53 protein-coding genes and 4 pseudogenes (2 of these 57 running past the window's edge) are annotated in these 55,359 nt (G+C 71.7%); 21 read left to right on the forward strand and 36 right to left on the reverse strand.

The features are described from left to right. Positions 1-417: the 5' portion of a DUF4232 domain-containing protein gene (locus ACIRC0_RS00240; protein WP_403612603.1), read on the reverse strand. It extends 312 nt beyond the left edge of the window; 417 of the gene's 729 nt are visible here — the first part of the coding sequence; the start codon lies at positions 415-417; its stop codon lies off the left edge, out of view. A gap of 367 nt (positions 418-784) precedes the next feature. On the opposite strand from ACIRC0_RS00240, the pseudogene ACIRC0_RS00245 reads away from it, so the two are divergent. Continuing rightward, a pseudogene (locus ACIRC0_RS00245) lies at positions 785-904 on the forward strand (sigma factor-like helix-turn-helix DNA-binding protein); the annotation flags it as partial. A gap of 62 nt (positions 905-966) precedes the next feature. On the opposite strand, the gene ACIRC0_RS00250 reads toward ACIRC0_RS00245, so the two are convergent. The 4 genes from ACIRC0_RS00250 to ACIRC0_RS00265 form a co-directional block, all read right to left on the reverse strand. Then, a complete protein-coding gene (locus tag ACIRC0_RS00250; RefSeq protein WP_403609216.1) occupies positions 967-1,935 on the reverse strand; it encodes an aldo/keto reductase in 969 nt (322 codons plus the stop codon). A gap of 155 nt (positions 1,936-2,090) precedes the next feature. Then, complete coding sequence (locus tag ACIRC0_RS00255; protein ID WP_403609219.1) at positions 2,091-3,005, reverse strand: SDR family oxidoreductase; 915 nt, start codon at positions 3,003-3,005, stop codon at positions 2,091-2,093. A gap of 105 nt (positions 3,006-3,110) precedes the next feature. Continuing rightward, the gene (locus tag ACIRC0_RS00260; RefSeq protein WP_403609222.1) at positions 3,111-3,740 is read right to left on the reverse strand and encodes an MBL fold metallo-hydrolase; all 630 of its coding nucleotides are present in this window, start codon (positions 3,738-3,740) and stop codon (positions 3,111-3,113) included. Beyond that, positions 3,740-4,828 carry an S-(hydroxymethyl)mycothiol dehydrogenase gene (locus tag ACIRC0_RS00265; protein ID WP_403609224.1) on the reverse strand — a complete coding sequence of 363 codons (1,089 nt, stop codon included), beginning with the start codon at positions 4,826-4,828 and terminating at the stop codon, positions 3,740-3,742. Before ACIRC0_RS00265 ends, ACIRC0_RS00260 begins: the two co-directional genes overlap by 1 nt. A 184-nt stretch (positions 4,829-5,012) precedes the next feature. On the opposite strand from ACIRC0_RS00265, the pseudogene ACIRC0_RS00270 reads away from it, so the two are divergent. After that, positions 5,013-5,448: pseudogene (locus tag ACIRC0_RS00270) on the forward strand (ATP-binding cassette domain-containing protein); the annotation flags it as partial. 9 nt (positions 5,449-5,457) lie between these two features. On the opposite strand, the gene ACIRC0_RS00275 reads toward ACIRC0_RS00270, so the two are convergent. The 5 genes and pseudogenes from ACIRC0_RS00275 to ACIRC0_RS00295 form a co-directional block, all read right to left on the reverse strand. Then, positions 5,458-5,985, reverse strand: a complete 528-nt coding sequence (locus ACIRC0_RS00275; RefSeq protein ID WP_403609226.1) for a MarR family winged helix-turn-helix transcriptional regulator — start codon at positions 5,983-5,985, stop codon at positions 5,458-5,460. A gap of 43 nt (positions 5,986-6,028) precedes the next feature. Next, positions 6,029-6,526 (reverse strand): annotated as a pseudogene (locus ACIRC0_RS00280) (TetR/AcrR family transcriptional regulator); the annotation flags it as partial. 61 nt (positions 6,527-6,587) lie between these two features. After that, positions 6,588-7,802 (reverse strand): cytochrome P450, encoded by a 1,215-nt coding sequence (locus ACIRC0_RS00285; protein WP_403609229.1) that lies wholly within the window; start codon positions 7,800-7,802, stop codon positions 6,588-6,590. 183 nt (positions 7,803-7,985) lie between these two features. Continuing rightward, a complete protein-coding gene (locus ACIRC0_RS00290; RefSeq protein WP_403609231.1) occupies positions 7,986-9,443 on the reverse strand; it encodes an aldehyde dehydrogenase family protein in 1,458 nt (485 codons plus the stop codon). Between the two features lie 122 nt (positions 9,444-9,565). Further along, positions 9,566-9,859 (reverse strand): hypothetical protein, encoded by a 294-nt coding sequence (locus ACIRC0_RS00295; RefSeq protein WP_403609233.1) that lies wholly within the window; start codon positions 9,857-9,859, stop codon positions 9,566-9,568. A 183-nt stretch (positions 9,860-10,042) separates the two neighbouring features. Between ACIRC0_RS00295 and ACIRC0_RS00300 the strand changes: the two genes are divergently transcribed. The 4 genes from ACIRC0_RS00300 to ACIRC0_RS00315 all read left to right on the forward strand — a co-directional run bounded on the left by ACIRC0_RS00300 (position 10,043) and on the right by ACIRC0_RS00315 (position 12,139). After that, on the forward strand, positions 10,043-10,408 hold the full coding sequence (locus ACIRC0_RS00300; protein WP_403609235.1) for a nuclear transport factor 2 family protein: 366 nt from the start codon (positions 10,043-10,045) through the stop codon (positions 10,406-10,408). 89 nt (positions 10,409-10,497) lie between these two features. Further along, positions 10,498-11,178 carry a nitrile hydratase subunit beta gene (gene nthB / locus ACIRC0_RS00305; RefSeq protein ID WP_403609238.1) on the forward strand — a complete coding sequence of 227 codons (681 nt, stop codon included), beginning with the start codon at positions 10,498-10,500 and terminating at the stop codon, positions 11,176-11,178. Next, positions 11,175-11,774, forward strand: a complete 600-nt coding sequence (gene nthA / locus ACIRC0_RS00310; protein WP_403609240.1) for a nitrile hydratase subunit alpha — start codon at positions 11,175-11,177, stop codon at positions 11,772-11,774. Before nthB ends, nthA begins: the two co-directional genes overlap by 4 nt. Then, a complete protein-coding gene (locus ACIRC0_RS00315) occupies positions 11,771-12,139 on the forward strand; it encodes a nitrile hydratase accessory protein (protein ID WP_403609243.1) in 369 nt (122 codons plus the stop codon). The genes nthA and ACIRC0_RS00315 overlap by 4 nt, the downstream gene beginning before the upstream one ends. A 303-nt stretch (positions 12,140-12,442) precedes the next feature. Here the strand turns inward: ACIRC0_RS00315 and ACIRC0_RS00320 are convergent, their stop codons facing one another. Further along, positions 12,443-13,102: a TetR/AcrR family transcriptional regulator gene (locus ACIRC0_RS00320; RefSeq protein WP_403609245.1), complete on the reverse strand. Its 660-nt coding sequence runs from the start codon at positions 13,100-13,102 to the stop codon at positions 12,443-12,445. 154 nt (positions 13,103-13,256) lie between these two features. On the opposite strand from ACIRC0_RS00320, the gene ACIRC0_RS00325 reads away from it, so the two are divergent. After that, positions 13,257-14,510, forward strand: coding sequence for a YncE family protein (locus ACIRC0_RS00325; RefSeq protein WP_403609248.1), 1,254 nt, complete (start codon positions 13,257-13,259; stop codon positions 14,508-14,510). Here ACIRC0_RS00325 and ACIRC0_RS00330 read toward each other — a convergent pair. The 6 genes from ACIRC0_RS00330 to ACIRC0_RS00355 all read right to left on the reverse strand — a co-directional run bounded on the left by ACIRC0_RS00330 (position 14,503) and on the right by ACIRC0_RS00355 (position 24,179). Further along, positions 14,503-16,371 (reverse strand): cellulase family glycosylhydrolase, encoded by a 1,869-nt coding sequence (locus ACIRC0_RS00330; RefSeq protein ID WP_403609251.1) that lies wholly within the window; start codon positions 16,369-16,371, stop codon positions 14,503-14,505. The genes ACIRC0_RS00325 and ACIRC0_RS00330 overlap by 8 nt on opposite strands. A 74-nt stretch (positions 16,372-16,445) precedes the next feature. Next, complete coding sequence (locus ACIRC0_RS00335) at positions 16,446-18,458, reverse strand: GTP-binding protein (protein WP_403609253.1); 2,013 nt, start codon at positions 18,456-18,458, stop codon at positions 16,446-16,448. 136 nt (positions 18,459-18,594) lie between these two features. Further along, positions 18,595-19,509, reverse strand: a complete 915-nt coding sequence (locus tag ACIRC0_RS00340; protein ID WP_403609255.1) for an aminoglycoside phosphotransferase family protein — start codon at positions 19,507-19,509, stop codon at positions 18,595-18,597. 25 nt (positions 19,510-19,534) lie between these two features. Next, on the reverse strand, positions 19,535-20,056 hold the full coding sequence (locus ACIRC0_RS00345; RefSeq protein WP_403609257.1) for a metallophosphoesterase family protein: 522 nt from the start codon (positions 20,054-20,056) through the stop codon (positions 19,535-19,537). A gap of 21 nt (positions 20,057-20,077) precedes the next feature. Next, a complete protein-coding gene (locus ACIRC0_RS00350; protein ID WP_403609259.1) occupies positions 20,078-22,531 on the reverse strand; it encodes a SpoIIE family protein phosphatase in 2,454 nt (817 codons plus the stop codon). 235 nt (positions 22,532-22,766) lie between these two features. Then, on the reverse strand, positions 22,767-24,179 hold the full coding sequence (locus tag ACIRC0_RS00355) for a S1 family peptidase (protein WP_403609261.1): 1,413 nt from the start codon (positions 24,177-24,179) through the stop codon (positions 22,767-22,769). 664 nt (positions 24,180-24,843) lie between these two features. On the opposite strand from ACIRC0_RS00355, the gene ACIRC0_RS00360 reads away from it, so the two are divergent. The 4 genes from ACIRC0_RS00360 to ACIRC0_RS00375 all read left to right on the forward strand — a co-directional run bounded on the left by ACIRC0_RS00360 (position 24,844) and on the right by ACIRC0_RS00375 (position 31,008). Beyond that, complete coding sequence (locus ACIRC0_RS00360) at positions 24,844-25,059, forward strand: type A2 lantipeptide (RefSeq protein WP_200419637.1); 216 nt, start codon at positions 24,844-24,846, stop codon at positions 25,057-25,059. A 92-nt stretch (positions 25,060-25,151) separates the two neighbouring features. After that, the gene (locus ACIRC0_RS00365) at positions 25,152-25,958 is read left to right on the forward strand and encodes an HlyD family efflux transporter periplasmic adaptor subunit (RefSeq protein ID WP_403609264.1); all 807 of its coding nucleotides are present in this window, start codon (positions 25,152-25,154) and stop codon (positions 25,956-25,958) included. Next, the gene (locus tag ACIRC0_RS00370; protein WP_403609267.1) at positions 25,955-28,189 is read left to right on the forward strand and encodes an NHLP family bacteriocin export ABC transporter peptidase/permease/ATPase subunit; all 2,235 of its coding nucleotides are present in this window, start codon (positions 25,955-25,957) and stop codon (positions 28,187-28,189) included. The genes ACIRC0_RS00365 and ACIRC0_RS00370 overlap by 4 nt, the downstream gene beginning before the upstream one ends. A 2-nt stretch (positions 28,190-28,191) precedes the next feature. Next, the gene (locus ACIRC0_RS00375) at positions 28,192-31,008 is read left to right on the forward strand and encodes an NHLP bacteriocin export ABC transporter permease/ATPase subunit (protein WP_403609269.1); all 2,817 of its coding nucleotides are present in this window, start codon (positions 28,192-28,194) and stop codon (positions 31,006-31,008) included. A gap of 4 nt (positions 31,009-31,012) precedes the next feature. Here ACIRC0_RS00375 and ACIRC0_RS00380 read toward each other — a convergent pair whose 3' ends face one another. Both ACIRC0_RS00380 and ACIRC0_RS00385 read right to left on the reverse strand, forming a co-directional pair. Next, the gene (locus ACIRC0_RS00380) at positions 31,013-31,543 is read right to left on the reverse strand and encodes an SRPBCC family protein (protein WP_403609271.1); all 531 of its coding nucleotides are present in this window, start codon (positions 31,541-31,543) and stop codon (positions 31,013-31,015) included. Positions 31,544-31,721: 178 nt separating this feature from the next. Beyond that, positions 31,722-32,204 carry a VOC family protein gene (locus ACIRC0_RS00385; protein ID WP_403609273.1) on the reverse strand — a complete coding sequence of 161 codons (483 nt, stop codon included), beginning with the start codon at positions 32,202-32,204 and terminating at the stop codon, positions 31,722-31,724. Positions 32,205-32,325: 121 nt separating this feature from the next. Here ACIRC0_RS00385 and ACIRC0_RS00390 point away from each other — a divergent pair, with 121 nt between their 5' ends. The 3 genes from ACIRC0_RS00390 to ACIRC0_RS00400 all read left to right on the forward strand — a co-directional run bounded on the left by ACIRC0_RS00390 (position 32,326) and on the right by ACIRC0_RS00400 (position 34,880). Beyond that, entirely contained in the window at positions 32,326-33,525 is a 1,200-nt protein-coding gene (locus tag ACIRC0_RS00390; RefSeq protein ID WP_403609275.1) for an epoxide hydrolase family protein, read from the forward strand. 112 nt (positions 33,526-33,637) lie between these two features. Beyond that, entirely contained in the window at positions 33,638-34,276 is a 639-nt protein-coding gene (locus ACIRC0_RS00395; RefSeq protein ID WP_403609278.1) for a ClpP family protease, read from the forward strand. 1 nt (position 34,277) lies between these two features. Next, complete coding sequence (locus ACIRC0_RS00400; RefSeq protein ID WP_388994868.1) at positions 34,278-34,880, forward strand: ClpP family protease; 603 nt, start codon at positions 34,278-34,280, stop codon at positions 34,878-34,880. A gap of 64 nt (positions 34,881-34,944) precedes the next feature. Here the strand turns inward: ACIRC0_RS00400 and ACIRC0_RS00405 are convergent, their stop codons facing one another. Further along, the gene (locus tag ACIRC0_RS00405; protein ID WP_403609281.1) at positions 34,945-35,376 is read right to left on the reverse strand and encodes a helix-turn-helix domain-containing protein; all 432 of its coding nucleotides are present in this window, start codon (positions 35,374-35,376) and stop codon (positions 34,945-34,947) included. Between the two features lie 222 nt (positions 35,377-35,598). Here ACIRC0_RS00405 and ACIRC0_RS00410 point away from each other — a divergent pair, with 222 nt between their 5' ends. After that, a complete protein-coding gene (locus ACIRC0_RS00410) occupies positions 35,599-36,885 on the forward strand; it encodes a streptophobe family protein (RefSeq protein WP_403609283.1) in 1,287 nt (428 codons plus the stop codon). A gap of 20 nt (positions 36,886-36,905) precedes the next feature. Here ACIRC0_RS00410 and ACIRC0_RS00415 read toward each other — a convergent pair whose 3' ends face one another. Continuing rightward, positions 36,906-37,316: a hypothetical protein gene (locus tag ACIRC0_RS00415; protein WP_403609286.1), complete on the reverse strand. Its 411-nt coding sequence runs from the start codon at positions 37,314-37,316 to the stop codon at positions 36,906-36,908. 369 nt (positions 37,317-37,685) lie between these two features. Between ACIRC0_RS00415 and ACIRC0_RS00420 the strand changes: the two genes are divergently transcribed. Beyond that, positions 37,686-38,075: a nuclear transport factor 2 family protein gene (locus ACIRC0_RS00420; RefSeq protein WP_403609288.1), complete on the forward strand. Its 390-nt coding sequence runs from the start codon at positions 37,686-37,688 to the stop codon at positions 38,073-38,075. A 42-nt stretch (positions 38,076-38,117) separates the two neighbouring features. On the opposite strand, the gene ACIRC0_RS00425 is transcribed toward ACIRC0_RS00420, so the two are convergent. Both ACIRC0_RS00425 and mgrA read right to left on the reverse strand, forming a co-directional pair. Beyond that, the gene (locus ACIRC0_RS00425) at positions 38,118-40,649 is read right to left on the reverse strand and encodes an ATP-dependent Clp protease ATP-binding subunit (RefSeq protein WP_403609291.1); all 2,532 of its coding nucleotides are present in this window, start codon (positions 40,647-40,649) and stop codon (positions 38,118-38,120) included. Positions 40,650-40,882: 233 nt separating this feature from the next. Further along, entirely contained in the window at positions 40,883-41,872 is a 990-nt protein-coding gene (gene mgrA, locus ACIRC0_RS00430; protein WP_403609293.1) for an L-glyceraldehyde 3-phosphate reductase, read from the reverse strand. Between the two features lie 126 nt (positions 41,873-41,998). Here mgrA and ACIRC0_RS00435 point away from each other — a divergent pair, with 126 nt between their 5' ends. Both ACIRC0_RS00435 and ACIRC0_RS00440 read left to right on the forward strand, forming a co-directional pair. Beyond that, on the forward strand, positions 41,999-42,898 hold the full coding sequence (locus ACIRC0_RS00435) for a LysR substrate-binding domain-containing protein (RefSeq protein WP_403609296.1): 900 nt from the start codon (positions 41,999-42,001) through the stop codon (positions 42,896-42,898). Positions 42,899-42,956: 58 nt separating this feature from the next. Further along, positions 42,957-43,472 (forward strand): DUF664 domain-containing protein, encoded by a 516-nt coding sequence (locus tag ACIRC0_RS00440; RefSeq protein WP_403609298.1) that lies wholly within the window; start codon positions 42,957-42,959, stop codon positions 43,470-43,472. Here the strand turns inward: ACIRC0_RS00440 and ACIRC0_RS00445 are convergent. From ACIRC0_RS00445 to ACIRC0_RS00460, 4 genes are all read right to left on the reverse strand, one after another. Continuing rightward, positions 43,454-44,524 (reverse strand): adenosine deaminase, encoded by a 1,071-nt coding sequence (locus ACIRC0_RS00445; RefSeq protein ID WP_403609301.1) that lies wholly within the window; start codon positions 44,522-44,524, stop codon positions 43,454-43,456. The two genes, ACIRC0_RS00440 and ACIRC0_RS00445, sit on opposite strands and share 19 nt — an antisense overlap. Positions 44,525-44,598: 74 nt before the next feature. Then, entirely contained in the window at positions 44,599-44,991 is a 393-nt protein-coding gene (locus tag ACIRC0_RS00450; RefSeq protein WP_403609304.1) for a VOC family protein, read from the reverse strand. A gap of 135 nt (positions 44,992-45,126) precedes the next feature. Further along, positions 45,127-46,056: a M48 family metalloprotease gene (locus ACIRC0_RS00455; protein ID WP_403609307.1), complete on the reverse strand. Its 930-nt coding sequence runs from the start codon at positions 46,054-46,056 to the stop codon at positions 45,127-45,129. Next, positions 46,053-46,424: a BlaI/MecI/CopY family transcriptional regulator gene (locus ACIRC0_RS00460; RefSeq protein ID WP_403609309.1), complete on the reverse strand. Its 372-nt coding sequence runs from the start codon at positions 46,422-46,424 to the stop codon at positions 46,053-46,055. Before ACIRC0_RS00460 ends, ACIRC0_RS00455 begins: the two co-directional genes overlap by 4 nt. 146 nt (positions 46,425-46,570) lie before the next feature. Between ACIRC0_RS00460 and ACIRC0_RS00465 the strand changes: the two genes are divergently transcribed. Then, complete coding sequence (locus ACIRC0_RS00465) at positions 46,571-47,281, forward strand: phosphatase PAP2 family protein (RefSeq protein ID WP_403609311.1); 711 nt, start codon at positions 46,571-46,573, stop codon at positions 47,279-47,281. 93 nt (positions 47,282-47,374) lie between these two features. Here ACIRC0_RS00465 and ACIRC0_RS00470 read toward each other — a convergent pair whose 3' ends face one another. From ACIRC0_RS00470 to ACIRC0_RS00480, 3 genes are all read right to left on the reverse strand, one after another. Beyond that, on the reverse strand, positions 47,375-47,551 hold the full coding sequence (locus tag ACIRC0_RS00470) for a hypothetical protein (RefSeq protein WP_403609313.1): 177 nt from the start codon (positions 47,549-47,551) through the stop codon (positions 47,375-47,377). Between the two features lie 87 nt (positions 47,552-47,638). Further along, positions 47,639-48,544 (reverse strand): oxidoreductase, encoded by a 906-nt coding sequence (locus tag ACIRC0_RS00475; protein ID WP_403609316.1) that lies wholly within the window; start codon positions 48,542-48,544, stop codon positions 47,639-47,641. Positions 48,545-48,586: 42 nt separating this feature from the next. Beyond that, positions 48,587-49,951, reverse strand: a complete 1,365-nt coding sequence (locus tag ACIRC0_RS00480; RefSeq protein WP_403609319.1) for an RICIN domain-containing protein — start codon at positions 49,949-49,951, stop codon at positions 48,587-48,589. Positions 49,952-50,128: 177 nt separating this feature from the next. Between ACIRC0_RS00480 and ACIRC0_RS00485 the strand changes: the two genes are divergently transcribed. Then, complete coding sequence (locus ACIRC0_RS00485) at positions 50,129-51,187, forward strand: acyl-CoA dehydrogenase family protein (protein WP_403609322.1); 1,059 nt, start codon at positions 50,129-50,131, stop codon at positions 51,185-51,187. On the opposite strand, the gene ACIRC0_RS00490 is transcribed toward ACIRC0_RS00485, so the two are convergent. The 6 genes and pseudogenes from ACIRC0_RS00490 to ACIRC0_RS00515 form a co-directional block, all read right to left on the reverse strand. Then, on the reverse strand, positions 51,164-52,306 hold the full coding sequence (locus ACIRC0_RS00490) for an LLM class flavin-dependent oxidoreductase (RefSeq protein WP_403609325.1): 1,143 nt from the start codon (positions 52,304-52,306) through the stop codon (positions 51,164-51,166). The two genes, ACIRC0_RS00485 and ACIRC0_RS00490, sit on opposite strands and share 24 nt — an antisense overlap. A gap of 113 nt (positions 52,307-52,419) precedes the next feature. Continuing rightward, the gene (locus ACIRC0_RS00495; protein WP_403609327.1) at positions 52,420-52,593 is read right to left on the reverse strand and encodes a hypothetical protein; all 174 of its coding nucleotides are present in this window, start codon (positions 52,591-52,593) and stop codon (positions 52,420-52,422) included. Continuing rightward, entirely contained in the window at positions 52,590-53,144 is a 555-nt protein-coding gene (gene ssuE, locus ACIRC0_RS00500) for an NADPH-dependent FMN reductase (RefSeq protein WP_403609329.1), read from the reverse strand. Before ssuE ends, ACIRC0_RS00495 begins: the two co-directional genes overlap by 4 nt. Positions 53,145-53,212: 68 nt before the next feature. Then, positions 53,213-53,380 (reverse strand): annotated as a pseudogene (locus tag ACIRC0_RS00505) (dimethyl sulfone monooxygenase SfnG); the annotation flags it as partial. Positions 53,381-53,632: 252 nt separating this feature from the next. Continuing rightward, complete coding sequence (locus tag ACIRC0_RS00510) at positions 53,633-53,716, reverse strand: putative leader peptide (protein ID WP_403612606.1); 84 nt, start codon at positions 53,714-53,716, stop codon at positions 53,633-53,635. A gap of 380 nt (positions 53,717-54,096) precedes the next feature. Next, entirely contained in the window at positions 54,097-54,285 is a 189-nt protein-coding gene (locus tag ACIRC0_RS00515) for a hypothetical protein (RefSeq protein ID WP_366024982.1), read from the reverse strand. Between the two features lie 157 nt (positions 54,286-54,442). Between ACIRC0_RS00515 and ACIRC0_RS00520 the strand changes: the two genes are divergently transcribed. Beyond that, positions 54,443-55,359, forward strand: partial view of an SDR family oxidoreductase gene (locus ACIRC0_RS00520; protein WP_403609332.1) — the 5' portion only. Its footprint extends 613 nt past the window's final position; only the first 917 of its 1,530 coding nucleotides appear in the window; its start codon is at positions 54,443-54,445; its stop codon lies beyond the right edge, outside the window.

A 55,359-nucleotide genomic window follows, 5' to 3' on the forward strand; every position in this document is an offset into this window, starting at 1 on the left:
GGTGCGTCCGGAGCGGTTGGTCAGGACCAGGGGGAAGTTCTCCTGCCCTGCTCCCGGGTTGTTCGCCCCGACGGACGCGCGCAGTTCGGACGTGTGGCAACGGGTGCCGCTCGTGGTGCCGCCCCCGGTGGCCGCCGCGGAGGACGTGGTGCGGGTGCCGCCCGATGCCGCGGGGTCGGCGGAGGTGCCGCCCGCGCTGCTCGCGGTGCCGTCGCCGGTCGGCTGGTCGCCGGAGGCGGGCTGGGCCGTGCCGGGCAGCTTCTGCGGAGCACTGGCGGTGCCGTGGTCGTTTCCGCAGGCGGTGAGCAGGGTCAGGGCGGCGACCGCGCCCAGCGCGGACACCACGCGTCGCGCCGTCAGGAAGGGGTCCGTGCCGTCGAGGTGGGGGCCCGCTGTGCCGCGCCGGAAGGTCACCATGTCCATCGCTCCTTGCAACTCGTGTCGCACGCGCCGGGCGCGAGCGTTCTCGACGGTGCCGAGGTGCTCCGTCTCTCTGTCCGATGCCCGCTCGGGCGGAAAAGTTCGCGACGCCCGGCTGTGGCGCGAGGCGTTCGGGGGTACGGGAGGGCGCGTACGTCAGTGGTCCGGGCGACGCATCCCGCGGCGGGCGGGGCAGCCGCCAGTTGCACCGCGTCGGTGGTCAGCCCGTGACACGCACCGAGTCCCGGATCCGGTCGGTCCCGTCGCCGCCGCCGTCCTGGCGCAGCTGGACGTAGACCTGGGGTCCGGCGGCGGCGCCGTCGGCCGGGGCGAGGGCGGCCGGGGCGAGGGCGGCCTCCGTCGCACCTGCCGGCTGGAGTACGCGGAGGTCGCCGAACGCGTCGGTGTCCCGCTGGGCACGCTGAAGTCCCGTCTGCACGAGGCGCGCCGGCAGGTGAGGCCGTGGCTGGCCGGCTCCGCGTAGAGCCCGCCCAAGAGCAGGGGGCGGCACGCGCGCCGCGTACCGCCCCTTCCACCGGCCAGGCGTCAGTGGCCGCTGATCGCGTGCGGCGTGTACGGCTCCTGGAGTGCCTGGATCTCCTTGTCGGTGAGCTCGACGTCGACCGCAGCGACGGCGTCGTCGATGTGCTGGGGCTTGGTGACGCCGACGATGGGTGCGGCGACGGTGTCCTGGTGCAGCAGCCAGGCGAGGGCGACCTGGGCGCGCGGGATGCCCCGTTCGGAGGCGACCGAGGCCACCGCCTCGACGATCTCCCGGTCGCCCTCCTGGTAGAGCTTCTTGCCGAACTCGTCGGTGCGGCTGCGCTCGCTGGTCTCGTCCCAGTCACGGGCGAGGCGCCCGCGGGCCAGCGGGCTCCAGGGCAGGGTGCCGACGCCCTGGTCGGCGCACAGCGGCAGCATCTCGCGCTCCTCCTCGCGGTAGAGGAGGTTGTAGTGGTTCTGCATGGAGACGAAGCGTGTCCAGCCGTTCAGCCGGGCCGTGTACTGCGCCTTGGAGAACTGCCAGGCGTACATCGAACTGGCACCGATGTAGCGGGCCTTGCCCGCCTTGACCACGTCGTGCAGGGCCTCCATCGTCTCCTCCACGGGGGTCGTGGGGTCGAAGCGGTGGATCTGGTAGAGGTCGACGTAGTCGGTGCCGAGACGGCGCAGGCTGTGGTCGATCTCCGTCATGATCGCCTTGCGGGACAGGCCGCCGCCGTTGGGTCCGGGCCGCATCCGGCCGTGCACCTTGGTCGCCAGGACGATCTCGTCACGCCGGGCGTACTCGGCGAGCGCCCGGCCGACGATCTCCTCGCTGGTGCCGTCCGAGTAGACGTTCGCGGTGTCGAAGAAGGTGATGCCGGCGTCGAGTGCCCGGCGGATCAACGGCCGGGAGGCCTCCTCGTCGAGGGTCCAGGTATGGGTGCCGCGGTCGGGCAGGCCGAAGCTCATACAGCCCAGGCAGATCCGGGACACCTCGAGACCTGTCGAACCGAGCTTCACGTACTGCATGCGACTCCTGCTTTCGTCGGAGTGGGGCGGGGCCGGGCGCCGCGGACCGATCGGAGCCGACCGTCGTCGCCTCCGGGGGGCGCCGTCGCCCAGGACGACGTGTTCCCTGCCCATCCTGGGCGCCGTTCAGCCCCGCCGCAGGGTGGCTGCCGGGGTCAGCGGTACCCCGTCGCGTCCGCGGGCCTGCCCGCCTCCTGCACCTCGACGAGGTAGCGCCAGGCGTCGGGGCGGCTGCCGTCCCGGTCGGTGAAGCCGTAGACCTGGGCGAGCCGCCCGCTGGAGAGCGACGCGCCGTTCCAGCGGGAGACGTCCGGGTCGGCGGCCAGCGCGGCGACGGCGCGGCCGACGTAGTACGGGCTCTCGGAGATGCAGAAGTGGGGTTCGCGCGCGAGGGCGTCGCGCCAGTTGTCCTCCGTCACCCCGTACAGCTCGAGCATGAGCTCCGAGCGCAACCAGCCGGGGGTCAGGGCGACCGCGGTGGCGCCGCGTGGCCCGAGTTCGTGGCCGAGGGCGAACGCCATGCGCAGCACGGCCGCCTTGGCGATGTCGTAGAAGAAGGAGACGCGGTAGGTGTCGCGGTTGTACTCGGCGGTTCCGTCGGTCATCTCCACGACCAGGCCGCCGGGGGTGCGCAGCAGCAGGGGCAGCGCATGGTGGCTGGTGATGGCGTGGGTGTCGAGGGCGAGCCGCAGCAGGTGCAGTCCCTTGTCGAGGTCGTGTTCCCATACGGGGGTGTCCCACTCGAACAGCTTCTCGGCCCCCCAGATGTCGTTCACGAGGATGTCGAGGCGCCCCTGTTCGCGGTCGATGCGGTCCACCAGGGCGCGCACCTGGGCGGGGACGAGGTGGTCGGTGGGTACGGCGATGCCGTGCCCGCCGGCCGCGGTCACCAGGTCGGCGGTGTCCTCGATGGTCTCGGGCCGGTCGTACTCGGAGCGCCGCCGGCGCGTGCTGCGCCCGGTGGCGTAGACCGTGGCCCCGGCCGCGCCGAGTTCCACGGCGATGCCCCGTCCCGCGCCCCGCGTCGCACCGGCGACGAGTGCGACCTTGCCCTGAAGTGGTCCCGGCATGTCCGACCTCCGCGTTCGTTGGACCGTTGCGCGTCGACGGTCTCGCGGAAGCCGGACATCTTCTGTCACTTTTTCGCGTGCGGGTGTTGCCGGTATGTCGCCGGCTCAGTGGCCGCGGGCGATCCACTCCTCGAGGTGGGGCGCCTCGTCGCCGATGGTCGTCGTCTCGCCGTGTCCCGTGCGGACCACGGTGTCGGGCGGGAGGGTCAGCAGCCGGTCACGGATCGAGTCGATGATCGTCGGGAAGTGGGAGTAGGAGCGTCCGGTCGCCCCGGGGCCGCCCTGGAAGAGGGTGTCGCCGGTGAAGACGGTGCCGAGGCCCGCGTCGTAGAGGCAGACCGCGCCGGGCGCGTGGCCGGGGGTGTGCAGGACGGTCAGGTCGGTGCCGGCCGTCTCGATGACCTGGCCGTCGGCCAGCCAGTGGTCGGGGAGGCGGTGGGGGTGGGTGAGCTTCCACAGCGGCAGGTCGTCGGGGTGCAGCCAGATCTGCGCGCCGGTCCGTTCGGCGAGGGCGGGGGCGGCGTCGATGTGGTCGTTGTGGGCGTGGGTGCACACGATGGCGCGCAGCCGCCGGTCGCCGACGGCCTCGGCGATCGCGTCGGCGTCGTGGGCGGCGTCGATGACGACCGCCTCGTGGTCGTCGCCGACGATCCACACGTTGTTGTCGACGTCCCAGGTGCCGCCGTCCAGGGAGAAGGTGCCCGAGGTGACGAGGCGGTCGATGCGGGCGGTCATCACAGCATCACCACCGAGCGCAGCACGTCGCCGTGGTGCATCCGCTCGAAGGCCTTCTCGATCTCGTCGAGGGCGATGGTCTCGGTCACGAACTTCTCCAGCGGCAGCCGTCCCTGCAGGTGCAGGTCGATCAGCATCGGGAAGTCCCGGCTGGGCAGGCAGTCGCCGTACCAGGAGGACTTCAGGGCGCCGCCGCGTCCGAAGACGTCGAGCAGCGGCAGTTCGAGCTTCATCTCGGGGGTGGGGACGCCGACGAGGACGACGGTGCCGGCCAGGTCGCGGGCGTAGAAGGCCTGCTGGTACGTCTCCGGGCGGCCGACCGCCTCGATGACGACGTCGGCGCCGAAGCCGCCGGTCAGCTCGCGGACCGCCTCGACGGGGTCGGTCTCCCTGGAGTTGACGGTGTGGGTCGCGCCCAGTTCCCTGGCGGTGGTGAGCTTGCGGTCGTCGATGTCCACGGCGATGATCTTCGCGGCGCCCGCCAGGTACGATCCGGCGATCGCCGCGTCACCGACACCGCCGCAGCCGATGACCGCGACCGAGTCCCCGCGGCCGACGCCTCCGGTGTTGATGGCGGCGCCGATGCCGGCCATCACCCCGCAGCCGAGGAGGCCCGCCACGGCCGGGGAGACGGACGGGTCGACCTTGGTGCACTGTCCGGCCGCGACCAGCGTCTTGTCCGCGAAGGCGCCGATGCCGAGGGCCGGGGAGAGCTCCTGACCGGTCGAAGCGAGGGTCATCTTCTGCTGGGCGTTGTGGGTGTCGAAGCAGTACCAGGGGCGGCCGCGCAGACACGCGCGGCACTTCCCGCACACCGCCCGCCAGTTCAGGACGACGAAGTCGCCGGGGGCGACCTCGGTGACGCCGTCGCCGACCGACTCGACGATCCCGGCGGCCTCGTGGCCGAGCAGGAACGGGAAGTCGTCGCTGATGCCGCCCTGCTTGTAGTGCAGGTCCGTGTGGCACACCCCGCACGCCTGGACCTTCACCACCGCCTCACCAGGGCCCGGGTCCGGTACGACGATCGTCTCGACCCGCACCGGCTCGTCCTTGCCAGGGGCGATCACGCCGCGTACTTCCTGCGCCATGGTGCTGCTGCCTTCCGTCGGTGGTGCGGGCGCCGTCCGCGCCCGGTGCGGGCCACTGCGGCCCACACACATGATCCTTGCGCGGAGAGCACGTCCTCCGCACGTATTCCGCGCGGCGGAAGTCGGATCGACCGGGCGGCGGACCCGGGGAACGGGTGACCTCCGCGGGACACGGCCCCCGTTCGGCAACCCGGACGCCGACGACGCCGACCTGGAGCGGGTGCTGAAAACGACACGGCTCGAGGCGCTGGTGGAGCGGCCTCCGCGTGGTCCGCAGACCCTGGTCGGGCCTCGCGGGACCAAGCTGTCCGGCGGCGAACGCCGGCGGGTGGCGATCGCCCGGGCGCTGCTGCGCCGTCCGCGTCTGCTGCTGCTCGACGAGGCGACGTCACAGCTCGACGCGGTGAACGAGGCGGCGCTGCGGGACACGGTCGCGGACGTGGCGCGGTCCACGACGGTGTTGGTGGTGGCGCACCGGTTGTCCACGGTGACGATGGCCGACCGGGTCGTGGTCATGGACGCGGGCCGGGTCCACGGTCGGCACCCATCGGGAACTGGTCGCGGCGGACCCGCTCTACGCCGAACTGGCCGCGACCCAGTTCCTCGCCACCGCCGGCTGACGTGCCGGGTCAGGAGGACGAGGGGCGCGCGGTCTCCAGGATCTCCTGAAAGGCCTCGTCGTCTACGGCGGCGGCCAGGAAGTCGTCGACCATGCGCTGGAACAGCGTGGCCAGCTGCCTCAGGTCGTCGGGCGACCAGGCGGCGAGGGCCGCCTGCATGCCGCGGACGCCCGCGGCGCGGACACGGTCGATGGCCTCCTGGCCCTGGGGCGTGAGCTCGATGCGCTGGGCGCGGCGGTCGTCGGGGTCGGGCACCCGCCTGACGTAGCCGGTCTTCTCCAGGTGCTGCACCTGCCGGGTCACATGGGAGGCCTCGACTCCGAGCCGGTTGGCCAGCTCCCCCGGGCGCAGCGGCTCGGAGTCGGCGATCTGCCGCAGCAGCGCGACTGCGGCGCGGTCGAGGGGCACACCGGCCAGGGCCATCAGCCGTTCGTGCTGCCGGGCGCGCGTGCTCAGATAGGTGATGCGGTTGAGCGCGCGCTCGATCTCGACCACTTCCGGTGAGGCGGGGAGGGAGGGGGGCTGCGAAGGGGACATACCCGCGAGTCCAGCGTATCGTTGCGGTGGCTTGCGAGGTGGGCATACCGTCGGCGAGGGCGCGTTCCCGTTCGGCGGGCATGTGCAGGATCAACTCGCGGGTCATGTCGCCGCGTTCGGCCCGGATCTCCGCGGGGAGGTCGGGAAGGCAGCGGTCCAGGCCGTCGAGCACCTCGCGCAGCGACGGGGAGGTCGGGGACTCCTCGATCACGATGGCGCGCATGGCCGGGTCGGTCATCAGCTGGGCGCAGAACCGCGCGAACCAGGTGGGGCTGCCCAGCGTGGCGAGGTGCTCGGCTACGGGACGCACCAGGCAGGACACCCAGTCCCGTACGTCCGTGGAGCCGCGCGTCCCGTCCAGCAGGCGAAGGCGGATCTCCTCGATGGGGTCGGCGTGCCGCCGTACGATCTCGCGTACCAGGTCGGCCTTGGTGCCGAAGTGGTAGCCGACCGCGGCGTTGTTGCCCTGGCCGGCGGCCTCGCTGACCTGACGGTTGGACACGGTGTGGACCCCGCGCTCGGCGAACAGCCGCTCCGCCACGGTCAGGATCAGCGTCCGGTGGCGCTCACCTGCTCTGCCCGTACCGCCCTGCCGGCCATGATCACCACCGTACGGGGACTTCGCTCAGCCCTCCGACGACCAGTCCCTCGAGCCGCCGCAGGTCCTCGGCCGGAACGGCGAGGTCCAGACTGGGAAGTCTACGCAACAGCACGTCGAGGACGGTCTGCAGTTCGGTGCGGGCCAGGGCCTGGCCCAGGCAGGAGTGCGCGCCGACGCCGAAGGCCAGATGCGGGTTGGGGCTGCGGTCGAGTGCCATCTCATCGGCGTCCTCGAAGGCGGTCTCGTCCCGGTTGGCGGCGGCCATGCTGCACATCACGGTCGTGCCGCGCGGCAGGACGGTGCCGCCGACCTCGACCTCCTCCCCGATGTAGCGCGGCATGCCGATCCCGGCGTTTGCGTCGAATCGCAGCGCCTCTTCCACCGCGGAGCGCACCAGCGATCGGTCCGCCAGCAGCCGCTCCCAGCGGCTGCGGTCGGACAGCAGCATGGCCACCATCTTCCCGATCATGTTGGCGGTGGTCTCGTGCCCGGCGACCAGCAGGCCCCTGCCGGTGGCGACCAGTTCCCGGTCGGACATCCGGTAGCCGTCGGGTCCGGTGGCGACGATCAGTTCGCCGAGCAGGTCGTCCCCGGGTGCGGCCCGCTTGGCGGCGAGGTGCTCGGTCATGTAGGCGTTGAACTCGGCCTCCGCCTCGTCGACCTCCTCCTGGGTGTAGCGGGTGAGGTTGAGCAGGGCATCGGACCAGTACGAGAACCGGTCCCGGTCCGAGTCGGGGACGCCGAGCAGGTCGCAGATCACCCACACCGGCAGCGGGAAGGCGAGGCTCGCCTTGAGGTCCGCGGGCTGCCCGCGCTCGACCATGGCGTCGACGAGCCGGTCGGCCATCGCCTCGATGCCCGGCCGCAGCGCGGCCATGCGCTTGGCGGTGAACCACATGGTCACCATCCGGCGCCAGCGCCGGTGCGCCTCGCCGCTCTGCGGGATCGCCAGTGCCATCTCGTTGCTGAACACGCCGCCCGACTCGGTGGCCGTGATGCGGGCCGCGTCCTCGGCGTCCAGTCGGCGGGTGAACCGCTCGTCGGACAGGACCTGTTTGACGTCCACGTAGCGGGTCAGCAGCGACGCCTCGTCGCCGCTGGGCAGCGTCACACGGGCGACGGGGCACTCACGCCGCAGTGCGGCCCATTCGGCGGGCGGCTCCAGCGGGCTGTCGCTCGACAGGGGGTAGCTCAGCGGCTCCTGGGGAAAGGTCACGGCTTCTTCTCCCGATCCGGTGGCCCCCGCGCCGTCAGGCAATCCCAGTCACCCAGGTCAGTCAAACGACTGCCTTAAAAGCCGCGGAGATCAAGGCCGGGATTCAGCCGTTCGCCCGAGGGCATGGGCCTGCCCCCGGCGCGCAGGGCGGGCGGGGGCAGGGAGGAGCGACGGTGAGCGAGGTCAGAAGGGGTAGTGGGCGTGCTGGGTGGCGATGGTGACCCAGCGGGTGTTGGAGAACGCCTCGATGCCCCAGCGTCCACCGAAGCGGCCGTAACCGGAGGCCTTCACTCCGCCGAAGGGCGCGTTCGGTTCGTCGGCCACCGACTGGTCGTTGATGTGCACGATGCCGGTGCGCACCCGGCGTGCGACGGCCAGCCCGTGGGTGGCGTTCTCGGTGATGATGCCGCAGGTCAGCCCGTTCTCGGTGTCGTTGGCGAGGTCGGCCGCGGTGTCGTCGTCGGTGAACGTCTGCAGCACGCACACCGGGCCGAACGACTCGGCGTGGTACAGCTCCGCATCCTTCGCCACACCGGTGAGGACGGTCGCCGGGTGCACCGCGCCCTCAGGCTCCCCTCCGACGAGGACCTTGGCCCCCTTGGCCACCGCGTCCCGCACCAGGCCGGCCACCCGCTGCGCGGCCGACGGGCTGACCAGCGGTCCGACCACGGTCTGCGGATGCGCCGGATCACCTGCCCGCAGCGAGGCCACCTTGGTGGTGAACTTCTCCGTGAACTCCTCGGCGAGGGACTCGTGGACGAGGATCCGGTCGCCGGACATGCAGATCTGCCCGGCGTTCATGAACACGCTGAAGGTGACCGCGTCGACGGCGTAGTCCACGTCGGCGTCGTCCAGCACGATGACCGCGTTCTTGCCGCCCAGCTCCAGGACGGCGGGCTTGAGGTGACGCGCGGCCAGTTCGCCGATGATCCGGCCCACGCCCGTCGAGCCGGTGAAGTTGACCGCCCGCACCCGTTCGTCGGCGATCAGCGCCTCGGCGATCCCGGCCGCGTCCTCGCGGGCGTTGGTGACCACGTTCAGCACGCCGTCCGGCAGCCCGGCCTCGCGCAGCACGTCCGCGACCAGCAGCCCGCAGGCGATCGGCGCGTCCTCGCTGGGCTTGACGACCACCGTGTTGCCCGCGGCGAGCGGCGCCGCCACAGCCCGTACGCCGAGGATGACCGGCGCGTTCCACGGGGCGAACGCGGCCACCACGCCCAGCGGTTCGCGCACCGCGAGTCCGAGCGCGCCCGCCTCCTGGGCGCTGAGGACCTCACCGCGTGGGGCGGTGATCGCGGCTGCCGCCTCGCGCAGGATGTTCGCGGCGAGGGCCACGTTGAAGTAGGCCCAGGGCCGGGTGCCGCCCGCCTCGTGCGCCATGATCTCGGCCACCTGTTCGCCACGGGCGTCCAGCAGGTCGGCCGCCTTGAGGAAGATCGCGCGACGGGCGAAGGGGGCCAGGGCCGCCCAGGCGGGGAAGGCCGCGTCCGCCGCGTCCACCGCGCTTCGGACGTCCTCCGGTCCGGCCGCCGCCACCGTGGCGTACACCTCACCGGTGTAGGGGTTGACGTCGACCGTGGTGCGGCCGGACGCGGCGGGCACGTCCTTGCCGCCGATGAGCAGTTCGCGGGAGACGGGCACGACCACTTCCTTTGTTCGCCTGGTGAAATCGTATTCACTGATCACCGCGATGCTCCGGCGGGCCCCGGGGAATGTCAAGGCCCCCGGCCGTCGACGACCGGGGGCCTTGCGCCGTCGCCGCGCTACTGGACGGCCGGGAGCAGCCCTGTGACGGGTGCGGCCAGATCGGTGGCCTGGTGGAGCTGGTTGACGTCGTGCAGGTGGTTCAGGCCCGCCAGTTGGCCGGACAGCCGCGGGATCTCGTTCCGGTGCTCCGCGGGGACCCCGCTGCGGGCGAGTGAGTCGAGCACGGTGACCGGGTTGACCTTGCCGGCGTCCGGGGTGCCTGCGGTCGCCGCGGTGGCCGGCGGCGCGCCGAGAGCGGCTGCGCCCACGGCGAGACCGACCGCGGCGACGATGCGTCGTGTTGAGATCATGCCTTCAGCAACGGCACCCAGCGGCCCGCGGTCACGGGCCGCTGGCGCCGCTCACCCGACAGGCTCACCGGCCCCGGCGCGTTTGCCGGTGCCGCGCGCCGGGGGGAGGCTCGAAGCAGAGGCCTTCAAGCGGCCCGCCGCTCGCCGGGCCGTGGCCTTCCAAGGAGGTCGAAGGAGGTCACCATGGGCACCGCGGCAGGCGCCGGCTTCGACGTGGAGGCTCTGCGCCGGGGCATCGAAGGAGAAGACACGACGGCTCTGCTGTCGCTGTACGCGGACGACGCGGAGATACGCGTCGTCGACCGCAACACCCAGCCCAGCCACCCCAAGATCCTGCACGGCCGGGACCAGATCAGCCAGATGCTCAGCGACGTCTACAGCCGCGACATGACCCATCACCTGGACCAGTGCGTCGTCCAGGGCGATCACGTCGCGTTCACCGAGTCCTGCGAGTACCCGGACGGCGTACGGGTGCTGGCCAGCTCGATGGCCTCGCTGCGCAACGGCAGGATCGCCGAGCAGGTTCTCGTCCAGGCCTGGGACGAGTAGACGGATCACGGCCACCTGTGGCTGCGCGGCGGCGGAGCGCGGCGAGGAACCGCTGTCCTTGCCGCGTCGGACACACGAGAGGTGATGACATGGAGGGTGTCGCGGACATGGGCGGTACCTCCGGCTGGGGCCCGGCTCACCCGCCGAGGCAGGACGAACCGGTCTTCGAGGAGCCCTGGCAGGGCCGGGCATTCGCGTTGGCGCTCGTCTCCAGCCGTATCGCGTGCGGCGGCTACAACCCGGACGCCTTCCGGCACGCGCACGAGCGCCTGGACCGAGCCGCCTACCTGGACGAGGGCTACTTCGGGCGCTGGCTCAACGGCGCGGAGCTGATGCTCACCGACAGCGCCACCCTGGCGGCGGGCGCGATCGACGCCCGCGCCCGCAATCTGCGCGGCGAACACGTGGAGGAGCCACCGGTCCCCGCCCCTCGACCCGACTACCGGCCGACCGCCGCGCCGGTCGGCGCCGGCTCGCTGCGCTCCGTGGACACCGCGCCGGCCTTCGCTGTCGGTGAGCGTGTGCGCGCCAAGGACATGTCACCGCAAGGGCACACCAGACTCGCTCGGTATCTGCGGGGCCACACCGGAGTCGTCGAGCGTGTTCAGCCCGCTTCCGTGCTGCCGGACACCAACGCCCACTTCCAGGGCGAGAACCCCCAGCACGTCTACTCGGTGCGATTCGACTCGCGCGAGCTGTGGGGCGACGGCGCCGAAGCCTTCGCACTGACCGCAGAGCTGTTCGAGAGTTACCTGGAGCCGACATCATGACCGCCACCAGTGGAACGGGCGAGCGCCTTCCCGCGTCGCTGCGCACCGAGGCGCTCGAGCAACTGCTCACCGAGCGGGGCCTGATCGACCCGAAGGTGTTGGACGGGATCATCACCACCTATGAGACCAACGTGGGGCCGCTGAACGGCGCCAAGGTCGTCGCCAGGGCATGGACCGACCCCGAGTACCGGCGGCGGCTGCTCGAGGACGGCACCGCGGCCGTCAAGGAGCTGGGCTTCTCCGGACCTCAGGGCGAGCACATCGTCGTGGTGGAGAACACCGCGACCACCCACCACGTGGTGGTGTGCACGCTGTGCTCCTGCTACCCGTGGCCGGTGCTCGGCCTGCCGCCGAGCTGGTACAAGGACCCGGCCTACCGTGCGCGTGTGGTGAAGGAGCCGCGCACGGTGCTGGCCGAGATGGGACTCGAACTCGACGACGACGTCCAGATCGTCGTCCACGACTCCACCAGTGAAGTCCGCTGGCTGGTGCTGCCCGAACGTCCGGCCGGCACCGAGCACCTGTCCGAGGAGGAGCTCGTACCGCTGGTGACGCGGGACGCGATGGTCGGGGTGGCCAAGGTGGCGGCACCATGAGCGCGCCGCTGGACATCGAGGGGCCGGCCGCACCGCCGCGTTCCAACGGCGAGTTGGTGTTCGCCGAGCCGTGGGAGAGCCGCGCCTTCGGCATGGCCGTCGGCTTGTACGAGGCGGGCGCTTTCACCTGGCCGGAATTCCAAGCCGCGCTGATCGCCCGCATCAGAGCATGGGAGACCGCATCGGCGCCGAATGAGTCCTACAACTACTACCGCCTCTGGCTGGCCGCCCTGGAGGACGTGCTCGTCAGCCGGTGCGCGGTGTCCCCGGACGAAGTCACCGCACGGGCCCGGGCCCTGGCGCGACGCCCCTCGGGCCACGACCACCGGGACGATCCTGTCACCGGCCGGGCAGACGTTCCGTGATCTCCTGCAGCAACCGGCCGTTGCCGTCCGGGTCGCTGAAAGCGGCATGGGAAGCACAGGACGTGCGGTCGGGGTGCGGACCTGCGATCCGCTCCTGGTCCGCGCCGCGGTGGACGGCGTCCCCGGCCGTCCAGGCCCTGTACGACAGCGCGGCCCAGCCGGTCGGTGACCGCTCCGGCCGGCCGCAGCCCCTTCGCGTCGGCGAGGACGCGCACCGCAGTCCGGCGGGTTCGGGAACGTCGCAGGCGGCGGTGTGGCGCTCGTCGCGTTCCTCACGGGGGAGGTTTCGAGGGAGCGGTGGGTTCAGGCGTCCGGCAGCCAGCCCGGTGGGCGCAGGATGGCCAGGAGTTGGCGGACCAGTTCGTCCACGATCTCGTCCAGGGTGGCGTCCACCCAGCCGGCCCGCCAGTCGTGGAGCAGGCCGTTGACGCTGCCGATGAACGCGGTGGCCGCGAGCCGGTAGTCGCGCGGCGCCGCCTCACCGCGCGCGGCGGCCCGGGCTGCCTCCGCGCAGATGAAGTCCACCCAGCGGGAGCGGCGTTCGAGCCGCTGCTCCTCAAGGCGGGGGCTGACGCCGATGATCTCGACGAAGGCGATACGGATCCGGCGCGGATCGGAGGTGACGTTCGCCGCGTACGCCCGGAACACCGCGGCGGCGCGCTCGGCGAGCGGCAGGTCGCCGGCCTCGGCGAGGGCGGCGGCCGCGGCCTGTTCCGCCCAGTCGTTGACCTGGAGGTGCAGCGCGGCCAGCACGTCCTCCAAGGTGCGGAACTCTTCGTAGAACTGCCGAGTCGACAGCCCCGCCGCCTCGCTCAGCGCGGCCACCGTGGTGGACCGGTAGCCGGGGCCGGCGCCGAACAACTGGAGTCCGGCCTCCAGGAACCGCCGGCGTCGCTCGGCCTGCCGCTCCTCGGCCGTCCTGCCGCCGTACCGGCCCGTCGGCTGCTTGAGCCTGCCCGCCACCCGCGCCCCCTCGCCGTTCGATGATCCGTTCGCCTGTCGCTCGATTTTGTCGTGCGCGGAGTCTTGTGAAGAAGGTCGCCCCTTCCTTACTTTCCAGTAAGTCACTTTGAATCCGCGCGTGTTCAGACTTCCACCCCAAGACAGGGACCCCACCATGCCTGTTCTCAGATCCCGGCACCTCTTCTCCCTCGCCGCCGCTCTCGCCCTGACCACGGGCGGCACCGCGACGGCCGCCGCCGCGCAGGACTCCTCCGCCGCCGCGCTGCGCGAGGTGATGTTCGTGGGCAACAACTGGGACGGCACCGCCGATGTCATCAAGTCCAGCGGCGACTTCGCGAGGATCGGCCGCGTCAACGTGATCCCCGACAAGGAGGCGCGGCTGAAGGAGATCAACGCCGACCCCATCAAGTGGATCTACTTCATGGCCATCCGCAACAGCGTCGGCGAGGGCCACGACCAGTTCGTGGACGACATGTACTCCACGCCCGACGGCAGGTCGATGGTGGTCTCCCGGCCGAGCTTCGCGGACGTCGTCTCCATCGATCTCGCCACCGGGAAGATCAACTGGCGTTTCCCCGTGGCGGGTTACCGAGCCGACCACATGGCGGTCTCCCCCGACGGCACACGGGTCGCCGTCTCCGCCTCCACCGCCAACAAGGTGCAGGTGCTGGACATCGACACCGGTAAGGAACTGGGCGAGTTCGCCACCGGTGACAAGCCGCACGAGAACATCTTCACCAAGGACGGCAAGTACATCTGGAACATGTCGATCGGCGACGTCAACACCTCGCTCGACGACCCGTCCCTGGACTGGACGAAGGGCGACCGCCACATCACGGTCGTGGACGCCACCACCTTCAAGCAGGTCAAGACCATCGACATGCGCGACCGGCTGGACGCCGTCGGGCTCAAGGACTTCTCCGACGCGGTCCGCCCCGCCGTCTTCACCCCCGACGAGTCCAAGCTCTACTTCCAGGTGTCGTTCTTCAACGGCTTCCTGGAGTACGACGTGGCCACCGACAAGATCACCCGGGTGAAGACCCTGCCGAAGAACCCGGCGACCAGCGACGACCGTACGACGTGGGTCAACGACTCACGCCACCACGGCGTTTCGATGAACCCGGCGGGCACCAAGCTGTGCGTCGCGGGCACGATGGACGACTACGCGACCGTGGTGGACCGCGCCACCCTCCAGGAGGGCCCGCTCGTCACCGCCTCCAAGCCCTACTGGGCCACGGTGAGCGGTGACGGCAAGGACTGCATCATCTCGGAGAGCGGCGCCGACCAGGTCACCGCGATCGACTTCGCGACGGGCCGGAAGGTGGTCTCGGTCCCGGTCGGCGACCACCCGCAGCGGGTGCGCCTCGCGCACGTCCCCGCCGACTGGACCGGCCCGTCCGCTAGCTGAACTCCTTCGCCGCCCACGCCGCGAGCTCCGTCCGCGCCGCGCTCAGCAGCGACGCGGACGGAGCCGTGGCCCCGTTCGTGACCAGCGCGTAGTGCACGGCGCCCGTGTCGGAGGCGGTCAGCAGGAGCCGTTTGCTGCCCGTGCCGCCCGCCTCGTTCGCCACGGCGACCGGGGTGGACCTGGTGTAGGCGGGCAGCCCCGCCGTGGTGCCGAGGTCGCAGACCACGGTGGTGGACGCGGCCGGGAAGGAGGCCGGCAGGTGCAGTTCCGTGGGCGCCGCCGATCCGTTCGAGCGCCACACCAGCAGGCCGTACTGCCCCGAGCCCACCAGTCGCGCCACGTTCGGCAGCGAGCTCGGCACCGGGTTCCAGGTGAGTGTCGTCGAGCCGTCCCGGGAGCGGTCCTCGTAGGTGAAGGCCACCGTCGTGCCGGCTGTCGCGCTCGGGTAGAGCCGGTCCAGCAACCGGGCGTCCTGGCGCAGCACCGGGGCGCCCGAGTCGTCGAGGGCGACGGCGGAGAGGTCCTCGTCGTTCCAGGCGTCGCCGGAGGTGAGGACCTTGTCGGGGTTGCCGTTCATCAGCTCGTGGTGGCGGCCGTTGTAGAGGTCCCACTGCCACTGCGTGCCGGAGAGCACCGGGCCGGAGCCTGCCGGGTCCGACCACCAACTCGCGCCCTTCACACGGGAGTCGAGCGCCTGGTACATCGCCTTCAGCACGGTCGGCGCCTTGTCGGCGACGGAGCCGGACAGCGGGTGGCCGAACTCGCTGACGATCGCTGACGTGCCCAGGGCGCCGGCCCGGTCGCGCACCGTGCCGAAGTCCGTCGCGTACTGCCCGTCGCCCGCCTTGCCCCACATGAGGATGCCGGAGATGGCCTTCTGGTCGTAGAAGTGGGTGTTGAAGACATACCGGGGGCCGATCGTGCCGGCGTCGAGGAGTCCGCCCTCCTGCTTCTGGCTGGAGATGTTGGCGTTCCAGAAGAGGTTGGGCTCCACGAAGGCGGGCTTGTCCTGCCAGCCTGCCGCGTCCATCCGCGCGCGGAACCTGGCGTAGAACGGCCAGAGCACGTCCCGTTCCCAGGTGCGGCTGGTCTGCCCGCTGTCGTAGGTGCCCGCGTGGGGCTCGTTGAACGGGTCGAAGCCGACGACTCGCGCGAACTCGTCGCCGGAAAGGTGCTGTCCGATGTACTCCATGGTCTTCTGCGCGGTGGCGAGGAAGGCGTCCTGCACGCCGTGGGCGTTGTGCCAGAAGTCGTACGACGCCTTCGTCACCGCCTGGTTCTGGGTGATGTTCTGGCCCCAGAAGAGACAGATCCCGCAGGATTCGGCGGGGTAGTTCCCGGCGTCCACCGCCCACTTGGGGGCGCCGTCGCCGGTGTACCAGCTGCCCTGGTTGAAGAGATGGCGGGAGTAGAGGTCCTGGTGGAAGTCGGGGTAGACGCGGACGCCGGCGTCGAGGAAGGCGCGCATCTGGTCGGTGACGGCGGCGAGGTAGGCCGTGTCGACCTGGCCGCGCACCGGCTCGGCGTGGGCCCAGGAGAGCAGGAAGCGGACCGTGTTGCCGCCGCCGAGGGTGCGCAGGGCGGTCGCCGACTTCCGGGCGTCGGCTAAGGAGGCGAACGGCAGTCCGCTGTTCTCCTCCAGCTTGGTCTCGCCGGAGACGTTGTAGCCGCGCAGGACGACCTCGCGGCCGAGGCCGTCGGTGAAGCGGCCGCCCTGGACGGTGAGGGTGGCGGACGCCTGGGCGTCGAACCAGAGGGAGTCGGGAAGGGAGTCGGCGGCCGCGGGCCGTGCGCCCGGGGCCGCCAGGAGGCCGGTGAGAGCCACGAGAACGCCGCACAGACGCACACGTAACTTTGCCATGCACATTACACTCAGGGCGATTTACGGCCTATGTCAACACAACACCCGTGCATCCTGCGGTGCGTACGCCACGGTCAGGACGGCACGCCCGCCGCGCGCCCCGGCACCCTCCGCATCACCCGCAGCAGGTACTCCTCCCGGTCGAGCGGGTTGTGGTCGGTGCGCGGGCGGCTCGGTACCGCGCCACCGGTCACCGGGGCGTAGTGGTCGAACGCGGACTCCAGCTCGCCCTCGCCCCGGGTCAGCCCCGGCAGCGTCTGCTCCAGCTCGTGCACCTGGGCGGCCGGCACCCGGCCCTCGAGAACACAGGTACGTCCGCGCAGCGAGGTGGTCCCGGGGACCGCGCGCAACCGGGTGAGAACCGGCAGCAGCGCGCCGAGCGTGTCCGCCGGGGCCTCGATCCGGAAGCGGTGCATCGGCTCGTACACCCGGGTGCCCGCACGCCGGAGCGCGGTCACCACGACCAGCGGGGTCAGGCCCCGGAAGTCCGCGCCCGTACTCGACATGCTCTTGTCGAAACCCTGGTGGGCGTGGCTCTGCCGCGGGGAGTAGCCAGAGTGCGTCATGGTGACCGTACAGTCGGTCACCTGCCAGCCGTGCAGGCCCTGTGCCAGGGTCTCGTTCACCGTGTCCTCCACCGCCTTGAAGAAGGCGTACGGCATCGAGCCGAGCTCCACCTCCAGACGGAACGTGACGCCCGAGCCGACCGGGGCGGGGTCGATACGCAGACCGACGGTGGCCAGGAAGGGATTGGGATCCTTCTTGTTGAACTCGACCGCCGCTCCCGTGCCGACGGGCCGTTCGACGCACAGCGGCGTCGTCTCGCGGAAGGTGACGGCAAGTCCGTACTCCTCGGCCAGGGTCGCCTGGATGACCTCCTTCTGGACCTCGCCGTACAGGGAGACGGAGATCTCCTGGCGGAGCTCGTCCTGCCGCAGCGCGATGAGCGGGTCCTGTTCGGCGAGCTGGGTGAGCGCGAGGTGCAGCGCTCCCCTGTCGCGCGGGCGGGCGGGCACGACGACGGTCTCCAGGGTGGGCGGGGAGAAGTGGTGCCCCGGCGGCTCCGCGCGCGGCGCCTCCCCGAAGGTGTCGCCGATGCGGACGTCGGTCAGGCCCCACAGCTTGCCGATACGGCCCGCCGTCACCGATGCCACGCGGTCCGCTCCGCCCCGGTCGAAGACGCCGATCGCGGTGACCTTGCCCTCTCGTCCGTCCCCGAACACCAGCCGGTCGCGGGTCCGCAGGGTCCCGGAGAACACCCGCGCGTACGCGATCTTCTCCCCCGCCGGTCCCCGCTCGACCTTGAAGACGGTGCCGGAGGCAGGCCCCTCGGTGTCGCCCTCGGCGGCCGGCAGCAGTTCCGTCAGACCGCCGATCAGCTCGCGGACACCTGCTCCCGTGATCGCCGAGCCGAAGAACACGGGGTGCACCAGGGCGCGCCGGGTCTGCTCGACGAGGGCGCGGCGCAGCCGCTCGTAGGACACCGCGTCCTCGACGTACGCGGCCAGCAGTTCCTCGTCGTGCTCGGCGAGGACGTCGAGCAGCCGTGTGGCCAACGCGGTGTCGTGGGTGTCGTACGGCACCACGTGCGCGTCGCGTGTGCCGAGTCCGTACGGCCGTCCCATCGGGACCACCGACGGGGTGAGGCGCTCGGCCAGGGCGGTGAGGGTCCGGCCGTCGTGCGCGCCGCCGCGGTCGATCTTGTTGACGAAGACGAGGGTGGGGATCCGCAGCCGTCGCAGGGTGCGCATCAGGATGCGTGTCTGGGCCTGGACGCCCTCCACGGCGGAGACGACCAGCACCGCGCCGTCGAGCACGCCGAGCACCCGCTCGACCTCGGCGATGAAGTCGGGGTGGCCGGGGGTGTCGATCAGGTTGACGGTGACGTCGTCGAGCGTGAACGAGACGACGGCGGACTTGATGGTGATACCGCGCTGTCTCTCCAGCGCGAGGGTGTCGGTCTGGGTGCTGCCGTCGTCGACACTGCCGATCTCGTCGATCACTCCGGCGGCGTGCAGCAGCCGCTCGGTGAGGCTTGTCTTACCCGCGTCTACGTGCGCGAGGATTCCCAGGTTCAGCGTGGGCACAGAGCGTCATGTCCTTCGGGAGAGTGCTGGTTCCTTGCTGGGTGGACATGAACGCTGTGCGCATGGGGGCTCCTCGGTTTCGACGACTCTGTCCCGTGCAGTCCAGCAGGACCGCGGCGGTGACAGCAACGGAATTTCAGGCGCGCTCACTCCTGTGGTCGGCGATGAGCTGCTCCAGATGGTGCAGGGCGGTGCGCACCCTTGCCGGGTCCTGCTGGAAGTAGGGATCGTCCGGCACCGGCAGGGAGCCCGCGAGGGCCCAGCCCCGGCCGCGGGCCCAGGTGGCGTCATCGACGTCGAGCGCCTGCCGGAAGTCGCCGCGCACCTCGTCCGGCAGGAACTTCCAGGCGGCGAGCAGGTCGACCGCCGGGTCACCGACGGCGAGGGTGCCGAAGTCGATGACCGCGCTCAGCCGGCCGTCCACGGCGAGGAGGTTGCCGACGGCGAGGTCGCCGTGGACCCAGACGGGCGGCCGGTGCCAGGCGGGTGCGGCGAGGGCCGCCTCCCAGACCTCCGTCACCGCGTCGGCGTCGATCAGGCCGGACCGTTTGAGCGCCTCGATCTTGGGCCGTACCCGTGCCTCGGAGGCGAGCGAGTCCCGCTCGTCGCCCATCGGCACGCCCCGGAAGGCGTTGCTCTGCTCGGGAGCGGGGCCGCCCGTCGGGTCGATCGCCTGGAGCGCGGCCAGGAACGCTGCCAGTTCGAGCGCGGTGCGGCGGGGGTCGGCGAGGCCTTCGGGGGTGGCCCTCTCGCCGTCCAGCCAGCGGTAGACGGACCACGGGTAGGGGTAGCCCTCGCCGGGTTCTCCCTTGGCGACGGGTTCGCTGACGGGCAGCGGCAGATGGGGCGCGAGCCGGGGCAGCCAGGTCTGCTCCCGCTCGACCTGACCGGCCCAGTGCGGGTAGCGCGGGAGGCGCACGGACAGCTCCTCACCGAGGCGGAACGTCGCGTTGTCCAAGCCTGAGACAGGGACCGGGGTGATCGGGAGGTGGGCCCACCGCGGGAACTGGGCCGCCAGCAGACGGCGTACGAGGTCGGTATCGATCAGCACCGGCCCATCTCACCCAAACGGGTAGTCAGGACTCCACCGATTTTCCGGTGCGCGGGGGCAACTGGTGCAGCCGGACGTCCGTCAGTTCGCCGCCGGTCACGGTGGCCGTCATGTACGTGCAGTGGGGCTGGCGGCGGCGGTCGGTCGGGGAGCCGGGGTTGAGCAGGCGCAGACCGGTGTCCGTGGTGGTGTCCCAGGGGATGTGGCTGTGGCCGAACACCAGCACGTCGAGGTCGGGGAACCGGTCGGCGCAGCGGTGTTCCCGGCCCTGGGCGGGTCCCGTCTCGTGGACGACGCCGAGGCGCAGGCCGTCGAGGTCGGCGCGGGCCACTTCCGGGAGCCGGGCGCGCAGGGCGGGGCCGTCGTTGTTGCCGTACACGCCGATCAGCCGGGCGGACCGGCTCTGCAGCAGGTCGAGCGTGGCGACGTCCACCCAGTCGCCGGCGTGGATCACGACATCGGCCTGCGGGAGTTCGGCGAGCAGCGGCGCGGGCAGTGCCTTCGCGCGCTTGGGGAGGTGGGTGTCGGACATCATGAGCAGACGCACGACACCAGGGTGTCATCCGGGTCATGTCTGCGCGTCGGCCGGCGAGTGCTCCAGGACGATGTCCGCCCACACCTGCTTGCCGCCGCTGACCGGGAGTGTCCCCCAGGTGTCGGACATGGCCTCGACGAGCAGGATGCCACGGCCGCCCGTCGCCTCCCAGCCGATGCTGGTCGGCTTGACGGGCGTGCGCGGAGAGGAGTCGGCGACAGCGACGCGCAGCCGGTGGTTGGACAGGGTGAGGTCGAGCCGGACCTGGCCGTCGGTGTGGACGAGGGCGTTGGTGACGAGTTCGGAGACGACGAGGAGCACCGTGTCGGTCTCCTCCGGCACGCCCCAGGACCGCAGGGTGCGCCGGGTGAAGCGGCGGGCGTGCCGGACCGCTTCGGGAACGCGCCACACCGTCCAGCTCTCACGCAGCGGGAGCATCGCCATGCCGTCGTAGCGCACGAGGAGCAGCGCCACGTCGTCGCTGCGGTTGGCCTCGGCGAGCAGCGCGTCCGCGACGAGCCCGAGGTGCGCGGGGTCGGCGGCGGACAGCTCGCCGGCGATCCGCGCGAGGCCGTCCTCGATGTCGACGTCGGCCGACTCGACCAGGCCGTCCGTGGTGAGGGCGACGACCGTGCCGGGCTGCAGCCTGAGCGGGCTCATCGGGTAGTCGGCCTGCGTGACGACCCCGAGGGGCGGTCCGCCCTCCGACTCGGTGATCTCGGTGCTGCCGTCCGGGTGGCGCAGCAATGGCGGGAGGTGTCCGGCGCGGACGAACCAGGCGGTGCCCTGCTCCATGTCGACGTCGACGTAGCAGCACGTCGCGAAGAGATCGGACTCCATGTCGACGAGGAGCCGGTTGGCGTGCGAGACGACGACGTCCGGGGGGTGGCCCTCGGCCGCGTACGCGCGCAGCGCCGTCCGCATCTGGCCCATCAGGGTGGCCGCGCCGGCGCTGTGGCCCTGGACGTCGCCGATGACGAGGGCGACGTGGTTGTCGGGCAGCGGTATCACGTCGTACCAGTCGCCGCCGAGCTCCAGACCGGCGGTGGTGGGCAGGTAGCGGGCGACGGCGACGGCTCCGGGCAGCGCGGGCAGGCGGCGCGGCAGGAGGGCGCGCTGGAGCATGCCGATCAGCTCGTGCTCGGCGTCGAAGGCGTGGGCGCGCATGAGCGCCTGCCCGGCGAGACCGGCGACGGCGGTGAGCAGGGCGCGTTCGTCGGGGCCGAAGTCGTGCGGGCTGTCCCAGCCGACGAGGCAGGCGCCGGCCATGCGCCCGCCGGCGGGCAGCGGCAGCACGGCGAGACCGCCGGGGCCGACCTCGGCGAGCGCGGGTTCCAGGGAGGCGCCGGCGGGCCAGATCGTGGCGCGGCCTTCCCTGAGGGCCGTGGCGAGGGTCGGCATGGCGCGGACGGGCGCGTCCGGCCATTCCGAGCGCCACTCGGTGCGCCACAGCTCCGGCCAGGCCTCCGGTTCGGGCGGATCCAGGACGGTGACGACGAGGCGGTCGGACTCCAGCTCGGCGAGGGCGATGCGGTCCGCCCGCAGGGGGCCCCGCAGGGCGGCGACCACGGCCCTGCTGACGTCGCGGACGGTGCCGGCGGTGGCGAGGGCGGCCGCGAGCCGCTGGATGCGGGTGACGTCGCTGACGCCGGGACGCAGTTGGGACGCGTCGGTGACCGTGCCGACGAGCCGGACCGGGTGCCCCTCCCCGGCGGGCTGCAGGTGTCCGCGCAGCCGCAGCCACCTCGGCTCGCCGGAGGGCTGGAGGATGCGGAACTCCAGCTCGCGGTCGCCGATGGACATGTGGTCGGCCTCGACGACGGACATCACGGAGGGCAGGTCCTCCGGAACGGTCCGGGCGAGCAGGGTCTCGACACGGCCGTCGAACTCGCCGGTGTCGATGCCGAACAGTCCCAGCATCTCGTCGTCGACCTGCACCCGGCCGCTGTCCATGTCGAGCGTGAAGGAGCTGCCGGGCAGTTCCCCGGTGTCGGCCACGCCCGGAGGTGGGCAGGTGACGGACTCGGCGAAGAGCTCCAGGCACGCGCGGTCGTCGGGGCCGAAGCCGTCCGGGCCGTCGCTGACGGCGGCCAGGCATCCCCCGCCGCGCAGCGGCAGGAGGGCCAGGGAGAAGTCTCCGGCGGGCATGCGGCGCGCGTCGGCGCAGCGGCCGATGTCCTCGGGGGTGAGCCACCGGGCCTGCCCGGAGCGGTGCACCTCGGCTGCGGGGCCCGTGCCGGAGACGGAGTAGACGTCACGCAGCCCGTACAGCGCCCTCGGCACGCCGGCCGACTCGGTGAGGGTCAGCTGGTCGCCGCCCTCTTCCGGGCTGTAGACGACGGCGAGGGTGGCTCCGGTGAAGACGAGCACTTGTTCGAGCACGCGTCGCAGGCGCTCGCGCGGGTCGAGGTCCGCCGCGAGCGTCTTGAGGGCAAGTTCCGCGCGCAGCGTTCTCATTCTGCGTCCCGCAGTGCCCTCACTGCCCACTCTGCAATTAGAGCGCGTCCCGGACGCTCGCGCAGCCCCTGTGAACGCGCGGGCCGGCGGCTCGCGGGTGCGCGGCGGAGCGGGCGAGGGGAACGGCGCGCCCGCTGCGGGCGGTGACGGGCCGCCCACGGGGCGCGCGGGCAGCCCCGCCGGGGGTCCGGAAACGGAGCGGTCCGGCCCTCCCGCCGGAGGGCCGGACCGTTCCACCGACCGGGGGAACCGCTGGTGCTCCCGGTCAGTGGCTCGACACCAGTCCGGAGCCGTCGCCCACGCCGCTGCCCGACTGGTCGCCGGCGTTGCCGGACTGGTCGGCGGCCCCACCCGACTGGTCACCGGGGCTCACCGACTGCTGACCGGCGCCGCTCTGGTCACCCGCACCGGCACCGCTCTGGTCACCGGTCCCAGCGCCCGCACCGCTCTGGTCACCGGCCCCAGCGCCCGCACCGCTCTGGTCACCGGCCCCAGCGCCCGCACCGCTCTGGTCGCCCGCACCGCCGGCACCGCCGGCACCCAGCGTCGCGCCGGTCGCCTGCAGCGCCGTGGTCACCGGCTGGAAGAAGGTCTCCCCGCCGGTGGTGCAGTCGCCGCTGCCGCCCGAGGTCAGGCCGATCGCGCTGCCGTCCTGGGTGAACAGCGAGCCTCCGCTGTCACCGGCCTCGGCGCAGACGTTCGTCTGGATGAGCCCGGTGACGGTGTCGACGCCGCCCGGGTCGGTCTCGCTCTGGAAGTTGACGGTGGCGTCGAGCCCGGTGACGGTCCCGTCGTGCAGCCCGGTGGTGCTGCCCATCCGGAAGACCTGCTGGCCCACGACCGCGTCCGCGGCCTGGGTGATCTGGACCGTCTGCCCGTTGCCGACGTTGACCTCGCTCGGCGCCTGGGTGTTCGGGTCGTCGTACTTGACGAGGGAGAAGTCGCCGTTGCCCGGGAAGGTGGCCTGGTCGACGGTGGCGATCGGTTGGCCGTTCTGGGAGTCGGACCACTGCTTCGCCGCGACTCCGCAGTGACCGGCCGTCAGGAAGGCCGGGCTGCCGTCGCCGGCGGTGACGTTGAAGCCGAGGGAGCAGCGGACGCCGCCGCCGTTCGCCTGCGCGAAGATGGCGTCGCCGCCCGACACGAAGGTCTTGAAGGTGCCCGACGACTTCTTGAGGGTCGCCACGCCCGAGCCGAGGCTCTTGACCGTCGACTGAAGCGTGTTCCACCTGGCGCCGGTGACCGTGCTGTCGGCGCTGACCCGGATCTCGTTGGTCCTGGGGTCGACGGACCACGCGGTGCCGGGCATCGTCGCCCTGGTGCGCAGCGTCTTGGCGGCGGCCTGGAGCGTGGCGGTGCTGTTGTGCACCTGGTTGGGGACCGCGCCCGCCTTTCTGACGGTGTCGACGACTTTGCTGTCGTCACCGACGACGTTGACGACGACCTGCTGCTTTTCCGCGTTGTAGTAGGAACCCGCGAAGGCGTCGCCCAACTGCGACGCGAGCTGCTTGGCGACGAGCGAGACATCGGCCGACTTGAACGTCTTCGGCGTGTCGCCCGACGCCGGGTCCGTCTGGGACGCGTTGGCGTTGGGCAGCAGAAGGGCCGCAGCTCCGAGCGCCGCCACGCCTCCGACCGCGATCGCGGCCTTGCGCTTGGGTATGCGTTTGTGACTCAACTCTCGACCTCCTGGGGACGGGGTCCGTTGCCGCCGTCCGGCAGCTGACTGGGGCGCCTGGATGCCAGTTGATACGCGCGTGTCCGGTGGGGTGTTCAACGGACTTTGCAACTGGCCGAGTTGGCGTATGCGAAAGCGTGAAATAGGTGGCAAAGGCACCTGTCGGGCGCGGCCGGGGAGAAGAATCGACTCATCCGGTGACTGCGGACACACCGCGCTACCAGTCGGTAACCCTGGGTTCGTCAGGCCGGGCCGGAATCCTGGCTTCAGGGAATCTGCACATCGAATGCGCAAGCGAGTCACCGCGTACGACGGATCTGCACAGGCCCGCACCGGGCGCCGCGTCATTGAACCCGGACTGCCCCATTCCTTGTCGGGACGGCAAGAGGCCGTGCGCGACGATGCCGCGCAGCATGTGAAGAAGTAGGCCCCAAGTCGTGCGCACACCTGCACGGATCTGCGCTTCGGAACGTCAATTGCCCAGGTGAGAGCGGTGGTTGATTGGAACCGCCGCGCGCCGCCGTGCTTTGATCCGTTGCACCGCGGGGGCCACCCCAGGGGTCCCGGCAACGGGGTGCCCGGCGCTCGCGGACCGCGGCCGACCGTCTGTCCCCAGAAGGGGCCGCTCCCCCTTGTGAATATCCATACGAAGGGAAGTTCCATCATGAACTCCACCCCCCAGGTTGAGACCGCCGAGATCTCGGACGCCGAGCTCGACGCCGTGTCCGGTGGCCTGCAGATCAACGCCGTGGGCACCGCGACCGGCCTGGTGGACGGCATCGCCCCGGTTTCCGGTCTGGTCGGCACGGCCGTCGGCACCGTCGAGGGTGTCACCGGTCTGAACACCGCCCCGGTCACGAACCTGGTCGCCGGTCTCTGATCGCACCCCTGTACCGCTGAGTCCCGGAACCGCTCCCCGGTTCCGGGACTCACGGATGCCGTGAATCTTCTGGAGTAGGTGAGGGAAGTTCCGTGCAGTTCCGCCAGCAGGCCCTCGCCAAGCTGCAGTCGCCCGAGGAGCTCGATCTCCCGGTGCGCTTCGCCCGCCCCCAGGGCTGGCTGGTCCTGACCGTGACGGTGGTCGCCATGGCCGCCGCGTCGGTGTGGGCCGTCACCGGCTCGGTGGCCTCCACGGTCAGCGCGCCCGCCGTCCTCACGCACGCGGAGGGCAGTTATCTCCTGCAGAGCCCGGTGGCCGGACAGGTCACCGCGATCCTCGCCGAGCAGGGCGAGCGGCTGCCCGCGAACGCGCCCGTGATCAAGGTCCGCACCGAGCAGGGCGAGTCGGTGGTCCGCACGGTCGCCGCGGGCCGTATCACCGAACTCGCCGCCACGATCGGCCAGATCATCCGCACCGGGGCGAACGTCGCCGCCGTGGAGAAGGTGGAGCACGCCTCGGACCCGCTGTACGCGACGGTGTACGTGCCCGCCGAGAACGCCGCGACGATCCCCGCGAACGCACCCGTCGACCTCACCGTTCAGTCGGTGCCGGCCCAGCAGTACGGCGTGCTGCGCGGCCATGTGAAGTCCGTCGACCGCACGGCCCAGTCGGCCCAGCAGATCGCCGCGTTCCTCGGGGACGACCAGTTGGGCGAGCAGTTCACCAAGAAGGGCCGCCCGGTGGCCGTGCTGGTACGGCTCGACACGTCGTCCGCCACGAAGAGCGGCTACCAGTGGTCGTCGGCGGACGGCCCGCCGTTCCCCCTCTCCTCCATGACCCTGGCCACGGGTTCGATCCGCATGGCCGATCAGCGTCCCGTCGATTGGCTCCTGCCGTGACCGCTCCCCAGGACACCCTGCCCCCGGTGCGGGGCAGGCGCCGTGCCGCGCCGCCGAAGCGCACCGTGCCCAAGTCCCGGCGGAAGACCGTCCGCACCCCCACCGTGCTGCAGATGGAGGCCGTCGAGTGCGGCGCCGCCTCCCTGGCGATGGTGCTCGGCCACTACGGCCGGCACGTCCCGCTGGAGGAGCTGCGCATCGCCTGCGGTGTCTCCCGGGACGGCTCACGCGCCAGCAACCTCCTGAAGGCGGCCCGCAGTTACGGTCTGACGGCCAAGGGCATGCAGATGGACACGGCCGCGCTCGCCGAGGTGAACGCGCCCGCGATCCTGTTCTGGGAGTTCAACCACTACGTCGTCTACGACGGCATGGGGCGGCGTTTCGGCCGCCGGGGCGTGTACGTCAACGACCCGGGCAAGGGCCGCCGTTTCGTGCCGATGGAGGACTTCGACACGAGCTTCACCGGGGTCGTCCTGGTGATGGAACCCGGCGAGGGCTTCACCCGGGGCGGCCGCAGGCCGGGCATCCTGGGCGCGATGCCGACCCGGCTGCGCGGCACGGCGGGCACCCTGCCCGCCGCGGTCCTGGCGAGCCTGCTCCTGGTGGTGGTCGGTGCCGCGCTGCCCGCGCTGAGCCGCACGTACATCGACATGTTCCTGATCGGCCGGCAGACCTCGCTGCTGGGCGTGCTGTTCGCGTCGATGGCGGCCTGTGTGCTGCTGACGGTGGTGCTGACCTGGTTGCAGCAGGCGAACCTGCTGCGCGGCCGGATCATCTCCTCCACGCTCTCCAGCGCCCGTTTCCTGCGGCATCTGCTGCGGCTTCCGGTGACGTTCTTCGCCCAGCGCAGCCCCGCCGACCTGGTGCAGCGCCTGCAGTCCAACGACGCGGTCGCCGAGACCCTGGCCCGCGACCTCGCGGCGGCGGGCGTCGACGCGATCGTCGTGGTGCTGTACGCGGTGCTGCTGTACACCTACGACCCGCAGCTGACGTTCGTCGGCATCGGGGTCGCCCTGCTGAACGTGGTGGCCATGAGGGTCGTCGTACGGCTGCGGGCGACCCGTACGGCGAAGCTGCGCGCGGACACGGCACGGCTGACCAACACCGCCTACACCGGCCTGCAGCTGATCGAGACGATGAAGGCGACCGGCGGCGAGGACGGCTACTTCCGCAAGTGGGCGGGCCAGCACGCCACGACCCTGGAGGAGCAGCAGCGGCTCGGTGTACCGAGCGCCTGGCTGGGTGTGGTCGCACCGACGCTCGCCACGCTGAACAGTGCGCTGATCCTGTGGATCGGCGGCCTGCGGGCCGTGGAGGGGCACATCTCGGTGGGTCTGCTGGTCGCCTTCCAGGCCCTGGTGACCCGGTTCACCGCACCGCTGACCCGTCTGAACGGGGTCGCGGGCCGCATCCAGGACTTCGCCGCGGACGTGGCCCGTCTGAAGGACGTGGAGAGCTTCCAGGCCGACCCGCTCTACGGCCGCTCCGGCGGCGGCGCGTCGACGCGCCGCCTGCACGGCCATGTGGAGCTGGAGAACATCACCTTCGGCTACAGCCCGCTCGACAAGCCGCTGCTGAGCGGCTTCAGCCTGACGGTGGGCCCCGGTCAGCAGGTGGCGCTGGTCGGCGGCTCGGGCAGCGGCAAGTCCACGGTGTCCCGGCTCATCGCCGGCCTGTACGCGCCGTGGGAGGGCGAGATCCGTATCGACGGGCAGCGTCTGGAGGACATTCCGCGCGGCGCGCTCGCCGCCTCGGTCTCCTTCGTCGACCAGGAGATCTTTCTCTTCGAGGGCACGGTCCGCGACAACGTGGCCCTGTGGGATCCGTCGATCCCGGACGACGCGGTGGTCGCCGCGCTGCGGGACGCGGCCCTGTACGACGTGGTGATGCGCCGCCCGGGCGGTATCCACAGCCGGGTGGAGCAGGACGGGCGGAACTTCTCCGGCGGGCAGCGCCAACGCCTGGAGATCGCACGGGCGTTGGTGCGCGACCCCAGCATCCTGGTACTCGACGAGGTGACCAGCGCGCTGGACGCGGAGACCGAGCAGACCGTGATCGACAACCTGCGCAAGCGCGGCTGCGCCTGCGTGGTGATCGCGCACCGGCTGAGCACGGTGCGCGACAGTGACGAGATCGTGGTGCTCCAGCACGGCACGATCGTGGAACGCGGGCGGCACGACGCCCTGGTTGCGGCCGGCGGGGCGTACGCCGAGCTGGTCAGGGAGCGGTGAGGATGACGGCGGTGCACGAGGGCGACGTCGTCCTGAACGCTCTCGGGGCGATGGGCGCCCCCCTCGACTGCTCGGGCCTGAGCCGGCTCGACCTGGAGGGGCCGCAGGTGCTGTGGCTGGTGGCGTCCGGCGCGCTGGACCTGTTCGCCGTCGACGCGGCGGTACAGGGCCACTGGCACCACCTGGGCCGTCTCGAGCCGGGTTCCCTGCTGCTCGGCCCGGTCGCGGGACCCCAGCACACGCTGGTCGCCCGGCCGGCCCGCGACTGCGTGGTGCGCCGTATCCAGCTGCGCGAGCTGTACCAGCAGGCCGACACCCAGACCTGGTCGTACGACGAGTACGGCAACCCGCAGTACGTGCCGCCGACGACGAGCCCCCTGGAGTACGCCCTCGCCCTCGGCGTCGGCCGGAGCCTGTCGATCCTGTTCCAGGCGCCGATGGCCACCGAACGGGCCGCCGACATCACCGACGACGACGTCTTCTGGATGCAGGTGCCGCCGGGCAGCGTGCAGTACGGCTCCCTGTACGGAGCGGAGGCCGCCACCGACCTGCTGATGGATCCCGCCGTCTGGCAGGGCATGGTCGACCAGCAGTACCGCCTCCTCGCCACCCTGGACCGGTGGATCGAGCAGCTGGAGCGCACCCACGAGACCCGTACCGCGGCCGGTATCAAGGCGGGCGAGGCGGTCCGCGCCCAGGCCGACCGGACGTTGCTGGCGTCCATCGGGAAGTCCTCGGAGCGGCGCACCACCGCCGCCGACGCCGACGCCACCTACGCGGCGTGCAAACTCGTGGCCGGGGCGGCCGGCATCACCCTCGCCGAACCCACGCACAGCGGCGCCGAGAGCGACCGCCTGGACCCGGTGGAGCGCATCGCCGTCGCCTCCCGTGTCCGCACCCGGGCGGTACGGCTCGACGGGCGCTGGTGGCACGAGAACGTCGGCCCGCTGGTGGGCCACCGGGCCCTGTCGGGCGCGCCGGTGGCGCTGCTGTGGCGGCGCGGCGGGTATGTCGCCGTGCACCCGTCGTCGGGGCGCGAGACACCGATCGAGAAGGCGAACGCGGCGGAGTTCGCGCCGCGGGCCGTGATGTTCTACCGTCCGCTGCCCGACCAGCGCCTCGGTCCGCTCGGGCTGCTGCGGTTCAGCATGCGCGGCATGAGCGGCGATCTTGTCAACCTGCTCATCAGTGGACTGGTCACCGTCGGGATGGGCGCGCTGGTGCCGATCGCCACCGGCAAGGTGCTCGGGGAGTACGTGCCGAAGGCGCAGGAAGGGCTGATCGTCCAGGTCTGCCTCGCCCTCATGGTGACCGGCGTGGTGGCGGCCGCCTTCATGCTGCTGGAGAACCTGACCATCCTGCGCCTCGAGGGGCGGATCGAGGCGACCCTCCAGCCGGCGGTCTGGGACCGGCTGCTGAGGCTGCCGACGAAGTTCTTCACCGAGCGGTCCACCGGTGAGCTGGCGAGCGCCGCGATGGGGGTCAGCGCCATCCGGCGGCTGCTCGCCGGAGTCGGTCCCACGGTGGCCCAGTCGGTGACGGTCGGCGCTATGAACCTGGGGCTGCTGCTGTGGTACAGCGTGCCCATGGCCATGGCCGCCATCGGCATGCTCGTCGTCATCGCCGCCGTCTTCCTCGGGCTGGGATTGTGGCAGGTGCGCTGGCAACGGCGCCTGGTGCGGCTCAGCAACAAGCTCAACAACCAGGCGTTCCAGACCCTGCGCGGCCTGCCCAAGCTGCGGGTGGCGGCGGCCGAGAACTACGCCTATGCCGCCTGGGCGCGGGAGTTCGCACGCAGCCGCGAACTGCAGCAGAAGGTGGGCCGGATCAAGAACCTCACCACGGTGCTGGGCGCGGTATATCTGCCGCTGTGCTCCCTGCTGCTGTTCATGCTGCTGGCGGGGCCCGCGAAGGGCGCCTTGTCGGCCGCCGACTTCCTCACCTTCAACACCTCGATGACCATGCTGCTCACCTCGGTCACCCAGTTGACCGGCGCGTTCGTTTCGGCGGTGGCCGCGCTGCCGCTGTTCGAGGAGATCAGGCCGGTGCTGGAGGCGACCCCCGAGGTGCGCACGGCGAGCACCCGGCCGGGGGTCCTGTCCGGGGCGATCGAGGCACGCAGGCTGTCGTTCCGGTACGCCGACGACGGTCCCCTGGTCCTCGACGACGTCTCCTTCGAGGTGAAACCGGGCGAGTTCGTGGCGATCGTGGGCCCGAGCGGCTGCGGCAAGTCGACGCTGCTGCGCCTGCTGATCGGCTTCGACAAGCCGGTGTCCGGCAGTGTGCTCTACGACGGCCAGGACCTCGCGGCGCTCGACCAGTCGGCGGTGCGCCGCCAGTGCGGGGTGGTGCTCCAGCACGCGCAGCCGATGAACGGGTCCATCCTGGACGTCATCTGCGGCACCGAGCCGTACACCCCCGAGGAGGCGATGGCGGCGGCCGAGATGGCGGGCCTCGCCGAGGACATCCAGCGGATGCCGATGGGGCTGCACACCATCGTCCAGGGCAGCGGCGCGATCTCGGGCGGCCAGCGGCAGCGGCTCATGATCGCTCAGGCGCTGATCCGCCGGCCCCGCATCCTGTTCTTCGACGAGGCGACCAGCGCTCTGGACAACGAGACGCAGCGCAAGGTCATCGAGTCCACGCGCGCCCTGAACGCCACCCGCATCGTGATCGCCCACCGCCTGTCCACGGTGCTGGACGCCGACCGGGTCATCGTGATGGAGGACGGCAGGATCGCCCAGCAGGGCCCGCCCGGCCGGCTCCTCGCCGACACGACCGGCCGGCTGCACGAGCTGGTGCGGCGGCAGATGGCTTGAGGGGTCAGGCGCCGGCGCCGGGGATGGGCGCGCCCGAGGGGACACCGGCCTCGACGTAGGCCTCGTAGTACTCCCTCCAGGTCGCGGTCGGCCCGGCATGCGGTCCCTCGGGGCGCTCACCGCGCGACTCGGCGTCCAGGGCGGCCAGGCAGACCTCCCAGCCGGCGCCGTTGCGGGCGGCGGCGTTCCGCTCGCCCAGGACGTCGGTGAGGGTGAACCGGGTGCGCCCGTCACCCGGTTCCTCCAGGTCGAAGCGGAGTTCGTCACCGCCCCACGCGAAAGAGAGGTGCCGGGGCGCGTCGAGGGCGAGGACGGTGCCGGTGGACTCGGGCATGTTCGGGTCCCCGCTGAACCGGACGGGCCCGCCGGGGCGCAGGTCGAACTCGGCACGGGAGGGGAACCATGCGGCGAGTTCGTCCGGATCGGTGACGAACCGCCAGACCCGTTCGATCGGGTGGTCGTAGAGACGGCTGAAGCGGACGGCCGGGCGGCCGTCGTCGAGGGTGAGGTACGTACCGGTGAGGCCGGCGACCATGGCGAATCAGTCCTTCCGGTTGTGGGCGCGCCGCCACCGTACCCGCGCCCGGACGGCCACCCGTCCGCTCCACGACAGCGTCGTCCCGTCATGTCCTCGCGGCGTCCCAGGCCGGGAGCGCGATCGCGGCGGCCAGCTCACCCCCGTCACAAGTGGGCCGGCCGTCACCTCGCGGTGGCTACTCGCCCGCGTACGCCTTCTCCAGGGCGGCGATGTCGAGCTTGCCCATCGACAGCATCGCGCGCGTGGTGCGGGCCGCCTTCTCCTGGTCCGGGTCGCCGACCATGTCGAGGAGCCCGTCGGGGATGACCTGCCAGGACACTCCGTACTTATCCTTGAGCCAGCCGCAGGGGCCCGGCTGACCGCCGCCCTCGGTGAGCTTGGTCCAGTAGTAGTCGATCTCCTCCTGGTTCTCGCAGTAGATCTGGAAGGAGATCGCCTCGTTGAACGTGAACTGGGGTCCGCCGTTCAGTGCGACGAACTTGTGGCCGTTGGCCGTGAACTCGACGGCGATCACGGAACCGGCGGGGCCGGGGCCGGCCTCCGTATAGCGGCCGACCTGCCCGATGCTGGAGTTCTTGAAGATCGACACGTAGTAGTGCGCAGCGTCCTCGGCCTGGCCGTCGAACCAGAGACAGGTGGTGAATCCCTCGGTGGCCATGCGTACCTCCTGGAGTGTGGAAGCGGTCACCTGTGCAGACCGATCCTCGCCCCGGAACTCATCGGCCGAGCCGCGGATCGATCCGTGTGGCGGTCAAGGTGCCCGGAACTAGCATCCGGCCATGACGTCCTCGCCCGCCGGGAGCATCCGGCCCTTTCGTCTCTCGATCCCCCAGAGCGACCTCGACGATCTCCATGACCGGCTCGACCGCACCCGCTGGCCCGACGAGCTTCCCGGCGCGGGGTGGGCGTACGGGGTGCCCCGCGACTATCTGAAGGAGCTCGTACGGTACTGGCGCCACGACTACGACTGGCGGGCCGCCGAGGCGCGGCTGAACGCCTGGCCGCAGTTCACGACGGAGATCGACGGCGCACACGTCCACTTCGCCCATGTGCGCTCCCCCGAGCCGGACGCCACCCCGCTGATCATCACGCACGGCTGGCCGGGGTCGGTCGTGGAGTTCCTCGACGTGGTCGGGCCGCTCACCGACCCGGCCGCCCACGGGGGCGATCCCGCCGACGCGTTCCATGTGGTGGTGCCGAGCATTCCGGGGTTCGGTCTGTCCGGGCCGACCCGGGACACCGGCTGGGAGGCGGGCCGGGTCGCCGACGCGTGGGTGGAGCTGATGGACCGGCTCGGCTACCCGCGCTTCGGCGCCCAGGGCGGCGACTGGGGCGCGGCCATCTCCCGCGAGCTGGGCCGCGCCCACCCGGATCGGGTGATCGGCATCCACCTGAACCTGCTGCCCGGCGCCCAGCAGCTGACCGAACCGACCACCGAGGAGCTGGCCGCGCTCGGCCCCGCGGAGCGGGAGCGCACGCTCACCTCCTGGCAGCGCTGGTCCGAGTGGCAGCGCGAGGGCGCGGGCTACGCGATGCTGCACTCCACCCGGCCGCAGACGCTGGCGTACGCGCTCACCGACTCGCCCGTCGGCCAACTCGCCTGGATCGTGGAGAAGTTCCGCGAGTGGACGGACTCCGAGGAACTGCCCGAGGAGGCCGTCGACCGGGACCTGCTGCTGACCGACGTGACGCTGTACTGGCTGACCGGGACCGCCGGTTCGTCGGCACGGATCTACTACGAGCGGGCCCACACCACGGGCCGGGCCGCCGCGCCGGCCGAACCGTCGACCGCGCCGACCGCACTGGCTGTCTTTCCCGCCGAGATCCAGATCCCGCTGCGGCACAGGGCGGAGCGGACGGAGAACATCGTGCGCTGGACCGAGTTCGACCGGGGCGGGCACTTCGCGGCCATGGAGGAGCCGGACCTGCTGGTGGAGGACGTACGGGCGTTCTTCCGGCAGCTGCGCGAGAAGGGCTGAGTCGTCGCCTCTGCCCGTGGCGAATCTGCTGCGGGCCGAGAAACCGCATCCGAGGATCTCCCGAGGTCAAGGGTGGAGTCGACGGCACCCAAGCCACCGAAAAGGAGACCCGATGACTCCACTCACCACGCTCTCGCCGCGGGCGGAGGAGGGCGACACACCGCCCAGCCGCTTCGACGACCACCTCGCCGCGCAACTGCTCGCCCAGCGGATCGTCTTCCTCGGCACTCAGGTCGACGAGGTGTCGGCCAACCGGGTGTGCGCGCAGCTGCTCCTGCTGTCGGCGGAGGACCCGCGTACCGACATCAGCCTCTACATCAACAGCCCCGGCGGGTCGGTCACCGCGGGGCTCGCGATCTACGACACCATGCGGCTCATCCCGAACGACGTCTCGACGCTGGTGATGGGCTTCGCCGCGAGCATGGGGCAGTTCCTGCTCACCGTGGGGACGCGGGGCAAGCGGTTCGCGCTGCCGAACGCGCGGATCATGATGCACCAGCCGTCGGCGGGCATCGGCGGCACCGCCGCGGACATCGAGATCCAGGCGGAGAACCTCCAGTTCACCAAGAAGGCCATCGAGCGGATCACCGCCGAGCACACCGGGCAGAGCGAGGAGACGATCGCTCGGGACGGCGACCGGGACCGCTGGTTCACGGCCGAGCAGGCCAGGGAGTACGGGATGGTGGACCGGGTGGTGGAGTCGCTCACCGACGTCCGCGCGGCCGCGTCGCGCCGGCGGATGGGGTTGTGACATGGGGTCGTACACGGTTCCGTACGTCATCGAGCGGACCGCGCAGGGCGAGCGGTCCTACGACGTCTTCAGCCGGCTGCTCAACGAGCGGATCATCTTCCTGGGCACCGAGATCGACGACGGGGTCGCCAATGTGGTCATCGCGCAACTCCTGCATCTGGAGTCGTCGAATCCCGAGCACGAGATCTCGATCTACCTCAACTCGCCCGGCGGATCGTTCACTTCCCTGATGGCGATCTACGACACGATGACGTTCGTGCAGTCCCCGATCTCCACGTTCTGCGTCGGCCAGGCGGCCTCCACGGCGGCGGTGCTGCTGGCCGGCGGAGATCCCGGGCGGCGGTTCGTGCTCCGGCACGCGCGGGTGCTGCTCGGCCAGCCGGCCAGCGGCGGACGGCAGGGCACGGTCTCCGACCTCAGCCTCGCGGCCAAGGAGATGGTCCGCATCCGCTCCCAGGTGGAGGAGGTCCTGTCCCGGCACACGCACCACGACGTGGCGACGCTGCGCGCGGACATGGACCGGGACAAGGTGTTCACCGCCGAGGAGGCCGTCGCCTACGGGCTCGCCGACGAGGTGCTGAGCCGACGGCTGGCGTTCGTCTGACCCCGGAGCGGCCGGTACGGCGGGGTGGACCCACCTCTGTACCGGCCGTCGGCCCTCGATTCGGTCAGGCGGCGAGGCAGAGGCCGTCGTACTGCGCCGTCGGCGACCTGCGGCCCCGGCCCACCCGGCTCCGGGCGTAGCGGGCGAGCTCGTCCTGGGCGAGCGAGAGCAGGTCGGCGAGGCCGAGCCCGAGGGCCTGGGCGGCGGCCGCGAGGACCTCGGAGGAGGCCTCCTTGCGGCCGCGCTCCAGTTCGGACAGGTACGGCATCGAGATCCGGGCCGCCTCCGCGACGTCCTTCAAGGTGCGCTCCTGGGCGAGCCGCTCGCGCCGCAGCACGTCACCGACGAGGTCGCGCCACAAGGGCTCCTTGGGCGCGGGCGGCTGCGGGGCCCCCGTCGGTCGCTGCGGGGTGCGGGTCGCCCCACCGGAGCCGGGCGGCGCGGTCTGCGGGCGCAGGGGGATGACGCGGGCTTCGTTCGGCGCATGAGTGCTCACCCCTTCAGCCTAGGGATCCGGGGCGCCACGGGAAGGGAGCGACGTTCTGCCCTGGGTGAAGCCGTGCGGCCGTGCGGCCGGGCTGGTGGCGGCAGTTGACGGGTGCCGCGGCCCGGCCGTCGGCCGATGCGGCCGCCGATGCGCTCGCGGAGGAAATCGACGCGCTCGCGGAGGAAGTGGCGTGGCCGTGCGGGGTGCCGTGGGGCTGCCTAGCGTGTCAGTGTGAGCGTCACGAGCCCGCCCGGCCGCGCCGCCGCCCGCACCGGCGGCCCGGCACTCGCACCGCACGGCTGGGTGCGGGCCGGCGTCACGGTGCTGGCCGGGCTGGTCGTCATGGGCGCGCTCGCCGCGCTCGGGCTGTGGGCGGCGGGCGGCAGCGACATCCCCGAGGGCGGCTTCCCCCGGGTGGTCGTGGCCGCGGTCGTCGTGGCTGTCGGCGGCAGTGTGAGGCTGGCGGGCGACGCCGGTGCGGCGGCCGGCGCACGGGCGGGGCTGACGGTGATGCCGCTGTCGGTGACGCTGTCCGGGGCGCTGGTGATCGCCGCGGGATTCCTGCGCCCGCTGCGGCACCGGGCCGTCGCCGACGCGCGTGAACTGGCGGGCTGGGCGGGGCGGATCACCGTGCTGTGGCTGGTGGCGCTCGTCGGCCTCGCGCCGGCGGCCCGCCATACCTTCGCGGTCCCGCTCGGCACCGGAACGATCGGCGACATCGGCAGCCTGTTCGGGATCTCCCCGGGGATCGGGTTCGCCACGGACCTGTGGCCGACCGTGCTGTTCGGTCTGCTGTGGCTCGCGGGCGTGCTCCTCCTCGCTCTGCTGGTGTCACGCGGTGCGCCGCTGCCGGCCCGGCTGCTGCGCTTCCAGGAGTCCGTGCGGCCCGCCGCGTACGCCATGGTGGCCCTGCTGCTCGTCTGCGTCGCCCTGGGCGCCGTCGTCGCGCTGGTGGTGGCGGCGACCCGCGGGCACCCCGCCGAGACGTTCGCGCTGATCCTGCTGGGCCTGCCCAACCTGGTGTGGCCGGTGCTCACCCTCGGCATGGGCGCCACCTGGCACGGCCGGGTGGACGGGCCGTTCGGGCTGCCCATGCCGCATCTGCTCGACGAGGTGCTGCGGACTCCCGACCTCTCGACGCTGAACCTCCGTACGCTCGCCCGGTACGACGGCCGGGCGTGGTGGCTGGTGGCCGTGGACGCCGTGCTGCTGATCGCCGCCGGGTTCGTGCTTGCGGCGCGTTCACCGGCGTGGATGCGGCCGTGGCGGCACGCCGTGCACATGGCGGTCGCGCTGATGGCGGCGGTTCTCGCCGTCTGCCTGCTGTGCCGGGTCTCGGCGCACTACGGCCTGTCGCTCATCGGGGTCGGCGACCTCGGCGGAGGGCTCTCCGGCGTGCTGTTCCTGAGACCCCGGCCGGGGACGGCGCTGGGGCTCGCCATGGTGTGGGGACTTGCGACCGGGTTCGCGGGCGGGCTGCTCGCCCAGAGGGTGCGGCGACGGGGCGAGGTTCCGTGACGCGGCGCCCCGGACTTCGGTCAGGCCACCGGGGCGGACAGCGCGGGCACGAACCGTTGCATTCGCAGCGCGTCCACGGACTCGGCGAGCAGTTCGTACTCGGTGGTGTCGTCACTGACGGCGACACGGACCAGCCGTCCGGCAGCCAGCTCCTCGGCCACTCTCTCCTGCTGGCCGACGTCCTTGCACCAGGCGCGCAGGACGGCCGGCACGTCGGGAACCGTGTCGGCGACGGGGGCGATGGAGTTCGGCGGGAAGAGGGGGTTGTCGGGGTCCGGGTCGAGCCGTTCGGCGATCCAGGAGGCACGGTCGCGCATCCACCACAGGGCGAGGGCCAGGGTCGGGGCGCGGTAGGTGCCGAGGGGGACGCCGACCCTTTGCCCTCCGCAGATGCCGTATGCCGTGACATGGCACAGGAACTCGTCGTGCACGATCGCTCCCCCCGTGCGGTGCTCGGTGCCGGATCGGCCCGTGGTGCCTTACGTTCGCTCGCTGTGCACGTGGGCGTCCCGCTGTCCGCGCGGTAGCGCTTTCTATCGTGACCCGGGTCACCCGCTCCTTCGAGTATCGCCACTCCTGACCCTCTGTCACCATGCGATTTCAGCCAGTCTCCTGGCATATTCACGGCCGCTTCTGGCGCAAACGAGCCACCTCCGCCCGGCGCGCCCGCGCTTACCCGGGAGGTAATCGACGCCCCCTCGCGTGTCCGGGCATGGTTGCGGTGCCGGCTCCCGGCAGGCACCACACCCCGGGATCCGGCTCCTGACCAGCGCATGTGACCTCGATGGAGGCTGTTCGCCATGACCGCAGAGACCAACCGCTACGAGTCCGCCGTCGCCCGCTACTTCGAGGCGTGGAACACCCTGGACGCCCAGGCGCTGGCGAAGGCGGTCGCCGCCGCCTGGACCGCGGACGGAACCTACACCGATCCTCTGGCCGACGTCAGCGGGCACGAGCAGATCGCGGCCGTGATCGCGGGTGCGCACGCACAGTTCCCGGGGTTCTCCTTCCGGCTCACGGGCGCGGTCGACGGGCACCACGACCTCGCCCGCTTCTCCTGGGAGTTGGTGAGCGACGCGGACGGTTCGGCACCCGTCGCCGGCTCCGACGTGATCACCCTGGACGGCGACGGGCGCATCCGCAGCGTGCAGGGGTTCCTGGACCGCGTCCCCGAGGGCGCGGTGGGTTAGCGCCTGTCTTTCGGACCAGCTCGGCGTCAGCGCCGCGGCCCGCTAGGAAATGGGTCCCGGCCAGCTCGGAGGCTCCTCCTCGGTGTCCTCCGGGCTGCCGCCCCGTGCTCCCTGCTCCTGGGGCGCCGCCTCGGCCTTGAGGCTCAGGCTCAGTTCCCCGTCCACGACGTCGACGACGACGGTGTCGCCCGGGTTGAGCGTGCCGTCGAGCAGCATGTTCGACAGCCGGTTGTCGAGTTCGGTCTGGATGGTGCGGCGCAGCGGCCGGGCCCCGTACTCCGGCTGGTAGCCGCGGTTCGCCAGCCACTCCTTGGCCGTCTCGGTGACCTCCAGGCCGATCCGCTGGGCGTGCAGCCGGCGCCGGCTGCCCTCCAGGAGCAGGTCGACGATGCGCACCAGGTCCCGGCGGCCCAGGGCGTGGAAGACGATGACCTCGTCGATCCGGTTGAGGAACTCCGGGCGGAAGTGCGCCTGAAGTTCCGCCATCAGGTCGTCCCTGATCTCGTCGATGTCGCCGTGGTGGTCGAGGATGTGCTTGGAGGCGATGTTGCTGGTCATGATGACGACGGTGTTGCGGAAGTCGACCGTGCGCCCCTGCGCGTCGGTGAGCCGTCCGTCGTCCAGGACCTGCAGCAGCAGGTTGAACACGTCACGGTGGGCCTTCTCCACCTCGTCGAAGAGCACGACGCTGTACGGCTTGCGGCGCACCGCCTCGGTGAGCTGGCCGGCCTCCTCGTAGCCGACGTAGCCGGGCGGGGAGCCGATGAGCCGGGAGACGGTGTGCTTCTCCTGGAACTCGCTCATGTCGAAGCGGATCATGCGGTCCGGGTCGCCGAAGAGCAGTTCCGCGAGCGCCTTGGCGAGTTCCGTCTTGCCGACGCCGGTGGGGCCGAGGAAGAGGAAGCTGCCGGTGGGCCGGTTCGGGTCGCCCATGCCGGCCCGGCCGCGGCGCACGGCCTGGGCCACGGCGGTGACCGCGTCGTCCTGGCCGACGACCCGCTCATGCAGCACCTCCTCCAGCTTCAGCAGCCGGTCCCGTTCGGTCTCGGTGAGCTGGGAGACCGGAATACCGGTGCGGGCGGAGAGCACTTCGGCGATGTCGTCGGGGGTGACGCCGGGCGTGGGTGCTCCATCCTCGCCGACCGAGGCGAGACGGCCCTCCAACTCGGTGATCTCCCGCTTGAGTTGGCTCGCGCGCTCGAAGTCCTCGGTGCTGACGGCCTCGTCCTTCTCCCGGCGCAGCCGGGTGAGCCGGTCCTCGAGGTCCGTCGCCTCCGCGGAGTCCCCCACGCTGCGCAGTCCGACCCGGGCTCCGGCCTGGTCCATGAGGTCGATGGCCTTGTCGGGCAGGAAGCGGTCGCTGATGTAGCGGTCGGAGAGGGCGGCCGCTGCGTCCAGCGCCTCGTCGGTGTAGCGGACCTGGTGGTGGGCCTCGTAGGCGTCGCGCAGTCCGCGCAGGATCTCGACCGTCTCCTCGACGGTCGGTTCGGGCACCATGACGGGCTGGAAGCGGCGCTCCAGTGCGGCGTCCTTCTCGATGTGCTTGCGGTACTCGTCGATGGTGGTGGCGCCGACCACGCTGAGGTCGCCTCGGGCGAGGGCGGGCTTGAGGATGTTTCCCGCGTCCATGGATCCCTCGCCGGTGCCACCGGCGCCGACGACCGTGTGCAGTTCGTCGATGAAGAGGACGACGCTCTTCTCAGACCCGGTGACCTCGTCGATGACCTTCTTCAGCCGCTCCTCGAACTGGCCCCGGTACTGGGATCCGGCCACGAGTCCGGCGAGGTCGAGGGCGACCACGCGGCGGTCCTTCAGCGCCTTGGGGACCTCCCCGGCGACGATGCGCTGGGCCAGCCCTTCGACGATCGCGGTCTTGCCGACGCCGGGGTCGCCGATGAGCACCGGGTTGTTCTTCGTGCGGCGGGAGAGGACCTCGATGGTCTGCTCGATCTCGGCGGCCCGCCCGACCACCGGGTCGAGGTGTCCGGCGCGTGCCTCGTCGGTGAGGTCGCGCCCGTACTCGTCGAGCGTCGGTGTGTCGGGGTGCCCGCCCGTCTCCCGCCCCTGCCGGGGCGCGCCGCCGAGGGCGCCCGGGGTGGCTCCCTCGGTCCTGAGGGTCCGGGCCAGCGGGGAACGCGGATCATCCAGGATCGCGGCGAGGATGTGCTCGGGGCCGATGTAGGAGGCGCCGGCCGCCTGGGAGCGGGCGTGCGCTGTGAGCAGGGCGCGTTTGGCCGCCGGCGTCAGCGCGGGCTCGCCGGTGCCGGTCCCGGAGGGCAGGGATTCCCGCAGGTCGCCGGCGAGCCTGCCGGGATCGGCGCCCGCCTGCGCCAGCACCTGGCGCGCGGCCGGCACCTGGGTCGCGGCCCACAGCAGGTGGACGGTGTCGAGGTCGGACCCGTCCTCGGCCGCCCGTGTGCCGGCGGTGGCGAGCAACTCGTGCGCGGAGTCGCTGAGGAGACGTCCGATGGGGACGCGTTGGACGGCCGGCGGTGAGGTCGCCGGACTCATGCCGAAGAAGCGGTTGAACAGTTCGGAGAACGGGTCTCCTGACCCGAAGGGTGAGATCGTCACGATGGACCACCCGTCCGCGGCCGACACGGCCGCGTCGCCCGCCGTAGTCGATTGCCCGTATCTGCCCAGTCTTGGACACGCGGAACGGCCCCTCAACCGCAGGGCTGCCGCGGCACCGGGGCGATTGGGAACGGGAGGCGGGGGTACCTGGCGCCGACGCTGGGCCGGCGGGTTTCGCCGGCACGGCCCGGCGGCAGGGGGGACGCCTGCCGCCGGGCACCCGTACGGTCACCTCACTGCTGGACGAGCGCGTCGATCCGCGCCAGCTCCTCCGCGTCGAAGTCCAGGTTGCCGATCGCCGCGACGCTGTCCTCCAGCTGCTGCGGGCTGCTCGCGCCGACCAGGGCGGACGTGACCCGGCCGCCGCGCAGCACCCAGGCCAGGGCCATCTGGGCCAGGGACTGGCCGCGGGACTTGGCGATGTCGTCGAGCGCGCGCAGCCTGCCCACCAGCTCCTCGGTGACCGCGTCGGAGTCGAGGAACGGGCTGTCGCTCGCCGCGCGCGAGTCCTCCGGGATGCCGTCGAGGTAGCGGGCGGTGAGCAGGCCCTGCTCCAGCGGCGAGTACGCGATGGAACCGACCTGGAGTTCGTCCAGGGTGTCCAGCAGCCCGTCCTCGGGACGGCGGTCCAGCATCGAGTAGCGCGGCTGGTGGATCAGCAGCGGGGTGCCCAGCTCGCCGAGGATGCGGGCGGCCTCACGGGTCTGCTCCGGGGAGTAGTTCGAGACGCCGACATACAGCGCCTTGCCCTGCTGGACCGCCGAGTGCAGGGCGCCCATCGTCTCCTCCAGCGGAGTGTCGGGGTCCGGGCGGTGCGAGTAGAAGATGTCGACGTAGTCCAGGCCCATCCGCTTCAGGCTCTGGTCGAGCGACGACAGCAGGTACTTGCGCGAGCCCCACTCGCCGTACGGCCCGGGCCACATCAGGTAGCCGGCCTTGGTGGAGATGACCAGCTCGTCGCGGTACTGCGCGAAGTCCGCCTTCAGCGCCTCGCCGAGGGCGGACTCGGCGGCGCCGGGCGGCGGGCCGTAGTTGTTGGCCAGGTCGAAGTGTGTGACGCCGAGGTCGAAGGCGCGGCGCAGGATGGCGCGCTGGGTGGCGACCGGGCGGTCCGGGCCGAAGTTGTGCCACAGGCCGAGCGACAGCGCGGGCAGCTGCAGGCCGCTGCGTCCGGTGCGGCGGTAGGGCATGGCCTCGTAGCGGTCGGGATGGGCGGTGTACAACGCGACTCCAGAGGGGTTGGCGCACGGGTGAGCGGTTCCGGGGAACCGGTCACCACTCTCGCCCTGCCTGCGGGCAGTGGTCCAACAGAAGAATCCGATGGAATTCAGCGGATACGCTTCTCAATCATGGAACTGCGCCACCTCCAGCACTTCGTCGCGGTCGCCGAGGACCAGCACTTCACCCGGGCAGCGGAACGCCTCATGGTGTCCCAGTCGGGCCTGTCGGCGTCGATCCGGGCGCTGGAGCGGGAGCTGCGGGCCCCCCTGTTCGTGCGCACCACCCGAAGGGTGACCCTGACGGAGGCCGGGCGCGCCCTGCTCGGCGAGGCTGAGCGGATCCTCGCACAGGTCCGGGCGGCGCACGAGGCGGTGGCCGCGGTGCAGGGCGTCCTGCGCGGCACGCTCGCGCTCGGCACCGAGCAGTGCATCCCGGGCGTGCATGTGGCCGGGCTGCTCGCGGCGTTCCGGCGGCGCCACCCGGATGTGGAGATCCGGCTGCGGCAGGCGGGTTCGGGCGCGCTGGCCGAGGGGGTCGCCGCCGGGCGGCTGGACCTGGCCTTCGCCTACCGGACGCAGGCGGACACCGACCAGCTCCGGTCCGTGTCGCTGTCCAGCGAGTCGATGACGGTGTTGTGCCATCCGGACCACCGCCTGGCGTCGCGCGGAGCGGTGCTCACGCCCGAGGACCTGGGCGGTGAGGTCTTCGTGGACTTCCACCCGGACTGGGGGCCGCGGCGCACCACCGACGCGGCGTTCTCCGCGGCGGGCGTACGGCGCACGGTGGCGCTGGAGGTCAACGACGTGCACAGCCTCCTCGACCTGGTCGACGAGAACCTGGGCATCGCGGTCGTGCCCCGGCACTTCCGGCACAAGCGTCCGTCGCTGACCGCGCTCCCGCTCAAGACCGCGGCCGGACCGGAGTACGAGACCGTCGCCCTGCTGCCACCGGAGCGGGCCACGGGGCCGGCGGCCCGGGCCCTGATCACCCTGCTCGACGTCGAGGGCCTGGCGTCACCACCGCCGTGACGCGGACGGGAGGCGGGCTCCGGACGCATGACGGGCGGCGATGCGCGATGGTGGAGCCATGCATGCCAAGGACATCCTCATCGACGGCTACGGCCGCATCCACGAAGAAGTCCACGCCGCCGTCGAGGGTCTGGATCAGGACGACCTCAACGCCCGGCCCACCGCCGACACCAACTCCGTCGCCTGGCTCGTCTGGCATCTCAGCCGCGTCCAGGACGACCATGTCGCCGACGCCTTCGACCTGGACCAGGTGTGGCTGTCACAAGGCTGGGAGAAGCGTTTCGGCCTCGATCTGCCGCGCCACGACACCGGGTACGGGCACAGCCCCGCGAAGGTCGCCAAGGTCCGGGTGGACTCCGGTGACCTGCTGACCGGGTACTACGACGCCGTGCACGAGCAGACCCTTCAGGCGCTGCGGGGGCTGGCCGCCAAGGACCTCGAGCGCATCGTCGACGAACGCTGGGACCCGCCGGTCAGTCTCGGGGTTCGCCTGGTGAGCGTCCTGTCCGACGATCTGCAGCACGTCGGACAGGCCGCCTACGTACGGGGACTGCTTCAGAGCGCGGCCTCGTAGCCGGGCAGGACCACGTCCCGGATGAGGGCGTTCCGCTCGTCGAACGGGATGAACGCGCTCTTGACCGCGTTCACCGTGACGGTGCGCAGGTCCTCGAGGGTCCAGCCCGCCTCCTCGACCAGCAGGGACATCTCCCGGGTCATCGTGGTGCCCGAGACCAGACGGTTGTCGGTGTTGAGGGTGACCCGGAAACCGAGGTCCTTCAGGGCGGTGATGGGGTGCTCGGCGATCGAGGTGGCGGCGCCGGTCTGGAGGTTCGAGGTCGGGCACATCTCCAGGGCCACCCGGCGGTCGCGCACCCAGCCGGCCAGGCGGCCGAGCTTCCCGTCCACGATGTCCTCGGTGATGCGGACGCCGTGGCCGATGCGCTGGGCGCCGCAGACCTGCAGGGCCTGGTGGATGCTGGGCAGGCCGTGCGCCTCGCCCGCGTGGATGGTGAAGGGGACGCTCTCGCGGCGCAGGTGCTCGAAGGCGGCCAGGTGGTCGGCGGGCGGGAAGCCGTCCTCGGCGCCGGCGATGTCGAAGCCGAGGACACCGGCGTCACGGTAGGCGACGGCCAGGTCGGCGATCTCACGGGTCCGGTCGAACATGCGCATGCCGCAGAGCAGCGTGCCGACGCGCACCGGGGTACCGTCGGCCGCCGTCTTCGCCATGCCGGCGGCGAGCCCCTCCTGGACGGTCTCGACGACCTCGTTCAGGGTCAGCCCGCCCTTGACCATCAGCTCGGGGGCGTAGCGCACCTCGCCGTAGACGACGCCGTCCTCGGCGAGGTCGAGGACGTACTCCTCGGCGGTGCGCAGCAGGCCCTCGCGGGTCTGCATCACGGCGAGGGTGTGCTCGAAGGTGGCTATGTAGCGCACCAGGTCGCCGGAGTTTGCGGCGTCGTAGTACCAGGCGGCCAGTTCGCCGGGGTCGGTGGTGGGCAGGGTGTGGCCGGCCTCCCGCGCGAGCTCGACGACGGTCGCGGGGCGCAGACCGCCGTCGAGGTGGTCGTGCAGGACGGCCTTGGGCAGGCGGCGGAGGGTGTCGGTGTCGATGCGCGGGGCGGTCATGTGCGGTGGTTCCTCGACGGGTTGTTCTTCAGGGGACTCGACGGGTTGCTCTTCGGGGGGATCGGCCAGGGGGACTACTCGGCGGGCTGGAGCAGGTCCCAGCGGTTGCCGTACAGGTCCTGGAAGACGGCGACCGTGCCGTACGGCTCGTGCCGCGGCTCCTCCAGGAAGGTGACGCCGGCGGCGGTCATCCGGGCGTGGTCGCGGGCGAAGTCGTCGGTGTGCAGGAAGAAGCCCACGCGCCCACCGGTCTGGTCACCGACCCGGGCGCGCTGCTCCTCGTCCTTGGCACGGGCGAGCAGCAGCCCCGTGCCGTGGCCGTCGGCACCGGGCTCGACCACGACCCACCGGGACCCGTCGCCCCTCGGCTCGTCGGCCACGAGCCGGAACCCCAGGGCGTCGGTGTAGAAGCGGATCGCGGTGTCGTAGTCGTCGACGACGAGGGTGACCAGGGCGATGCGTCTCATGGGGCCTTCCGGGTGCGGCGCAGGAGCACGGGGCAGCGTATGCGGCGTTATACGTAACACGTAGCCTACGGCATACCGTCGAGCGCGCCGGTGTGGGCTGCGCCACCCCCGGTCGGACTCAGTGGTGGTGCGGTTTCAGTGCGCCTCTTCGCCCTGGGCGACCTCGACCTCGTGGTGGAAGCCGATGACGCCGGTCGCCGACGCGCAGGCGGAAACGGCGGCGCAGGCCACGAGGAGGGCGGCGATCGAGCGCGCGGCCCGGTGCGGGGCGCGCGGGGCGGCCAGGAGGGCGGCGACCCGTTGGGGCACGGGTCCGCCGGTCGCGGCGGGCAGGAAGGCGGGCCGTTCGCCGGGGGTGGTGCGGGTGGCGAGGGCGGCGCGCCCGATCGCCCGGGCGGTCAGCCGCCGGTCGCCGACCACGACGGCGGCGGCCTCGTCGGCGGCGCGCTCGACCGCGAGCCGGATGACCGGCGCCACGGACCGCAGCCCGGGGTGGCACAGCGCGGCCAGTTCGGCGACCGCGAGGAAGTAGTGGTGCCCGGCCGCGTTGTGGGCCCGCTCATGCGCGAAGAGTGCCTCGCGCTCGTCGGGGCTGAGGCTGCGCAGCATCCCGGTGGTGACGACGATGCGGTGCGGCCGCCCGGGCAGCGCGTACGCGTCCGGGCGCGGGGAGTCGATCACGCACAGGTCGCCCGCGGCGGTTCGGCGGTCCGCCTCACTGGTGGCGGCGCGGAACGCCCGGGCCTGCCGCAGCACGGTACGGCACAGGGTCCACAGGCACACGGCGAGCCCGCCGACCGAGAACGCCGCCGCCGGCACGACGAACAGGTCCGATCCGGCGCGCAGCGGGCGAACCAGGTCACCGAGCGCGGCGAACAGCGGCAGCTTCAGCAACCCGGTGAGCACGAACGCGCCGAGCGCGGTCAGGGAGCAGCACGCGAGGACGGCCGTGCAGCAGGTCACCACCCACAGCGCGGCCTGGGGTGCGAGCCGTTCCAGGGCGCGCCGCGCCAGCGGGGGCATCACGAACGGCAGTGCGAGCGGGAGGAGCAGCAGGAAGGTCACTGCTCACCGGATTCCAGCAGATCCCGCAGGATGCGCTCGTCGTCTTCGCTGAGCTGGGCGACGAAGCGGGCCAGCACGGTGTGCCGGTCGCTGTCCCGGTCCAGTTCGGTGTGCATGCGCCGGGCGGTGAGCCCGTGGGCGTCCTGGACGGGGAAGTAGGCGTAGCCGCGGCCCTGGCGGCGGCGGTCGACGATGCCCTTCTCGTGCAGCCGGGACAGGATCGTCGTGACCGTCGTGCGGGCGAGGCCGGTGCCGAGGCTCTGCTGCACCTGGCCCGGCGTCCGGGGGGCGTCCGCGGCCCACAGGGCGGCCATGACGCTCGCTTCCAACTCGCCCGCCGGACGGCGCTCGTCCTTCGCTTCGGCCATGGAACCTTCCTCACCCCGGTTTTCGTCTACATTCCTGTAGACCGTCTACAGAAGTGTAGTCTTCGCGGGTCCGGCCGGGCCGGATCCGCACGTCCATTATGAAAGGGGCTCACTCCCATGGGCGCCGTACCGCGCACCGCACCGCCGTGCCCGGCCCCCGCACCCGGGCCGCGGTCGTGAGGCGGGCGGACACGGCCGACCTCGCCGGTTCCACGGCGCTCGGCGCCCTCGCGGCGTTCGTGCTGCTGGCGCTGACCGTGACCGGGCGCGGCGGCGCCCCGCTGTTCGGCGACACGGACCTGCTGCACTGGTCGCTCGCCCACCGTCCGCCCGTCGCGGTTGCCGCGGCGCGCGCGGTGACCTGCACGGGAACCGGATTCGTTCCCTACCTCCTGGCCACCGTGGCAGGTGTCGTGACGGGCCGCACGGCGCGCCGCGGCGCTCTCGCCGCCGCTGCCTGCGTCGCCTGTCTGGCCGTGGGCCAGACCGTGCGGTACGGGGTGATGTCGCTGGCCGCGCGCCCGCGCCCGGAGCGCGCGGACTGGGTCACGCACGCCTCGGGCTGGTCGTTCCCCTCGGGCCATACGACGACGGCCGCGCTCACCGCAGGGCTGCTGGCGCTCGCGATCCTCGTCCGTGCCCCGCGCGGCAGAGCCGGCCTCGTGGCCATCGTGCTCACCTGGGGCGTCTCGGTCGGCCTGACCCGTGTGTATCTGGGGGTGCACTGGTTCTCCGACGTCCTGGGCGGCTGGCTGCTCGCCGTGTGCTGGCTGAGCCTGTGCACGTACGCCGCCGCCCGACTGACTCCGCGGACGTTCGCCGGCGCCGCGGAGCCGGTGCGGTCCTCGGCGTCCTGAAGGCGGGAAGGCGCGCGGCACTTCGCCGCCTCCCGCTCCCTCACGCCGACGCGGTGCCCCGGCCGATGACGGCCGGGGCGGGATGCGCGCCGATCAGTTGGGGGAGGCGAGGTCGATCCAGATCTTCCGGATCTTGCGGCCCGAGGTCTCCACGTACACCATGCGCTTGTCGGCCGCCCCGCACTTGCCGGCGGTCTCGACGAACTCCTTGAGATCTCCGATGGTCAGGTCCCGGTTCTTCCCGTCGAATGAGTGCTGGTGCTCTGGCATGAACTCAGCATGCGGTGCCGTCGCTCTCCTGTCACCAGGGCCGCTGCCGTGCCCGATGAGCCGAACCATGAGGCGCAGGACCGACGTTCACTCTCCCTCCCGGTGCAGCGCGTCGAGACGCGCCATCTCCTCAGCGGTCAGGCGCAGCGCGCCCGCCGCCACGTTCTCCACCAGGTGGTCCGGGTTGCCGGTGCCCGGGATGGCCAGCACGTGCGGGCCCTGCTGGAGCGTCCACGCCAGGCGGACCTGGGCGGGGGTGGCGCCGTGGGCCCGCGCGATCGCGTCGACCTCGTCCGCCTCGTCCCCGGACGGCCCGTGTTCGGCGCCCTTGCCCGCGATGGCGAAGAACGGCACGAAGGCGATGCCCTTTTCGCCGCAGATCCGCAGAAGTTCGTCTGCTTCCGGATCCGGCCGGTGGAGCCCGTACTGGTTCTGCACGCACACCACCGGCGCGATCGCCTGGGCCTCCGCGAGGTGGCGGGCCTTGACGTTGGAGATGCCGAGGTGCCGGATCAGCCCGGCCCCGCGCAGTTCGGCGAGCGCGCCGAAGTGCTCGGCGATGGATTCCTGGCGCATGCGGCGGAGGTTGACCACGTCCAGGTGGTCACGGCCCAACTGCCGCAAGTTCTCCTCGACATGGCCGCGCAGCTGGTCGGGCCGGGCGGAGGTGCCCCACTCCCCCGAGTAATCTCGGTAGGGCCCGACCTTCGCGGCGATGACCAGGTCGTCCGCATACGGCGCCAGCGCGCTGTTGATGATCTCGTTCGCGGAGCGCAGCGACGAGAAATAGAAGGCGGCCGTGTCGATGTGGTTGACACCGAGTTCGACCGCCCGGCGCAGCACGGCGATCGACTGCTCGCGGTCGCTCGGCGTCCCGAGGTGGAAGGCGGCACTGCCCGTCAGCCGCATCGCGCCGAAGCCGATGCGGTGGACGGGCAGGTCGCCGAGTTTCCAGGTGCCCGCGGCGTCCGCGGTGATCGTCTGTGAGGTCATGGGTGGATCATGCACATATCCCGGGGCTCCGGCGCACGCCTTTCAGGGATACGTGTACGTGTTCAGGGTGCTCACGGCGGAGGCCGGGTCGCCGAGGTCGTAGCGGTCCACGGCCAGGTAGTTGGGCTTCTTGCGGGCGGCCGGCTGGCAGAACCGCTGGGCGCGGTCGGTGAGCTTGGTGTTGTCCGTGCGCGCCGTGGACGTGATGGTCGCGTCACGGAAGTGGTTCATGACGAACAGCGGGCGGAAGCCCGGTTCGGTGCGGGTCAGCGGGATGTTCGTGTTCGCGTCGTACCAGCGGCTGTAGCAGGACCAGTCTGAGGAGCCGAGGCCCGAGCCCATGGACCAGTAGTTCTCGACGGTCCAGTCCTTCTGGTACATCACGCCGAAGCTGTCACGGGTGAGCCCGGCTGCCTCGTCGGAGGAGCGGCTGTGGTCGGTGAAGATCAGCAGTCGGTGGTCGGCGGCGATCAGATCGGCCATCTTCGGCCAGCCGTTCTGCTTCACCCCGGTCCGGTCGGGCCGGTAGAGCACGTCGGACAGGCCGCTCACCCGCGCCAGTTCACCGCGCAGGACGCCCGGGTCGACGTAGTCCTCGAGGAAGACGGTGATGAACTGATCGGGGTGGGCCTTGAGGAAGTCCACCATCCGCTGGACGTCCACCCACAGCGCGACCGGACTGCTGACCAGGGTGCAGCTGTTGTGGCAGAGGATCGCGCCGTCGGGGGTCTGGTGGATGTCCAGCATGAAGCCGCGTACGCCGTCGGCGAGTTGCTGGTTGATCCCGCGCGCCTGGTTGGGTACGAGGTTGACGAAGGGCGGGGCGAAACCGCCGTCGACGCCGTTGGCATAGGCGTTGTGCGCGGTGAGGAAGGTGACCTGGTCGAGGGTGCGCCGGTCGGCGGACGGCATGGGGTTGGTGGGCGAGGTGACCGGGGTGAGGTACCAGGAGGCGGGGCCGCTCGCGGAGCCGATGGCCAGCTGTGCGGGGTAGTTGGCACCGGAGGCTTTGGCGGCCACGGTCAGGTAGCGGTCGGTTCCGGGCGCCTTGAGTGTGTACTGGTCGCCTCCGGCCTGTGTGATGTCCCAGGCCGCGTCGGCGCTCGAGCAGGCGACGGTGCGGGCCTGGTCGCCGGAGCGGCCGAGGCACCTGCCCGCGGTGTCGGCGCTTTCGAGGACGTAGGAGGATCCGCTCGCTCTGAGGTTCCACTGCTGGTGGTCCTCGTTGCCCTTGGGGCTGTGCTGTTCGACGGCTCCCCCGTGGTCGGCCGCGTTGAGCCCGGTCGTCACGCTCTGGACGTAGTAGGTGCCGACGGCGGGAAGCGCGGCGGCCGCGTGGGACGGAGAAGCCACGGTCGCGGCGGCCAGCACGGTGGCCGCGGCGAGCAGGGCGTGGGGGGTTCGCATGAGATGACCCTTCGGTCGAGGATCAGAATCGTCAGGTGCATGACACCACGACAGGTGGCCGGACGTCAGGAGGGGAGACGTCCACGCGGTGAATCCGAGGACATGTCCCGCATGACTCGGCGGCGCTGTGCGGCGTCCTGTGCGAACCCGGCTCGCGCGCATCGGAGAATCTTCCTCATGGCCACCACAGCGCACCCTCTCGTCGCCCGTGCGCGACAGCTCGCCGCCGACCTCCTGGCACCGCAGGCGGAGCGTGTCGACCAGGAGGGCGTGCCCGTGAGCCACATCGAGGCCGTCAAACGGTCGGGGTTGCTCGGGGTGAGCGCCCCGGTGGAGTACGGAGGCTCGGGCGCGCCCCCCGCGGTGGCCCGGGAGACCGCCGAGATCCTGGCGGGGGCGTGCTGCTCGACGTGGTTCGTGCAGACCCAGCACCACACACCGGTGCTGACGCTGGCGCAGAGCGAACTGCCCGTGCGGGAGCGGCTGCTCGGCCCGCTGGCGCGCGGGGAGCTGCTGTCGGGGGTGGCGTACGCCCATCTGCGGTCGTATCCGCGCGTCCCGGTGCGGGTCACGCGGGAGCGGGGCGGCCGGCGGTTCGACGGGACCGTGCCCTGGTACACCGGGTGGGGCCTGAACGACGTGATGCTGCTCGCCGGGGTGACCGACGCCGGCGAGGCGCTGTTCGCCTTCACCGAGGCGCGCGACCAGCCGGGGCTGCGGGCGTCGGCGCCGCTGCGGCTGGCGGCGCTCACCGCCGCGCGCACGGTCACGCTGGAGCTGGACGGGCTGTGGCTGCCGGAGGAGGCGGTGGCGCTGCGGACGCCGTACGAGCGGTGGGCGGCCGCCGACCGGCCGAAGACGGTGAACACCTCACCGGCGGTGTTCGGTGTGGCCCGCGCGGCGCTCGGTCTGCTGGACGACGACACCGCAGCGCCCCTGCGGGCCCGACTCGGCGAGGTAAGGGGCCGCGCCTACGCCCTGGCCGACCAGGCGGCCCCGCACGAACGCCTTCAGGAGCGGCTGGCGCTCAGGACCGAGGCGTACGAGGTGCTGCGCACGGCCACCACGGCGGCGGTGGTGGCCGGAGGGGGCCGCGCGATGATGCTGACGAACACGGCCCAACGGCTCGCCCGTGAGGCGATGTTCCTGCTGGTGCAGGGCCAGACGGCCCAGTCGCGCCGGGCGCACCTCGACCACCTGGCGGCCCTGGGTTCAGCTCGCGAAGGGGACCTGTGACGCGAGGGCGTCCCGCGCCCGGGACGGATGCCGCCACAGCCCTTGCGCCGCCAGCCTCGGCAGCACCCCCTCCCCGAACCAGTACGCCTCCTCCAGATGCGGATACCCGGACAGCACGAACTCCTCGATGCCCAGCGCCGCGTACTCCTTGATCCGCTCGGCGACCTCGTGGTGGCTGCCGACCAGCGCCGTGCCCGCGCCGCCGCGCACCAGGCCGATCCCCGCCCACAGGTTGGGGTGGATCTCCAGACCGTCCCTGCTTCCGCCGTGCAGCGCGAGCATCCGCCGCTGCCCCTCGGACTCGCTGCGGGCGAGCCCGGCCTGGACGGACGCCACGGTCTCGGGGTCGAAACCGTCGAGCAGCCGGTCGGCCTCGGCCCATGCCTGCCCGGAGGTGTCGCGGGTGATCACGTGCAGCCGGATGCCGAACCGCAGGGTCCGGCCCTCCTTCGCGGCGAGCGACCTGATCCACGAGACCTTCTCGGCGACCTGGGCCGGCGGCTCGCCCCACGTGAGGTAGACGTCGGCGTGCCGGGCCGCGATCTCCCCCGCGACGGGCGACGACCCGCCGAAGTACACCTCGGGGACCGGGTCGGGCACCCGGGCCAGCTCGGCGTCCTCGACCCGGAGGTGCTCGCCGTGCAGGTCGACGGTCTTGCCTTCCCACAACTCCCGTACGATCTGCAGGAACTCACCGGTACGCCGGTACCGCGCGTCCTTGTCCAGGAAGTCGCCGTAGGCGCGCTGCTCGTGGCTCTCGCCGCCGGTGACGACGTTGAGGAGGAGCCGTCCGCCCGTCTGCCGCTGGAAGGTGGAGGCCATCTGCGCGGCGAGGGTCGGCGAGACGGAGCCGGGGCGGAAGGCGACCAGGAACTTCAGGCGCTCGGTGTTCTGGCTGACCATCGCGGTGGTCAGCCACGCGTCCTCGCACCAGGCACCGGTCGGGGTGAGCGCTCCGACGAAACCGAGGTCCTCGGCGGCGCGGGCGATCTGGGTGAGGTAGGCGACCGTCGGCGGCCGGTCCCGCCCGGAGGCGGTCGCCGCGGTGCCGTGGCCGCCGCCGACCACATGGCGGCTGTCGCCGTTGGTGGGCAGGAACCAGTGGAAGGTGAGGGACACGGGGGTCTCCGTTCAGCGGGTGTCCGTGGGAGTAGGTCGTCGTGCGGCGGCCTCGTGCCGTTCCGCACGTCCGGCCGATGTGCCGGCGGTTTCGGCACTGGCCAGTACCGGGATCAGTCGGCGAACAGGGCACCGGTGGAGTAGCGCTTCTCGCCGCTGAGGCCGTACGAGCCGCCGAGCAGGGCTCCAGTCGGGTGAGGATTTGCCCCGGCCCTCAACTCGTCGGCCGGGGTGGCCACGACGGCGAGGGCCTCGGCGTCGTCGGCGATCAGATGGACGGGGGTCATCCCGCCGCTGCCAGGACAGGGGTGCTTCCGAGGGCCGCCGAGAACTGGTCGACCACCTGCAGGAGCGCCTCGGTGGCGGCCGGCGCGATGGCCAGCGAGCCGTCCTCGTGCACGGTGATGTCCTTGTCGAGGGTGAACCAGCCCTGCACTATGTGGGCGGCTCCCATGGAATTGAGGACCGGGCGCAGGGCGTAGTCGATGGCCAGCACGTGGGCGGTGGAGCCGCCGGTGGCCAGCGGGAGCACGGTCTTGCCGGTGAGCGCGTACTGCGGGAGCAGGTCGAGCAGCGCCTTCAGGACACCGGAGTAGGAGGCCTTGTAGACGGGGGTGCCGACGACGACCCCGTCGGCGCGGGCGAACAGCTCGGTCGCCTCGACGATGGCGGGGTGGCGGAAGTCGGCGCCGAGCAGGGCCTCTGCGGGAACGGTACGGATGTCGAGCGGGATCACGTCGTGGCCCTGCGCGGTCAGCCGCTGGTCCAGATGGCGCAGCAACCGGTTGGTGCGGGAGGCGGCGGAGGGACTGCCGGAGACGGACAGGACGGTGGCCATGGGTCCTCTTTCGGGAGGGAGGGGCGCCTGCGCGTGGGAGGCGCCCGTCGATGGACGGCGGGCGGCGGTCAGGCGGGGACGGCCACGGAGGCTGGCTTCGGCCCGCTGTGCGGGAGTTGGGCCTTCAGCTCCCGGACGAGGGGCAGCACGCGTGTACCGCAGCACTCGGCCTCCTCCTGGAAGTGCGGGAAGCCGAGCAGGAAGAGGTCGACGCCGGGCCTCTTGCAGGCGACGATGCTCCCCCGGCCTCCGGCCGTGGGGACCCCCACGGCGTTGGGGGCCCAGTAGGCGTATTTCAGGGGTGCTGCGGACATGCGGGAACTCCTGTTGCGGATGGTTCGCGGAATACGCGGAACACACCGGATCCGCGGGCGCGAAAAGGCCCACAGAATCGAGTCGGTGTCAGGAAAGCACCGCGCACACCCGTCGCGTGGCGACAGGGGGCGTGCTGGAAAAGGAAGTGACGGCGGATCCGGCAGGAGCGGGGATCACGCCGTGGGGCAACAGGAGGCGCTGGAGACGCGCGCGAGGTCGACGTGGCGTCGCCGCGTGAGGTCCAGTCGCATGTGCATGTCGTCGATCGTGGCAGCCGCCGGTTGGGGCAGTCAAGGAAATCCCGACCGTTCTCGCATCGCGGACCCTTCAATTTCACGACGGTGTGACGGGGAAACCCTTGAACGACTTCCGCGGTGGTCCGCACTCCGCGCGGCGGTGTACGAAAGGGAACGACGGGAATGTGTCGCGGCCTCGCCGGCCATGCGTCAGGACACGTTCCCCGGGGCCGACTTGACGGGAACTCGGCGGCGCGGTGGCTGACTTGACGGGCTCCAGCGGTGGCCCGCAGTGGCAGGTTGCCACCGGGACCGGCATCTCGGCCGGGGCGCCCGGAGTCGGTCCGCGCCGCCGGTTCCAGGGGGCGGTGGGCGTCGGGACGCTCACACCACCGCCCCTCTCAGTCGTCGTCGCGGGCCGGGACCACCACGAGGAACGCGTCCGACTTCAGGTCCATGACCACTTTGGCGGGCTCACCCTCGGCGCGGCGCTCCGCCGCGTACTCCTCCGCCGGCCACGATCCGCGCGGAGCCCCCGCAGGAAACCGCTCCAGCACCTTCGCGCCCATGGGGGTCGACACCTCCAGCATCGATCATCGACTCGAACCGACAACTTCCTGCCTATCGCCTGCCCGGAAGGGACGCCGATATGTCTCTCTCGCGGAAAACATCCCTTCGCCGCATCCGGAAGCACTCGTTCTGTGGAAGTGATCGCTGAGAGGACTTCGACGCGAGGGAGCCAGGCGGATGAACGGAGGCCGTGCCGGGCCGGGGCTGCGCTGCCTGGTGACCGGCGCCACGGGATACATCGGCGGCCGGCTCGTCCCGGAACTACTGACCGCGGGGCACCAGGTGCGCTGTCTGGCCCGTTCCCCGGAGAAGGTGAGCGGCCACCCCTGGGCGGCCGAGGTCGAGGTGGTGGCCGGAGACGTGACGCGGGCCCGGTCCGTCGCCGACGCGCTGCGCGGCATGGACGTCGCGTACTACCTGGTGCACGCACTGGGCACGGGCCGCAACTTCGAGGAGACGGACCGCACGGCTGCGCGGATCTTCGGGGAGCAGGCCCGTGCCGCGGGTGTGCGGCGCATCGTCTATCTGGGCGGTCTCACCCCGGCGGACGTGCCCGAGCATGAGCTGTCCCCCCATCTGCGGTCGCGCGCCGAGGTCGGCCGCATCCTGCTGGGCTCCGGCGTTCCGACCACGGTACTGCGGGCCGCCGTCATCATCGGCTCGGGCTCGGCCTCCTTCGAGATGCTGCGCTATCTCACCGAGCGCCTGCCCGTCATGGTCACCCCGCGCTGGGTTCGCACCCGGATCCAGCCGATCGCGGTACGGGACGTGCTGCGGTTCCTGGTCGGCAGCGCGACGATGCCGTACGACATCAGCCGCGTGTTCGACATCGGAGGGCCGGAGGTGCTGACGTACCGGGACATGATGGTCAGGTACGCGGCTGTCGCGGGCCTTCCGCGCCGGGGCATCATCTCCGTCCCGGTCCTCACCCCGCGCCTTTCGAGTCTCTGGATCGGCCTGGTGACTCCCGTTCCCCCGTCGATCGCACGGCCGCTCACCGAGTCGCTGCGCCATGAGGTCGTCTGCCGCGACCGCGACATCGAGAGGTACGTGCCCGCCCCCGCGTCAGGTCCGATCGGTTTCGACGAGGCGGT

The organism is Streptomyces sp. NPDC093984 (assembly GCF_044764595.1).
Classification (GTDB): domain Bacteria; phylum Actinomycetota; class Actinomycetes; order Streptomycetales; family Streptomycetaceae; genus Streptomyces; species Streptomyces cynarae.

Excerpts from the sequence above, each read along its gene's own strand:
- ACIRC0_RS00250 (WP_403609216.1), bottom strand. The coding sequence starts at position 1,935 with ATGCAGTACGTGAAGCTCGGTTCGACAGGTCTCGAGGTGTCCCGGATC.
- ACIRC0_RS00255 (WP_403609219.1), bottom strand. The coding sequence starts at position 3,005 with ATGCCGGGACCACTTCAGGGCAAGGTCGCACTCGTCGCCGGTGCGACG.
- ACIRC0_RS00260 (WP_403609222.1), bottom strand. The coding sequence starts at position 3,740 with ATGACCGCCCGCATCGACCGCCTCGTCACCTCGGGCACCTTCTCCCTG.
- ACIRC0_RS00265 (WP_403609224.1), bottom strand. The coding sequence starts at position 4,828 with ATGGCGCAGGAAGTACGCGGCGTGATCGCCCCTGGCAAGGACGAGCCG.
- ACIRC0_RS00275 (WP_403609226.1), bottom strand. The coding sequence starts at position 5,985 with ATGTCCCCTTCGCAGCCCCCCTCCCTCCCCGCCTCACCGGAAGTGGTC.
- ACIRC0_RS00295 (WP_403609233.1), bottom strand. The coding sequence starts at position 9,859 with ATGATCTCAACACGACGCATCGTCGCCGCGGTCGGTCTCGCCGTGGGC.
- ACIRC0_RS00300 (WP_403609235.1), top strand. The coding sequence starts at position 10,043 with ATGGGCACCGCGGCAGGCGCCGGCTTCGACGTGGAGGCTCTGCGCCGG.
- nthB (WP_403609238.1), top strand. The coding sequence starts at position 10,498 with ATGGAGGGTGTCGCGGACATGGGCGGTACCTCCGGCTGGGGCCCGGCT.
- nthA (WP_403609240.1), top strand. The coding sequence starts at position 11,175 with ATGACCGCCACCAGTGGAACGGGCGAGCGCCTTCCCGCGTCGCTGCGC.
- ACIRC0_RS00315 (WP_403609243.1), top strand. The coding sequence starts at position 11,771 with ATGAGCGCGCCGCTGGACATCGAGGGGCCGGCCGCACCGCCGCGTTCC.
- ACIRC0_RS00325 (WP_403609248.1), top strand. The coding sequence starts at position 13,257 with ATGCCTGTTCTCAGATCCCGGCACCTCTTCTCCCTCGCCGCCGCTCTC.
- ACIRC0_RS00330 (WP_403609251.1), bottom strand. The coding sequence starts at position 16,371 with ATGGCAAAGTTACGTGTGCGTCTGTGCGGCGTTCTCGTGGCTCTCACC.
- ACIRC0_RS00360 (WP_200419637.1), top strand. The coding sequence starts at position 24,844 with ATGAACTCCACCCCCCAGGTTGAGACCGCCGAGATCTCGGACGCCGAG.
- ACIRC0_RS00375 (WP_403609269.1), top strand. The coding sequence starts at position 28,192 with ATGACGGCGGTGCACGAGGGCGACGTCGTCCTGAACGCTCTCGGGGCG.
- ACIRC0_RS00380 (WP_403609271.1), bottom strand. The coding sequence starts at position 31,543 with ATGGTCGCCGGCCTCACCGGTACGTACCTCACCCTCGACGACGGCCGC.
- ACIRC0_RS00385 (WP_403609273.1), bottom strand. The coding sequence starts at position 32,204 with ATGGCCACCGAGGGATTCACCACCTGTCTCTGGTTCGACGGCCAGGCC.
- ACIRC0_RS00390 (WP_403609275.1), top strand. The coding sequence starts at position 32,326 with ATGACGTCCTCGCCCGCCGGGAGCATCCGGCCCTTTCGTCTCTCGATC.
- ACIRC0_RS00395 (WP_403609278.1), top strand. The coding sequence starts at position 33,638 with ATGACTCCACTCACCACGCTCTCGCCGCGGGCGGAGGAGGGCGACACA.
- ACIRC0_RS00400 (WP_388994868.1), top strand. The coding sequence starts at position 34,278 with ATGGGGTCGTACACGGTTCCGTACGTCATCGAGCGGACCGCGCAGGGC.
- ACIRC0_RS00420 (WP_403609288.1), top strand. The coding sequence starts at position 37,686 with ATGACCGCAGAGACCAACCGCTACGAGTCCGCCGTCGCCCGCTACTTC.
- ACIRC0_RS00435 (WP_403609296.1), top strand. The coding sequence starts at position 41,999 with ATGGAACTGCGCCACCTCCAGCACTTCGTCGCGGTCGCCGAGGACCAG.
- ACIRC0_RS00440 (WP_403609298.1), top strand. The coding sequence starts at position 42,957 with ATGCATGCCAAGGACATCCTCATCGACGGCTACGGCCGCATCCACGAA.
- ACIRC0_RS00445 (WP_403609301.1), bottom strand. The coding sequence starts at position 44,524 with ATGACCGCCCCGCGCATCGACACCGACACCCTCCGCCGCCTGCCCAAG.
- ACIRC0_RS00450 (WP_403609304.1), bottom strand. The coding sequence starts at position 44,991 with ATGAGACGCATCGCCCTGGTCACCCTCGTCGTCGACGACTACGACACC.
- ACIRC0_RS00460 (WP_403609309.1), bottom strand. The coding sequence starts at position 46,424 with ATGGCCGAAGCGAAGGACGAGCGCCGTCCGGCGGGCGAGTTGGAAGCG.
- ACIRC0_RS00470 (WP_403609313.1), bottom strand. The coding sequence starts at position 47,551 with ATGCCAGAGCACCAGCACTCATTCGACGGGAAGAACCGGGACCTGACC.
- ACIRC0_RS00475 (WP_403609316.1), bottom strand. The coding sequence starts at position 48,544 with ATGACCTCACAGACGATCACCGCGGACGCCGCGGGCACCTGGAAACTC.
- ACIRC0_RS00480 (WP_403609319.1), bottom strand. The coding sequence starts at position 49,951 with ATGCGAACCCCCCACGCCCTGCTCGCCGCGGCCACCGTGCTGGCCGCC.
- ACIRC0_RS00485 (WP_403609322.1), top strand. The coding sequence starts at position 50,129 with ATGGCCACCACAGCGCACCCTCTCGTCGCCCGTGCGCGACAGCTCGCC.
- ACIRC0_RS00495 (WP_403609327.1), bottom strand. The coding sequence starts at position 52,593 with ATGACCCCCGTCCATCTGATCGCCGACGACGCCGAGGCCCTCGCCGTC.
- ssuE (WP_403609329.1), bottom strand. The coding sequence starts at position 53,144 with ATGGCCACCGTCCTGTCCGTCTCCGGCAGTCCCTCCGCCGCCTCCCGC.
- ACIRC0_RS00510 (WP_403612606.1), bottom strand. The coding sequence starts at position 53,716 with ATGCACATGCGACTGGACCTCACGCGGCGACGCCACGTCGACCTCGCG.
- ACIRC0_RS00515 (WP_366024982.1), bottom strand. The coding sequence starts at position 54,285 with ATGCTGGAGGTGTCGACCCCCATGGGCGCGAAGGTGCTGGAGCGGTTT.